The organism is Streptomyces sp. NRRL F-6492 (assembly GCF_001280125.1).
Taxonomy (GTDB): Bacteria; Actinomycetota; Actinomycetes; order Streptomycetales; family Streptomycetaceae; genus Streptomyces.
The window spans coordinates 1-44,041 of the sequence record NZ_LGEG01000242.1 but is presented as its reverse complement, the minus strand read 5'-3'; the positions used below and the strand labels follow the sequence as shown (position 1 = coordinate 44,041).

Genomic DNA, 44,041 nt, shown 5'->3' with positions numbered 1-44,041 from the left:
AATGTCCTCCGCCTTCGTCACCAGGAAGTTGTGCTTCGTGATCGGCATCGTGATCCCACAGATGTCCGCCTCCTGGAAGGCATCCGTACCGATCGCCTTGGAGGCGACCTGGCCGGTGATCGCGACGATCGGGACGGAGTCCATGTGCGCGTCGGCGATCGGGGTGACCAGGTTGGTCGCACCGGGGCCGCTGGTCACCATGCAGACGCCGACCTTGCCGGTCGCCTGGGCGTAGCCGGTGGCGGCGTGGCCCGCGCCCTGCTCGTGGCGGACCAGGATGTGGCGCACCTTCTTCGAGTCCATCAGCGGGTCGTAGGCCGGGAGGATGCAGCCGCCGGGGAGACCGAAGACGGTGTCCGCGCCCACCTCTTCGAGAGAGCGGATGAGGGACTGCGCACCCGTGACGTGCTCGACGGGTGAGGTCGGTGCGCCGTTACGGGGCCGCGGCTGCGGATGGTGCCCGGTGGCCTGCTCGGTCATCAGCATCTCTTCTCGAAGCAGAGGGTTTTTGCGAAGTGTTTTACGAGGGTTTGCGGCGGTTTCAAGGTGAGTCGGTGCAACAAAAAACCCCTCGTGCCGTGAGGCAAGCGAGGGGAGCGCGTCGGGTGCGTTCTAAGCCGGGCCTACGGTGACCCTGCTTCAGCCGACGCGCTTTCCAAGTACGAGAATTCGGGTGCGCATGGCACTGACCCTCTCCCTCAGCCCGCTTCACTGTCAAGTGGGTGGGACGGGCGTCTCATCATGTGAGCGGATCGAGGGGCGGTTTCCGGCTGGTACGGGGATCGCCCCGGGCAGCGGGTACTCGTCCCGGACCAGGGCCCTGCGCAGCCGGTACTCGTCGAGCGGGCCCGAGAAGGCCATGCCCTGGGCATGGGTGCAGCCCATGGCGCGCAGGGCGACGACCTGCTCCGGCACGTCCACGCCGTCGGCGACGGTGCGCACGCCCAGGTCGACGGCGATGCGGAGCACGCCCCGGGTGATCTTGCGGAGCCGGGCGGACTCGACCACGCCCTCGACGAGCCCCCGGTCCAGCTTCAGCAGGTCGACGGGGAGCCGCCGCAGGGCGTTGACCGCCACGTGTCCGCTGCCGAAGCCGTCGAGCGCGATCCGCACCCCGAGCCTGCGCAGGGCGACCAGGCGCTGCTCCAGCTCGTCGAGCGGGATCCGGGGGTCGCTGTCGGCGAGCTCGACGATCAGCGAGCCGGACGGGAGGCCGTGCCGGGTAAGCAGGGACTCGACGGAGCCGAGCGGCAGCGAGCGGTCCAGGAGGCGCCGGGCGGAGAGGCGGATGGAGACGGGGGTGCGATGGCCGATTCCCGCCCGTTCGGCGGCCTGCTCCACGGCCTCTTCGAGGAGCCAGCGGCCGAGCTCGGCGGTGCGCTCGCCGTCGTCGGTGACGCGGAGGTACTCGGCGGGGGTGAAGAGGATCCCCTGGGCGGAGCGCCAGCGGGCCTGGGCGCTGACGGCGGCGATCCGGCCGGTGGCCAGGTCGACGACCGGCTGGTGGAGCAGGGCGAACTCGCCGTCGTGGAGGGCGGTGCGCAGCCGGGCGGCCAGCTCGGTCCGCCGGACGACCTCGGCCTGCATCTGGGGGGCGTAGAGCTCGACGCGGTCCTTGCCGGCGGCCTTGGCGCGGTACATGGCGAGGTCGGCGTTGCGCAGCAGGTCGCCGGCGTCGGTGCCGGGCTCGGCGAAGGCGACGCCGATGGAGGCGGCGACCCGCACCTCCTGGCCGCCGTCCAGGCGGTACGGCCGGGAGAGCGTGAGCCGGAGCCGGTCGGCGATCTCCTGGACCTGGTTCCTGCGGGCCGCCCGGTCGCGGCCGCCGTCGCCGAGGATGAGGGCGGCGAACTCGTCGCCGCCGAGCCGGGCGGCCGTGTCCCCGGCCCGTACGGAGTCCTGGAGGCGGCGGGCGGCCTGGACGAGGAGTTCGTCGCCGGCCTGGTGGCCGAGGCGGTCGTTGACGCCCTTGAAGCCGTCGAGGTCGATGAAGAGCACGGCGGTGCCGGGGTCGGAGGAGCGGCGGCCGCCGAGGGCCTGCCGGACCCGCCGGGTGAAGAGGGCCCGGTTGGGCAGGTCGGTGAGCGGGTCGTGCTCGGCGTTGTGCTGGAGCTGGGCCTGGAGGCGGACGCGTTCGGTGACGTCCCGGCTGTTGAAGATCAGGCCGCCCTGGTGCCGGTTGACGGTCGACTCGACGTTGAGCCAGTCGCCCCCGCCCCCGGCCTCGCCCGAGCGGGAGGCGCCCCCGTGGCCGGAGCGGAAGCGGCACTCGATCCGGGTGGTGGGCTCCTCGGCGGGCGAGGCGGCGAGGAACCGCCGCACCTCGTGGACGACGGCGCCGAGGTCCTCGGGGTGGATGAGGGCGGCGAGTTCGGTGCCGATGAGCTCGTCGGCGTCCCGCCCGTACACCCCGGAGGCGGCCGGACTGACGTAGTGGAGCCTGCCGTTGGGCGCGGCGATCATGATGACGTCGCTGGAGCCCTGCACGAGCGACCTGAAGTGGTTCTCCTTGTGGGCCAGTTCGTGGGTGAGGGCGATGTTGTCGAGGAGCATGATGCCCTGCCGTACGACGAGGGCGAGGACCACCGCGCAGCCGGTGAGGACGACGACGCGGTCGACCCGGCGCCCCTCGACCACGTTGTAGAGGATGCCGAGGGTGCAGACGGCGGCGGCGAGGTACGGGGTGAGGGCGGCGAGCGAGCCGGCGACCGGGCGGCTGTGCAGCCCCGGGCCGCGCGCGGCGGCCGCGCCGTCCGGGAGCCGGCGCACCCCCCAGGGCGCGTAGGCGAGCAGCAGGGAGCCGGCGAACCAGCCGGCGTCGAGGAGCTGGCCGGAGGCGTAGTTCTCGCGGAGCAGCGGCGAGGTGAAGAGGGCGTCGCACAGGACGGTGAGGGCGAGGGCGGCGATCGCGGTGTTGGTCGCGGAGCGGTTCGCCTGCGAGCGCCGGAAGTGCAGGACGAGCACCATGCTGACGAGGACGATGTCGAGCAGGGGGTACGCGAGGGACAGCGCGGCCCGGGCGACGGACTCGCCCTCGAAGTGGGCGTTGCGGGCGAGGGCCAGGCTCCAGGAGAGGGTGAGCAGGGAGCCGCCGATGAGCCAGGTGTCGAGCCCCAGGCAGACCCAGCCGGCCCGGTTGGCGGGTTTCTTGGCCAGGACGAGGAGGCCGACGATGGCGGGCGGCGCGAAGAGCAGGAAGAAGAGGTTGGCGACGGAGAAGTCCGGCACCTCGGTGCGCAGGACGACCTCGTACCAGCCCCACACCGCGTTCCCCGCGGCGGCCATGAACGAGGAGAAGGCGAAGAGCAGCCAGGCGGGGCGGGCGCTGCCGCGGTGGGCCCGGGCGTAGAGGTAGCAGGAGACGGCGGCGGTGAGGGCGGCGGCGCTCAGTCCGAAGTCGCCCATGAAGAGCGCCGTCTGCGGCGAGCCCCAGCCGAGGGAGGCGCCGGTCGTGTAGCCCGCGCAGAGCAGCCCCAGGGCGACCTGGGCGAGGACCGCCCCGGCGCCGGGGCGCCCGGGTGCCGGGGGCGCCGGGTCCGCCGGGTCCCCGTCGCCGACGGGGCGGCGCGCGAGGACGGCGCCGGGGGCGCTCACCGGGCCCTCCGGCGCCGGGCTCCCGCACGCGGCCGCGTCGTGCGGCCGGGCGGGCGGCTCGTCGGCACGCCCGGGGGCGTGTCCGTCGCAGTCGTGGGGGCCGGGGGCGCCGTGGTCCGGGGGCGTGCCGCCCCCGGCCACCGGGCGCCCGCAGGTGTCCGGCGGCCCCGTCGGGTCTGGCGACCGGTGCGGCGCGGTCTGGTCCGGCACCGAGCACACGAGGCCGGCGACGAGGCGCGGAAGGCCGGCGGCCGGCGGCGCCGTCGTGTCGGACCGTCGGTCCTCAGGCCGTGCTCCACCCGTCGCCCCCCTCGGAATCTGATGTCCCGTCACTTCGCTCCCCGGCGTCAGCCCGTACTCGACGCAGTCCCCCGCTCCGGGACGATACACCAGGTTGGTCACTCAGGGACAGGGTCGCAGTACTCTCCGTGACGACCAGGGGCGTTGTGTCCGGTGTGCGCCGGCGTGCGCCGCCCGGAGGCGGCTCAGCCGGTGGTGAGGAGGACGTTGGTCAGGTCCTCGCCCGCCGCGAACCGCCGCAGCTGTCCCGCGATCAGCCGCTTCGCCCTCGGCATGAAGGCGGAGGTGGAACCACCCACGTGGGGGCTGATCAGGACACCGGGAGCGTGCCACAAAGGGTGCCCGGCCGGCAGCGGTTCCGGGTCCGTGACGTCGAGCGCCGCCGTGATCCTGCCGCTCCCGGCCTCCTTGAGCAGCGCGTCCGTGTCGACGACCGGGCCCCGGGCGACGTTCACCAGGAGTGCCCCGTCCTTCATCCGGCCGAGGAACCCGGCGTCGGCGAGGTGCCTGGTGGCGGGCGTGAGCGGGGTGGAGAGGACGACGACGTCGGCCTCCGGGAGGAGCGCCGGCAGGTCGGCCAGGGCGTGGACCGGGCCGCGCCCTGTGGTGCGCGCCGAGCGTGCGACGCGCGCGACCCGCGCGCACTCGAAGGGCGCGAGCCGGTCCTCGATCGCGGCGCCGATCGAGCCGTATCCGACGATCAGGACGGACTTGTCGGCGAGCGCCGGGTAGAAGCCGTCCCGCCACTCCTCGGCGTCCTGGCCGCGCACGAATCCGGGGATGCCGCGCAGCGAGGCCAGGATCAGGGCGAGGGCGAGTTCGGCGGTGCTGGCCTCGTGCACGCCCTTCGCGTTGCACAGGGCGACGCCCGGCCGCAGCGATCCGATGCCGGGGGTGACGTGGTCGATGCCCGCGGACAGGGTCTGCACGACCCGGACCGAGGTTATGCCGCCCATCGGCCGGACGGCGATCTCCGAGCCCTTCATGTACGGGACGACGTAGAAGGCGCAGTGCGCGGGATCGGCCGGGAAATCCGGCCCGCCGTCCCAGAAGCGGTAGTTCAGGCCGGACTCGCCCGGCTCGGGAAGATCTTCGATCTCGTCCGCGGGAATCGGGAGCCACACGTCGGCGGCCGTGTCTTCGCATCTCATGTCCGGGAGGCTATGCGAAGAATCCCGTGCCCCATTGGTTACTTTGGGGGCGGCACAGGGAGGGGTACCGGCAGGTGGAGCGCAGGACTATCGGGGCGGCGGCGCTCGACGTGGGTGCGATCGGCCTGGGGTGCATGCCGATGCACTGGGCGTACAGCCGCTCGCAGCAGCGCGGGGACCGCTCGCTGCGGACCGTGCACGCGGCCCTCGACGCCGGGGTGAGCCTGCTCGACACCGCCGACATGTACGGCCCGTTCACCAACGAGCTGCTCCTGGGGCGGGTGTTGAAGGAGCGCCGGGCCGACGCGTTCGTCTCGACGAAGTGCGGGCTGCTCGTCGGCGACCAGCACGTGGTCGCCAACGGGCGCCCGGGGTACGTGCGTCGGGCCTGCGACGCCTCGCTGCGGCGGCTCCAGACCGACGTCATCGACCTGTACCAGCTGCACCGGGCGGATCCCGAGGTGCCGGTCGAGGAGACCTGGGGCGCGATGGCCGAGCTGGTGTCGGCGGGCAAGGTGCGGGCGCTGGGGCTCTGCGCCGTCGGCGCCCGGTCGGGACGCCGGGGCGCGGGCCGCGACGGCTACGAGGGAACGATCCGGCAGCTGGAGCGGGTCCAGCAGGTCTTCCCGGTGGCGGCGGTGGAGGCCGAGCTGTCGGTGTGGTCGCAGGAGGCGCTGGCGCGGCTGCTGCCCTGGTGCGCGGCCCGGGGCGTCGGCTTCCTGGCGGCGATGCCGCTGGGCAGCGGCTTCCTGACCGGGACGCTGACCCCGGGCGGCGGTTTCGAGCCGGACGACCCGCGGGCCCGGCACCCCCGGTTCACGGCGGAGATGATGGCGGCGAACCAGCCGCTCGTGGCAGGACTGCGGCGGGTGGCCGCGCGGCACGGTGCGGACGTCACCCCGGCGCAGGTGGCCCTGGCGTGGGTGCTGGGCCGGGGGCGGCACGTCGTGCCGGTGCCGGGGGCGAAGCGGGAGCGCTGGGCGGTGGAGAACGCGGCGGCGGCCTCGCTGCGGCTGACGGCGGCGGACCTGACGGAGATCGCGGCGCTCCCGGCGCCCCGGGGGTCCTGGGACTGAGCGGTCCGGGGCCGGCCGGCCCGGCCGGGAACCTCGCCGGGCCGGCGGGTGTTCTCAGGGGTAGGGATGCCGTTCGACCCGTCGAGCCCGCCGGACCCTCCGAAGGGGAGCGCGCCATGAAACGTCCTGTCGTCCTGAAGGCCCTGGGAGGCGCCGCCGCGCTGGTCCTGGCGGCGGGCTGCTCCTCGGGGGGCGCGTCCCCGGGGAGCGCGGAGGAGCGCCCGGCGACCGCCCCGTCGTCGGCCTCCGCGTCCGCACCGGCCCCCTCCGGGACCCCCGGGACCTCCGCGCCCCCGGCCGCCGGCCGGGTGACGGTGGCGGGGACGCTGACCGAGGGCCTGAAGTCGCCCTGGGGGCTCGCGGAGCTGCCCGGCGGCGACCTGCTGGTCTCCTCGCGGGACGAGCGGACGGTCACCCGGATCGACGGGCGGACCGGCGCGAAGAGGCCGCTCGGCGAGGTGCCGGGGGTGGTGCCGGGCGGCGAGGGCGGACTGCTCGGCCTCGCGGTCCGGGACGGGTGGGTGTACGCGTACCTGACGGCGTCCTCGGACAACCGGATCGTGCGCATGCGGTACGGGGGCGGGGCCGGCGACCGGCTCGGCCCGCCGGAGCCGGTGCTGACCGGCATCCCCAAGGGGTTCACGCACAACGGCGGGCGGATCGCGTTCGGCCCCGACGGGATGCTGTACGCGGGGACGGGCGAGACCGGCGAGACCGGTCTGGCGCAGGACCGGGAGTCGCTGGGCGGGAAGGTCCTGCGGATGACGCCGGAGGGCCGGCCGGCGCCGGGCAACCCCTTCCCGGGCTCGGTGGTGTACTCGTACGGCCACCGGAACGTGCAGGGGCTCGCCTGGGACGCGGACGGGCGGCTGTGGGCGGCCGAGTTCGGGCAGAACACCTGGGACGAGCTGAACCTGGTCGGGGCCGGGAAGAACTACGGCTGGCCGGAGGCCGAGGGGCGGGCGGGCAGGAAGGGCTTCGTGGACCCGGTGGCCCAGTGGAAGACCTCGGAGGCCTCCCCGAGCGGGATCGCGTACGCGCGGGGGTCGATCTGGATGGCCGGGCTCAGGGGCGAGCGGCTGTGGCGGGTCCCGCTCTCCGGGGCGGAACGTTCCGGGGAGCCCGAGGCGTTCCTGGAGGGCGACCACGGACGGCTGCGGACCGTGCTCGCGACGGGCGGCGACCGGCTGTGGCTGGTGACCAACGAGACCGACACCCGGGGGACGCCCGGGCCCGGCGACGACAGGATCCTCCGCCTCCGGGTGGAGTGAGGGAGGCGGGACCGTGTTCGATCCGATGGCGGAGCTGTTCGCACCGGGGCGGCGGCACACCGAGGAGGAGCGGCAGCGGCTCGCCCTGACCCGGGAGGACCAGGGGGACGCGGATCCCGGGCGCGGGCCGGTGGACCTGCGGTCGGGGCGGGTGACGATACGGGTCCCGCGCCCGGAGGAGCCGTCCGGCGGCGGGTCAGCGGGGCGCGGCGACCAGGTGCAGGCGGTGGGCGAGGGCGGCGGCCTCGCCCCGGCCGGCGACCCCGAGCTTGGCGAGGATGTGGGAGACGTGGACGCTGGCCGTCTTGGGTGAGATGAACAGCTCCCCGGCGATCTGGCGGTTGGTGCGGCCGGCCGCGACCAGGCGCAGCACGTCCTGCTCGCGGGGGGTCAGGCCGAAGGCGTCGTCCACGGGCTCCGCCGGTGCCGGGGGCCGCTCCTCGGGCGCGAGGGAGAGCCGGGCGCGGGCGGCGAGGAGTTCCACGTCCTCGCGGAGCGGGCGGGCGCCGAGCCGGTCGGCGGTGGCGCGGGCCTCCCGCAGCAGGGCCGCCGCCTCCTCGCGCCGGCCGCCCTCGACGAGCAGGGCGTCGGCGAGGCGGTAGCGGGCGCGGGCCAGCTGGGCGGGGCGGTCCAGCGGCTCGTAGGCGGCGACGACCTCGGCCCAGCGGGCGGCGGTCTCGCGGCCCTCGGCGCGGGCCAGCTCCTCGGAGACCTGCCGGGAGTGGGCGGCCCAGACGGGGACCGGGGCGGCCAGGGCGCGCAGGCAGCGGCGGATCAGGGCGAGCGCCTCGTCGCGGCCGTCGTCGGCGGCGGGCAGTCCCCGGCTGTCGGCCTCGGCGGTGACGGCGGTGAGGACGAGCGGCCAGCCGTAGCGGTGGGTGCCGGGCGGGAAGCCGCCCCGCTCGGCGGCGGCGAGCTCGGACCGGACGTCGGCGACGCGGCCCTCGGCGGCGGCCACGGCGACCGCGACCTGGGCCATGGGCAGGGTGTACTGCGGGATCGGGTCGCGGGTGCCGTAGACGGCCCGCGCGTCGGCGAGGTGGCGGGCGGCGGCGTCCGGTTCGCCCCCGGCGGCGGCGAGCTGGGCGAGGCGGAGGGAGGCGGAGCCCCGGGGCTTGGTGCTGGTGGCCGAGCGCAGCAGCCGCTCGGCGGCCTCCCGGACCTCGTCCCAGCGGCCCAGGGAGAAGAGGGACTCGGCCCGGTTGGCCTCGGCCCAGCCGACGCTGTCGACGAGTCCGTACGTACGGGCGAGGCGGATGCCGGCCTCGGCGGTCTCGACGGCCTCGTGGGAGCGGCCGAGGGACTCCAGGGCGGAGGCGATGTTGATGTGGGCGCGCGCGGTCTCGGTGAACTGGCCGAGGACGGTGGTCCGTTCGCGCACCTCGTGCATCGCGGCGAGGCCGGTCTCCACGTCGCCGGCCGCGACCATGATGGTGCCGAGGGTGAGGCGGGCGTTGAGCTCGATCGACTCGGCCTTGACGAGGCGGGCGTACTCGACGGCGCGTTCGGCGGCGGCGAGGGCGTCGGGGCCGGGGTCGCGCAGCATGCCCCAGCCGGCGGCGCCGACGAGGACGACGGCGTGGACGGCGGAGGGCGGGAGGCCCTTGACGAGCTCCTGGGCGCGGGCGATCTCCTCGCGGCCGTCGCCCCGGCCGAGGTTGGACTGGAGGCGGGCCTTCTCGGTCCAGAACCAGGCGGCGCGCAGGGGGTCGCGCTCCTCCTCGCCGCCGAGGAGCCGCAGCGCGGTCCTGCCGATCTTGAGGGCGCGTTCGCGTTCGCCGCTGAGCCGGGCGGCGACGGCGGCCTCGGCGAGCAGGTCGAGGTAGCGCAGGGGGGTGGTCTCGGGGTCGCAGCCGCAGGGGGGATAGGTCTCGGCGTAGTCCACGGGGCGCAGCGAGTCCCGGACCCCGGCGGGGGCCTCGTCCCAGAGTTCCATGGCCCGTTCGAGGAGCCGGAGCTGCTCGGCGTAGGCGTGGCGCTTGCGGGTGGCGACGGAGGCGCGCAGCACGGCGGGCAGGGCCTCGGCCGGGTCGTGGGCGTGGTACCAGTACGTGGCGAGCCGGGTGGCGCGCTCGTCGGCCCGGACGAGCGCCGGGTCGGCCTCCAGGGCCTCGGCGTAGCGGCGGTTGAGGCGGGAGCGCTCGCCGGGCAGCAGGTCGTCGCTGACGGCCTCGCGGACGAGGGAGTGCCGGAAGCGGTAGCCGTCGCCGTCGGGGACGGCGAGCAGGATGTTGGCGCCGACGGCGGCCCGCAGCGCCTCGATGAGGTCGTCCTCGGCGAGCCGGGCGACGGCGGCGAGGAGGCCGTACTCGACGGTGGAGCCGCCCTCGGCGACGATCCTGGCGACCCGCTGGGCGTCCTCGGGGAGGGCCTCGACGCGGACGAGGAGGAGGTCGCGCAGGGAGTCGCCGAGCCGTCCGGGGACGCAGCCGGACTCGTGGGAGACGACCAGCTCCTCGACGAAGAAGGCGTTGCCGTCGGAGCGTTCGAAGACCTCCTCGACCAGGCCCGGGTCGGGTTCGGCGGCGAGGATGCCGGTGAGCTGGCGGTGCACCTCGGCGCGGGTGAAGCGGGGCAGTTCGATGCGGCGGATGGTGCGGAGCCGGTCGAGTTCGGCGAGGAGGGGGCGCAGCGGGTGGCGGCGGTGGATGTCGTCGGCGCGGTAGCTGGCGACGACCACGATCCGGCCGCGCCGCAGGGTGCGCAGCAGGTAGGTGAGCAGGTGGCGGGTGGAGGTGTCGGCCCAGTGCAGGTCCTCCAGGACGAGGACGAGCGTGCGGTCGGCGGCGAGCCGTTCCAGGAGCCGTACGGTCAGCTCGAAGAGGCGGGCGGTGGAGTCCTCGTCGGCGGGGTCGTGGCCGCCGGGGTCGCCCAGTTCGGGCAGCAGCCGGGCGAGTTCGCCGTGCTGGCCGTCGGCGGCGGCGGTCAGCTCGTCGGGGAGCAGGCGCCGGAGCGCGCGCAGGGCGGCGGAGAAGGGGGCGAAGGGCAGTCCGTCGGCGCCGAGCTCCACGCAGCCGCCGAGGGCGACGACGGCGCCCCGGTCGCGGGCCGTGCCGGTGAACTCCTCGATGAGCCGGGTCTTCCCGACGCCCGCCTCGCCGCCGACGAGCAGGGCCTGGGGCTCTCCCGCGGTCGCGCGGGAGAGCGCCTCGGTGAGGGCGGTGAGTTCGCCGGCCCGGCCGACGAAGACGGGGCTGACGGACCTGGTCTCCACGGAGCCGAGCATCGCACAGGCGTCCGCGGGGGCGCTCGTACGGGGGCCGGAGGCCACCGGGAGGGTCACGCGGCCCGGACGAAGCCGCCGGGGCCGCCGTCGTCGTCCACCGGCCCCTCCGCGTCCCGGCCCCCGCTCCGGCGGCCGGGGCGCGGCTCCCGGCCGGCGGACGCGGCGGCCTCGCGGGACAGGCGCCGGGCGGCGGCCTCGCGGACGAGCTGGGCGTGGTTCATGCGGTCGATCTCGTACTCGAACACGGGTGCTCCCTGGGTGGGTCCGGTGGGGCGTCGCCTCTCGCGACGCCTCCACGGTCGTCTCCCAGGGGGTCCGGTCGCATCGGGCGTGTGCCGCATGTTCGGGGCACGGGGGTCCTTAGGCGCGGCCCGCCGAAGGGGTGCCGGGGGCCTTAGGACGTCGTTTCTGATGGCGTGATCGTTCGTTGAGCGGTGCACGACCGATCGGGTGTAACAGCTCGTGCCCGATGAGTCGTGGACCTGGTTTCGGTGCGTGGCGCCCCCGGTGGAGGTGAAGCGCCCTCAGGGTGGGGCCGGCGACGTGCGGGTGACCGCGAGGCGTCGGCGGCGACTGTCTCCGGGGCGGCGTCGGGAGGGCGCCGGCGTACTCGATCCCCGCTTCAAGGGGCGGCAACCGCCCCCTGGCTTTCGTGTCCGCCGGGCAGCCACAGTCCGAACAGGGCGCCGTGTCCCGGTTCGCTGGTCACGCTCACCGAGCCGCCGTGCAGCTCGGTGAGGTCGCGCACGATGGCAAGGCCGAGTCCGCTGCCGCCGGACTGCCGGGTGCGGGACTTGTCCGCGCGCCAGAAGCGGTCGAAGAGGTGCGGCAGGTCGTCCTCGGCGATCCCGGGGCCGGTGTCGCGCACCTCGATGCGGATGCCCCCGCCGGCGCCGGGAGCCGCCTCCTCCTGGTCGGCGGGGTGACCGGTGAGGGTGACCGCGCCGCCCGCGGGTGTGTGCCGGATCGCGTTGGTCACGAGGTTGCCGACCGCCTGGCGCAGCCGTGCGGGGTCGGCATCCAGCCACAGGTCCTCGTCCGCGTCGACGGTGAGGGTGATCCGCTCGGCCTGCGCGCGGGCCTGGTGGCCCGCAGCGACCTGGTCGAGGAGGGAGCGCAGGGGGGTCGGCTCGGTGTGGAGGGTCAGCCGGCCGTCGTCGAGGGCGGCGAGGTCGCGCAGGTCGTCGATGACGTGCTGGAGCAGAAGGGCTTCGTCGTGCAGGGAGTCGATGTACGCGGTGTCCGCGGTGGCGACGCCGTCCTGGGCCGCTTCCAGCCATCCGCGGATGTTGCTGAGCGGAGTACGCAGTTCGTGGGCGATGTCGCTGATCATGGCCTTGCGCTGGTTCTCCAGCCGCGCACGGTGCTCGGACAGGTCGTTGAAGGCGGCGGTGAGCCTGCCGATCTCGTCGTGGCCGCGGACGGGTACGGGCGCGCCGCCGTCGGCGTTCTTCATCTGCTGGGCGGCGCGGGTCAGGTTGCGCAGTGGCCGGACCACCGGCGAGGCGGCGAGGAGTGCGGCGCCCATGGAGAGGGCGAACACCAGGGCCGCCAGGCCGGCGACTTCGGCGGTGCTGCGGGAGGAGAGGCCGAAGGCGGTGTGTTCGGCTCCGGTGGTCGGCCCCAGGGACAGTCTGGCGGGTGGGGCGACGTGGGCCTTGAGCTGTTCGCGGCGGCTCTGCGCGACGCAGGAGGTGATGTCGTCGCTGTTCGCCGTCGTCGTGCCGGTCGCCGTCGTGGACCAGGAGAAGTCGAGGCCGACCCGGATGCCGGAGATGCCGGTCCCGCGCAGGCACGCGGCCACGAGGGTGTCGAGCTGGTCCAGGGCCCTGCGTTCCGTGTCGGTCGTGGTCCGTTCCAGGACCCGCTCGCACAGGGGGGCGGGGCTGGGGGTGGTGGAGCGGCCGAGGTGACGGATGGCGGGGCGGCCGTTGGGGGCGGTGTCGACGGCGGCCTTGATCCCGTTCCTCTCCAGACACGCCACTTCTTGTTCGGCGTAGCGGACCAGACGGGCGCGTTCGGTCCCGGTGAGGCGGTAGGGCCCCACCGCGCGGGGGTCGATCCGGCCCCCGGTGCCGTGTGTGCCGGGCGAGGCCGCGTCGAGGGGGGCGGTGTCGAGGGCGAGCGGGTCCAGCACGGCCGCAGATCGTGCGGGAGGAGGGGAGGTGTGCGGCGCGGAGTCGGCGAGGAGCCGTTGGTCCAGTGAGGTCAGGACGATGTGCCGGCCGGTCTCCTCGGACAAGCGGCGCACGTCGGGACCGGCGCCGTCCCAGGAGGTGTGGGTGGCCGCGTAGCCCAGGAGCCGGTCACGGATCCGGGCGTCGTCGGCGGCGATCTGCCCCTGCTCCCGCTCGATCGCCCCGGTCGCCGTCCTCGCGGTCAGCCAGGCCGTGGCGGCCACGCTGCACGCGCCGACCACGGCGGAGACCAGGAACAGCCGGAACAGCAGCCTCCTGTGCAGGGGGACGCGGCCGTACGGTTCACGACTCGGCACGCGTGGCTCCGGGAACGGTCTCACCGCTGGTTTCCTCGTCCTGTTCTCCGGCCGGACGGGCCGACGCGGACTTGCCGGGCCGCTCGGTGCCGTCGGGTGGCAGGAGTTTGTAGCCGACCCCGAAGACGGTGACCAGCCGACGGGGGGTGCGGGGGTCGTCCTCGGTTTTTCTGCGCAGGTTCATGATGTGCATGTCCACCGCACGGGAGGTGGTGTAGTGGCCGAAGCCGTGCAGCACGTCGAGGAGCCGGTCCCGGGTGAAGACCTGCCCCGGCCGGGCGGCCATCGCGGCGAGCAGCCGGAACTCTCCGGGTGTGCACTCGACGGGGCGGTCGTTCACCGTGACCTCGTGCCGCTCGGGACTGACCCGCAGCGCCCCCACGCGCAGGTCGCCGTCGTCTGCCTGCGGCGGACCGCTCCGCGCTGTTCGGCGCAGCAGCGTACGCACGCGGGCCACGAGCTCCCGCGGGCTGTAGGGCTTGGTGATGTAGTCGTCCGCACCGAGGTCGAGACCGAGCAGCAGATCGTCCTCGGTCGATCGGGCGGTCAGCAGCAGGACCGGCAGCTCACGGCCCTCGGCCCGCAGGACGCGCAGCACGTCGAGCCCGTCGACCCGCGGCATCATCCAGTCGAGGACGGCGAGGTCGGGCTCCCGCAGACGGATCTGGTCAAGCGCCTCCCGGCCGTCATGGACGGTCCGGACGGTGTGCCCCTCCCGCTCCAGATAGCGGGTCACCAGCTCGGCCTGCTTTCGGTCGTCCTCGGCGACCAGGATGTGCGCGCGCATGGCGACGATCGTAAGTCACAGGCAACCGGCCAGCTGGCCCGTTCCTTGTGCCACGGCCCTGCCGCTCGCGCCCTCCCCACCGGAATCAGGCAAGTTCCTGACGACTCCCTGACACGGCTCGACTACCAAGGAGCCATGACCGCCGCTCCTTCCGCCCGCCGGGCCCGCCGGGCACCCGGTGCCCTCTCGCTGACCCTGTCCCTCAGTCTGGTCGGCCCGCTCGCCCTGCCCGGTGCCGTGGCCGCCGCGACAGCCCAGTCCGCTCCCCAGCGGTGGACACAGCCGGTCGGCTCCACCTTCCCGAAGCACGGCCCGCAGCGGAAGGAGGCTCCCGTCAACGCGTGCGTGCCGAAGCGGCTGCGCGACAAGGCGGTCAGCTTCACGGCCGCGGACGGCGTCCGGCTGTCCGGTCTCGTCCTGGGCAGCGGGCCGCGGGGCGTGGTCCTCTCGCACGAGAACGGCTGGAACATCTGCAGCTGGCTGGCGTTCGCGGAGGAGCTCGCCGCCGCCGGCTACCAGGTCGTCGTCTACGACCAGCGCAATGTGCACGGCGGGGCTTCCGAGCGCGGCGGCAGGGCCGACAACCTGCACTTCGACCGGGACGTCCGAGCCGCGGTCCAGCAGCTCAGGAACCGGGGCGCGACACGCGTCCTCGCGGGCGGAGCCTCCATGGGCGGTACCGCGACCGCGACCGCCGCCCCCGGGATCCCCGGCCTCGTCGGCCTGCTCATCCTGTCCTCGCCCCGCGCACTCCCGGCGATGAACCCCCTCCCGGGACTCGCCGAGGTGACGGTGCCCTCCTTCTTCGCCGCCGCCACGGGCGACCAGACCTTCGCCGACGAGGTACGGGCCCTGTACGAGGCGTCCGGCGCGAAGGACAAGCGGATCCGCATCCTCGACAGCCACGTGCACGGCGTCGACATGATGGAGGACGGCACGGCGGGGGCACGCCTGCACGACCAGGTGCTGGCCTTCGTCGGCGACGCCTTCCGCAAGGCCGGCGCATCCGCACCTCCGGTCCCCCCGGCCGACCACAGTGGCACGCCGCCGTCCGAACCGGCCGGATCACCCGCCACCCACGCCGCGGACGAACCGCACACGCCCCGGGCGGCGACCCGGGCCGGCGAGGAAGCGGACAGCCTGCTGCCTCTCGGCACGGGGGCAGCGTGCGCCCTTCTCACGGCAGCGGCCGCCTGGACCGCCAGGACCAGGCTGCGAGGACGAGGCGTCCGACGCCGCCGCTGAGCATCCGCACCGGGCCCCCACGCGCCACCGGGCGGTGCTGCTCGGACGACGACGCGTACGGCAGTGGGGCCCAAGCGCTGTCCCTCCGCGTGGCTCAGGTGCGACAGCAGGCATCCACCGGGCCGGTCCATGATCTTGCGGACGGCCTCCGGCCGCGAGAGGCCGTCCGCCATCGCGACCAGCGCCCGGTCCGGGCGGACGATCAGCTCCGCGATCAGCTCGTGCCCCTCTCCAGCCGGTCCAGGACGCGTGCCGGCTGCGCGTCAAGGAGCCGGAGAGACACCACCCGGCCCTCCGCAGCGGGAGCTGGTCAGTGACGAGAGGCCGTACGCGGCGCGGAACGCGCCGAGCGGCCAGTGGTCCCGGCACCTTGTCGTGGTGCCGAAGAGCGAACGGGCGGCGGGCCCCTCCCACCGGCCGGCACATCGGTGCCCCCGGCGCCCGGCGCCGAGGGCGACGGCCGGGCGGGCCGGACGGCGGCGGTCGGCCCGCCCGGCCGGGGCGACCGGGCGGGCCGCGGGATCCTCCCACCACGACGGGGCGGGTTCGTCGCCGCGCGACCGCGCCACGCACAGCCGGCGCGAGCTGTCCGGCGAATCGCACCGACGCGCGTGTCGCCCGGCGCGGCATCGACGGGGACCCCGCTGACGCCGTGCTGCGGAGTCGACTCCGTCGCCCGGTGGTGAAGTCGATGTCCACGACACGGACGCTCCGTGCCGGGCGCCCCGCGGCCTCCAGCCCTCCAACGCCCGGAGCACCACGGGCCCGTCCGTCGACTTCGTCGTCCTTGAGTTCGGGCCGTGGGCCCGCACCTGTCGGGCCGCGGCCCAGAACCTCCTGCCCACCGGCTGCGGTGCTCGCCCCCGGATCGAAGGGCCGGCCCCGAGCCCCAGGCCGTCGGCCGGGCTCACGGTGACGGGATCCCCGGAACCCTCACGGAAGCGGATGAGCGCCGGCCGAGAACGGACGACCTTCCGACATCGTCCTGACAGGTCACTGACACGTGAGAACGACAATGGCGAGCCTCAGGCGTCCGGGACGGCGTGCCGGCCACGTGCCGACCCGCCCGCGACGATCGGAGACGACCCGAAAGGCAGGACACCGAATGACGGTGAAACACCGCGGCCGGCCCTCCTCCGCGAGGCCCGCCCGCAGAGCCCGCACGGCCGCGATCGCCGCCGCGGCGGCGATCGCGGCGACAGCGGTCGCGCCCTTGGTGGCATCGGCCGGCGAGGCCGCTCCCGGCCCACGGCCCGGCCAGGAGGCGCCCCGTACCGAGACCCGGGAGGTGGGCGAGGTCCGGTACGACCTCGGCGACCGGGCGTTCACCCCGCCCGCTCCCTACGAGGGCCGAACCGAACTCACCGCCGTCGTCCACTACCCGAAGGATCTCGGACGCGGTAGGCATCCCCTGATCGTGATGCAGCACGGCCTGTGGCACACCTGCGCGGACGCCAAGGCGCAGGCCGGGCTGAAAGCCGCGGAGAAGGCCCTGGCCGAAGCCGAGAAGGCCGGTGACGAAGCAGAGGTGGCACGCCGGCAGAAGCTCGTCGAGAAGGCGACCGGCCCCCTGTGGTCCTGGCCCTGCCGGGACGGAGTCGCCCCCCTGCCCAGCAGTTCCGGCTACGACTACCTGGCCAGGGACCTCGCCCGGCAGGGCTTCGTCGTCGTCTCCATGGGCGCCAACGGGATCAACGCGACCAGCGGCGGCCAAGCCCCCTCGGTGTACCAGGCCCGCGCCGCGCTGATCAACAAGCACCTGGAGCTTTGGCGGCAACTGTCCCTGGGGAAGGGCCCTCTGAAGGGCAGGCTGAAGGACACGCGGACCGGCGAGGCGAGCCGCGCGGAGTTCACCGGCCACGTGGACCTCGGCCGGGTCGGCACCCTCGGCCACTCCATGGGCGGCGGCGGAGTGATGCAGCACGCCTCCGACGACCGGCACGCCGCCTGGCCCGAAGGCGTCGAGGTGAAGGCCGTACTCGGTCTCGCCCCCACCGCGACCTGGGACAACGAACCTGTCACCAAGGTCCCGCTCGCCGTCCTGTGGGGCACCTGCGACCAGGTCAACACCGGCAGGTACATCGACTGGAACAAGAACAAGAACCAGGCACCGCTGTACGGCGTCACCCTGACCGGCGGCAACCACAACTACGTCAACACCCAGTGGTCCCCGCGCAGCGGACAGGTCGGCGCGAAGAACGACGCCGTCCCCGGCCGGCGACCCGGACACTGCCTCTCCCAGGACGGCAAGGAACAGGAACACCGCGAACTGAACGAAGCGACCCAGCGCCGCATCACCACCGCCTACACGACCGCCTTCTTCCGACGCCACCTCCTGAACGACGCCTCCGCCGACGCCCTGCTCACCGGCGAGCAGCAGTCGCCGTACGCGCCGGACGCGGTCCGCGTGGAGTACGTCCGGCCCCACCGTCCCTAGGGAGTGTCCGGGCTCGCGTTCGTAGCGGCGGTGGAGCCGGCGGCAGCCGGTGAGCCAGGACGTGGTTCGTTCGATGGCCCAGCGGTGGTGTCCGAGCCGCCCGGAGGTCTCGATGCCACGGCGGGCGATCCGTGGCGTGATGCCACGAGAGCGGAGCCATCGCCGCAGGTGGGGAATGCGTGGCCCTTGTCGCCGTAGAGCTTGTCGGGCCGTCCGCGGCAAGGTCTGCGGCGGCTGCGGATCGGAGGTACGGACGCGGCCACGAACACGATCGCGGCCGGACACTCACGATCCCCGGCTCACCGGCGGCCGCCTCCCCGCGGCCGCACCACCACCGTTTCGGGCACCACCCCCCGGAGGGGCTCAGGAGCCGGCGCTCGGGAGGCTCAGGAACAGGTCGAAGTAGGTGCCGACCGACAGGAGCAGGCCGAGGCCGCCCAGGACGGCGCCGGCGACGGCGACCGCGCGGACCCAGGCGGGGCGCCGGGGAAGGGTGAGCACGGCGACGGCGACGATCAGGGCGAGCAGGGCGAAGACGCCGTTCACCAGGGCGGTGCTGTGCCAGGCGTCGCCGTAGATCTCGCTGATCTGCTGGGTGGGGGTGCCGGAGCCGGAGGTCTTGATCTGTCCGACGAGCGTCTCGCGCTCGGAGACCACCTTGCCGGCCCAGGTGCCGGTGAGCGCGACGGCGCCGAGGGCGGCGGAGACGACGGCGGCGGCACCGGCGCCGATCCCGGCGTCCGTGGCGGCGGGGGCCTCCTGCCCGTCGAGGTCCTCGTCGGGGTCTTCGTCGAGGTCCCCCTCGGGCTCCTCGCCGGGGCCCTCGCCGAGGACTTCGGCCCGCTTCCCGTCCAGGTCGCCGCCGTGCGGGTCCGTGCCGCTCTCCGCCTCCACCGCCTCGTCGTTCTTCTCGGTGGGCTCGGTCTTCTCGGTCGTCTTGATGTCCATGCGGCGCACGCTAGGGGTCCCGTATGAGAGCTGTCTTAACGCGCCCGCGGCCGCGACGGGTTGACGTATCACCCCGCCTGCGCGCACCCTTGGGGTGACACGTCAACTCAATGAGGGACGAGGGGAAGCCATGCCCAAGATCGCTGTCGTCGTGGGAAGCGTGCGACCGGGCCGTGTGACGCGCGACGTGGCCGAGTGGGTGCACAAGTCCGCCGCCGCCCGCACCGCCGCCGCCTATGAACTGGTCGACCTCGCGGAGTACGACCTGCCCGCCTACGACGAGGCCCTGCCGCCGCAGTCCGGCCGCTACGAGCACGCCCACACCCGGCGGTGGGCCGAGAAGGTCGCCGAGTTCGACGGCTACGTCTTCGTCACCCCCGAGTACAACCACAGCGTTCCGGCGGTGCTCAAGAACGCCCTCGACTTCGTCTACGGCGAGTGGAACGACAAGGCGGCGGGCTTCGTCAGCTTCGGCGGCACCGGGGGCGTCCGCGCGGTGGAGCACCTGCGGCAGATCGCGGCCGAGCTGCGGATCGCGACCGTCCAGGCCCAGGTGGCGCTGCCGATCGCGCTGGACTTCCCCGCGTACCCCGCCTTCGCCCCCGGCGAGGGGCGCGCGGAGGAGCTCTCCCGGGTGCTCGACCAGGTCGAGGCCTGGGCGGGGGCGCTCGCGCCGCTGCGCGGCTGACCCCGCGCGGCCGGCCGGGCCGGATTGACCGGCGGGAACGGGGGGTGCTGTGCTGGGGGGTTGACGGATCGGTCCCCCAGCACGGCAAGGAGCGTGGAGATGAGCGGCACCTCGGAGTGGCTCGACGGGCACGAGGAGAAGGCCTGGAACGCGTTCTTCGAGATGCAGACGCTGTTCTGGCCGCAGCTGGCCCGCCGGCTCCAGCAGGACACCGGCCTCTCCGAACCGGACTTCGCCATCCTCGGCGCGCTCGTGCGGGCTCCGGAGGGGCGGCTGCGGCCCTACGAGCTGAGCGGGGTGACCCTGTTCGAGAAGAGCCGGCTGCACCACCACCTGACCCGGATGGCCGGGCGCGGCCTGATCACCCGGGAGCGATGTCCCGGCTCCTCCCGGGGCGCGGTCGTCGCCCTCACCCCGCGGGGCCGGGAGGCCGTCGCCGGGGCCTTCCCCCGGCGCGCGGAGCACATCCGCCACCTGCTGACCGGACCGCTGACCCCGGCGCAGCTCGACGCGCTCACCGAGATCTCCGAAGCCGTCGCCGCCCGTCTGCGCGCCGAACCCGGGGCGGACGGGCCTCCGGCGGCCGGGGGGTGCTGAGGGGGGCGCCGGGCGGACGGGGCTCCGACGGCCGGGGTGCCGAAGGGGGCGCCGGGGGCCGAGAGAAGTGCCGGAGGCGGGCTACGCCCCCGTCCGCTCCTTCTTCGCCGCGCGCCACTCCGGGGCCAGGACCGACCAGAGTTCCGTGTCCGTGCGCGTGCCCCGGTGCGGGTAGTTCTCGCGCAGGACGCCCTCCTTCGTCATCCCGAGGCGGCGGGCGACGGCGACGCTCGCCCCGTTCTCCGTGGAGGCGTACCACTCGACGCGGTGGATGCCGCGCTCCTCGACCGCCCAGTCGATGATGACCCGGCAGGCCCGGGTGACCAGGCCCTTCCCGGCGGCGGACGGCTCCAGCCAGCAGCCCGCCTCGGCGGTGCCGTACCGCACGTCCATGGTCCGGAACATGACGCCGCCGACCAGGGTGCCCCCGGTCCAGATGCCGTGGATCCGGCCCGCGTCGTTCGCGGCCTTCTCCGCGTACGAGCGGAGGAAGGAGCGGGCGGAGTCCAGGTCCGTGACGACGTCCGGCAGGCCGATGTGCCGCCCGACGTACTCCCGTCCCCGGTCCATGTGGGCCAGGAACTCCTCGGCCCGCCAGGGCTCCAGGGGCCGCAGCTCGGCGCCGTCGTCACCCAGCGATATCGCGAACATCCTCGTTCTCCTCCGTGGTCGGGACCGTCAGACGCTGTGCGGGGATCTTCGCACGCGCGTCGGCGGTGGCCCGGCACTCCGGAGGTTCGACGCTGATCCGGGGCAGCAGGCGGTCGAGCCCCTTCGGCAGCCACCAGTTGGCGCCGCCGAGGAGGTGCATGAGGGCGGGGACCAGGAGGGTGCGCAGGACGAAGGCGTCGAGGGCGACGGCGGCCGCCAGCGCGATGCCGAACATCGCGATCACCCGGTCGCCGGAGAGCACGAACGCCAGGAAGACGGAGATCATGATGACGGCGGCGGAGTTGATCACCCGGCTGGTCTCGGCGAGGCCGACCCGGACCGCCCGCCGGTTGTCGCCGGTCTCCAGCCACTCCTCGTACATCCGGCTGACCAGGAAGACCTGGTAGTCCATGGAGAGTCCGAAGAGGACGGAGACCATGATCACGGGGAGGAAGGGTTCGATCGGGCCGGCGCTGCCGAGGCCGAGGAGCTCGCTCCCCCAGCCCCACTGGAAGACCGCCACGACGACGCCGAAGGCGCCGGCGACGGCCATGACGTTCATGACGGCGGCCTTGAGCGGGATGCCGATCGAGCGGAAGGCGAGCAGGAGCAGCAGACAGCCGAGGGCGATGACGACGCCGACGAAGAGCGGCAGCTTGCCGACGATGATCTCGGCGAAGTCGTCGTACGAGGCGGTGACGCCGCCCACGTTCACGTCGAGGGAGGTGCCCGCCTCGGCCCCGGGCAGGACGTCCTGGCGCAGCCGGTCGACCAGCTCGCTGGTCGCCTTCGACTGCGGCGAGGAGTCGGGGACGACGGTGAGGACGGCGGTGTCGCCGGAGCTGTTGTACGTGACCGGGGAGACGGCCGCGACGCCCTTGGTCGCGGAGAGCGCGGCCGGCAGCTGGTCGAGGGCGATCCGGTCGTCGGCGCCGTCGAGTCCGGCGACGAGGGTGAGGGGGCCGTTGACGCCGGGGCCGAAGCCCTCGGCGAGCAGGTCGTAGGCCTTCCGCGTGGTCGCGGTGGCCGGGCCGTTGCCCTGGTCGGAGGTGCCGAGGTGGAGCGAGAGGGTGGGCAGCGCCAGGACGGCCATGACGACGGCGGCGACGGCCCCGAGGAGCTTGGGGTGGCGCTCCACGAAGGCGGACCAGCGGGCGGCGAAGCCGGTGGGCGGCTCGGGCTGCGGCCCGTGCTCGGCCAGGGTCCGGCGCTCGCGCCGGGACAGGGCGCGCATGCCGATCAGGGAGAGCAGCGCCGGCAGGAGCGTGACGGAGGCGGCGACCGTGAGGACGACGGTGAGGGAGGCGGCGATGGCGACGCCGTTGAGGAAGCCCAGCCGCAGGATCAGCATGCCGAGCAGGGCGATGCAGACGGTGGCCCCGGCGAAGACGACGGCGCGGCCGGTGGTGGCGACGGCGGTCTCGGCGGCCTCGGCGACGGGCAGGCCGCGTTTGAGGCCCTTGCGGTGCCGGGTCACGATGAACAGCGCGTAGTCGATGCCGACGCCGAGGCCCACGAGCATGCCGAGCATGGGGGCGAAGTCGGCGACGGTCATCAGGTGGCCGAGCAGCACGATCCCGGAGTACGCGATGCCGACGCTGACGAGCGCGGTGGCGATGGGGAGCACGGAGGCGGCGAGCGAGCCGAAGGCGAGGAAGAGGACGACGGCCGCGACGGCGACGCCGACGACCTCCGCGACGTGCCCGCCGGGGGCCTCGGTGAGGGCGACGACGGTGCCGCCGAGCTCCACCTGGAGGTCGTCGGTCGCGGCGCCCTCGGCGGTGTCGACGAGGGCCTTCGCCTGTCCCTCGGGGACGTCGTCGGCCCGGGCGGCGAAGGTGACGGTGGCGTAGGCGGTGCGCCCGTCCTCGCTGATCCGCCCCGCCGCGTCCCCGTAGGGGGAGGTCACGGCGGCGACGCCGGGCAGCTCGGCGACCTCGCGGAGCACGCCGGTCATCCGTTCCTGGACGGCGTCGGCGCGGACGCTGCCGCGTTCGGTGTGCCAGACGATGGTGTCGCCGTCGCCGCCGAGGCCGTGGAAGCCCCGTTCGAGGAGGGCGGTGGCGCGGCCGGACTCGGTGCCGGGGACCTCGTAGTCGTTGGAGTACGCGTTCCCCGCGAGGACCGCCCCGGCGCCGGCCCCGCCGAGGGCGAGGAGCCAGAGGAGGACGGCGACGAGGCGGTGCCGGACGCACCACCGGGCGATGGCTGCCAAAGGAGGTGCTCCCTGGGTGGTTCGTGGATCTTTCCCGGGAACGGCCCGAAAAGAACGCATGACCTACGTGCGCCCACTCTCGCAGCAGAACGTGATCGTTTGCCCCTTTCGTGTCGATGGTCACAAGGGTGTCGTTCACCGGGGCGCGGGGGCCGGGCGCGGGGCCGGGCGCGGAGGCTCCGGCCCCCGCGCGGCCCCCGCGCCCCGGCTCACCGCGCGCTCAGCCGGAGACGCTGGCGCGCCCGTTCTCGATGTGGCCCATGAGCCGGCGGCGGAAGCCTCCGGGGGCGGTCACCTCGACGTCGTACCAGCCGTGCGCGTCGGCGGCCGAGTGGACGACGGTACGGGTCCTGCCGGGCTTCACGGTGACGGTGCGGGTCCAGTCCGCGAGGTCGTCCTCGTCCCCGTACCCCAGCGGCCGGACGGTGAAGGAGACGGGGGCGCGGCCGGTGTTCCGCACGGTGAGGTGCAGGTCGCGGTCGTGGTGGTCGATCCGGGTGGCCAGCTCGGCGCCGCCCGCGGCGGGGCCCTCGAACTCGCGGCGGAAACCGTTGGGGCCGGTGATCGTGAAGCGGTAGCGGTCGCCCGGGACGGGGACGGTCCACTCCCCCGCACCCCTGACGTCCTTGTGCTGCGGGACGGCGAACTCGCCCGCGTACGGGTAGAGGGCGAAGTGCGCGCTCGCCCTCCCCCGGTTGCTCAGCGCGACCGTGACGGCACCGGAGCGGACGGTGGCGGCGGCGTCCGGCTGGTACGGCAGGGGGCGGGCGGGACGGACGCCGGGCTCCTGGACGGGCATCCGCTGCACGGCCGGGGGCCGGGGCCGCCAGCGGCCGGTGAACGGCGGGACCGGGCCGGGCCGCTCGACCTCGGGCCGCCGGCGGGCCCGGTGGAAGTCGAAGGCGGAGGTGAGGTCGCCGGTGACGGTCCGGCGCCAGGGGGTGATGTTGGGCTCGCGGACGCCGGTCAGCTTCTCCAGGAAGCGGATCACGGAGGTGTGGTCGAAGGTCTCGGAGCAGACGTAGCCGCCGACCGACCAGGGGGAGACGACGAGCAGCGGGACGCGGATGCCGAGGCCGGTCGGCTGCCCCTGCCAGCGCTCGTCCGTGGTGTCGGCGGGCGGGACCGGCGGCGGGACGTGGTCGAAGAAGCCGTCGTTCTCGTCGTAGTTGATCAGGACGACGGTGTGGCGCCAGACGTCCGGGTGGGAGCCGAGGGCGTCGAGCACCTTGTAGACGAGGGTGGCGGAGGCGACCGGGGAGGAGGAGCCCGGGTGCTCGGAGTCGATCGCGGAGGGCACGAGGTACGAGACCTCGGGGAGGGTCCCGGCGGCGACGTCGGCGCGGAAGGCGTCGGCGAGGGTGCCGCTCTCGACGCGGCGGAGCCCGCGCTCGAAGAGGGAGCGCTCGGCCTTCGTGAGGTCCGCGACGCCCTCTTCGAGCAGGCCGAGGAGCCGGGCCCGCCCGGCGGGGTCCTTCGTGCCGCGCACGGCGGCGTAGAAGGACTCCATGAAGGTGTGGCCGCCGGTGCGGGCGAGCGCCTTGCGGGCGATCTTCTTGAAGGTGGTGAAGAACTCGATGTTGTTGTCGGTGAAGTTCTCCCACTCGGTGTACGTCTTCCAGCTCCGCCCGGCGGCTTCGAGCCGCTCGGCGTAGGTGGACCAGCCGTAGCCGGGGTGGGTGGCCTCGGCGTAGGCGGCGTTGGTGACGGCCCGGCTGCCGTCGGCCTCGTGGCCGGTCCAGCCGGACCAGAGGTGGTTGCGGTTGGGGCTCGTCGAGGTGTGGATCGACGAGTGGTAGGCGTCGCAGACGGTGAAGGTGTCGGCCAGCTCGTAGTGCAGGGGGATGTCGCGCCGGTCGTAGTACGCCATGGTGGCGGCGGTCTTGGCCGAAACCCAGCCGTCCATCCAGCCGCCGTGCCAGGCCTTGGCGCCGCCGCCCCAGGAATGGTCGAGATCGCCGATGTACTGGAGGTCCTTCTGCTGCGCCTCGGCGGCGTCCCGGATCGGGAAGGGGAGCACGGTGCGGCCGGCGTCGGCGGGCTGCTCGAAGACCGGGCGGCCGGAGGGAAGCTCAATGGCATTGCGGTCGCCGAATCCGCGCACGCCGCGGAGGGTGCCGAAGTAGTGGTCGAAGGAACGGTTCTCCTGCATCAGGACCACCACGTGCCGGACCGCCGAAAGGCCTCCGGAGTGGGGCTCCGCGGCCATCGCGGCCTGCAGTGACGGCGGCAGCAGCGATCCGGCCGCGGCGGCACCGAGGGCGCCTCCGCCCAGTGCGAGGAGCCTTCTGCGGGACATCTCGGACGACAAGACCGACCTCCAGTCGACGGCCAATGGTTCTCCTTCGAGCCATTGGGTGGTTCGTCGGGGACGGTAGTGAGACGGGATGACGACGAGGAGGCCCCTCGGGGGCGCGGTGGTGAACGTCCAAGGGGACGTGACGGGAATCCAATCGATTTCCGGCCATGACGGGGGTCGTGCGTCACGGGTACGGGGCGGGGCCCCGAGGCCCGGTTACGGGCGGGGCCGAGGCGCGGTCCGGCCCGGTTACGGGCGGCCCGAGGCCCGGTCCGGGGCCCCGGAGCCCGCGCCGGGGCCGGGTGATTCCGGGCGTACGCAGCCGCGTTGACCCCGGGACCGCCGGAGCGGCAAGCTGAGCGCCTGTCAATCACTGTGCCCTGGGGGAAACTTGAGCAGGACGGCACACCACATCGGCCCCGACTCCGCTCCCGACCGGTACCGGCTCCTCCGGTCCATCGGGCGCGGCGGCGAGGCCGTGCTCTACCTCGCCGAGATCGAACTGGCGGGAGGTGCGGAACCGGTCGTCGTCAAGGTCCTCGACTCGAAGACGACGATCACGCCCGAGATCTTCGAGCGGATCAGCCGGAAGTGGAACGAGCAGGCCGAGCTGCTCCGCTTCGTGCACCGCCCCGGCGTCGTCGGCGTGCGGGAGCACTTCCAGGGCCCGCCGATCCACCGGCCCGGCGAGTCCGGGACGATCACCGGCCGGGCCCTGGTGCTCGTCATGAACCACGTCGACGGCCTCGACCTGCGCGACTGGCGGGCCGAGCGCACCCTCGTCTCCCCCGCCGAGCGGCGCGAGGTGATGCGGACCCTGGAGCAGCTCGCGGACGTCCTCGACTGGCTGCACTCCGGGAAGGCCACCCCGTCCGGGCGCACGGTCGTCCACGGCGACCTCTCGCCGGGCAACGTCATGGTGGACGAGCACGGGCAGGCGACCCTCGTCGACTTCGGCCTCAGCAAGCTGACCGCCGACCACCAGACCGCCGAGGTGTGGTTCACCCCCGGCTACGCGGCCCCCGAGATCTTCGAGGGCAAGCGCACCCCGGCCACCGACCGCTACGCCTTCGGCGCCATCGCCTACTTCCTGCTCAGCGGGCAGTCCCCGCCGACCGCGCCCGAGCAGCTGGTCGGCGCGTTCCGCGCGCTGCCGCAGATCGCCGGGCTGCCGGAGGACCAGCGGAACCGGGTGCTCGACATCGCCTCGGCCGACGCCGCGCGGCGCCCGATCTCCCTGTCGTCCTGGGTGAAGGACGTACGGCACGGGGTGGTGTCCACCACGACGACCTCACGCCCGGCGACGGTCGCGGACGCGGTCCCGCCGACCCCGGCCGCCCCGCCGGTCCCGGCCGCACCACCGGTCCCGGTCGCCCCGCCGGCGTGGCCCCTCGCCCCGCAGCAGCCCGGGACCCCGGCCGCGGCCCCGACCGCCCAACCGGTCGTACCGCCCCCACCGGCCCGGCAGCCGGTCGCGGCACAGCATCCGCCGACGGCCCCGTCGGTCGCGCCCGTGGCCGGCCCCGGGGCGCCCGAGCCGGCCTCCGCCACGCCTCCCCGGACCAGACGCAAGAAGCTCGCCGTGGCCTTGGCCGCCGCCCTCGCGGTCGCCCTGCTGGCCGGTGGCACGGCCGTCGCGATGAGGTTCCTGAACGACGGGAAGGCCGGCGGGGACGATGCCGCGAACGGCGCCGCCCCGGACCGGAGCACCAGCACCGCCGGCACCGCGTCCGGCACGCCCGTGGATCCCCCCTCGTCCGCGGAGACGCCCGGCTCCGCCTCTCCGACGGACAGCGCGTCCCCGTCCGGGCACACCCCCGGCCCCGGACCGGACACGGTCTCCCTCACCACCCTCAAGGACGTGGGCGACGCCCCGTACGCCTCGCTGGCCGTCGGCAGCGGCACGGTCAAGGCCGTCTACTACGAGACGGCGCTGGTCCCCGAGGGCATCGACGAGGAGTGCTCGGGGTCCGCCGCGTACAACCTGGGCACCGAGTGGAAGACCCTCACCATGACCGCCGGGATCGACGACTCCTCGCCCAAGACCACCGCCCGCCTCACCATCACGGTCGACGGGAAGGCCCTCTACACCGGCGTGATCGATCTGGGCAAGCCGGAGAAGCTGACGCTCGACCTGGACCACGGCCTACGCCTGAACATCGCGTACGAGGACCCGGCGGACTCCTGCGACATGGGCCGGCTCGTGCTCGCCGACCCCCTGCTCGGCAAGTAGCGGAACGGCAGCGGCCCCGCACCGGAACTCCGGTGCGGGGCCGCTCTTCGTCCGTACGCGTACGGAGAGGGACTCAGCCCTCGGAGACGCCCAGCTTCTCCAGGATCAGGTCCTTGACCTTCGCCGCGTCCGCCTGGCCGCGGGTGGCCTTCATGACCGCGCCCACCAGGGCGCCGACCGCCGCGACCTTGCCGCCGCGGATCTTGTCCGCGATCGCCGCGTTGCCCGCGATGGCCTCGTCGACCGCGGTGCCGAGCGCGCCGTCGTCGGAGACGACCTTCAGACCGCGCTTCTCGACGACCTCGTCCGGGGTGCCCTCGCCGGCGAGGACGCCCTCGATGACCTGACGGGCCAGCTTGTCGTTGAGGTCGCCGGCGGCCACCAGGGCCGAGACCCGGGCCACGTCCGCCGGGGCGATCGCCAGCTCCTCCAGGGAGACGCCCTGCTCGTTGGCGTTGCGGGCGAGCTCGCCCAGCCACCACTTGCGGGCCGAGGCCGCGTCCGCGCCCGCCTCGATCGTGGCGACGATCGGGTCGACCGCGCCCGCGTTGAGGATGGACTGCATGTCCAGCTCGGACACGCCCCACTCCTCGCGCAGCCGGTTGCGGCGCACGCGCGGCAGCTCGGGCAGGCCTCCCCGCAGCTCCTCGACCCACTCGCGGGAGGGGGCCACCGGCACCAGGTCCGGCTCGGGGAAGTAGCGGTAGTCCTCGGCGTTGTCCTTGATGCGGCCGGAGGTGGTGGAGCCGTCGTCCTCGTGGAAGTGACGGGTCTCCTGCACGATCGTCCCGCCGGAGGACAGGACGGCCGCGTGGCGCTGGATCTCGAAGCGCGCCGCGCGCTCCACCGAACGGAGCGAGTTGACGTTCTTCGTCTCCGAGCGGGTGCCGAACTTCTCGGTGCCGTGCGGGCGCAGCGACAGGTTCACGTCGCAGCGCATCTGGCCCTTGTCCATGCGCGCCTCGGAGACGCCCAGGGCGCGGATCAGCTCGCGCAGCTCGGCGACGTACGCCTTGGCGACCTCGGGGGCCCGCTCGCCCGCGCCCTCGATCGGCTTGGTGACGATCTCGATGAGCGGGATGCCGGCCCGGTTGTAGTCGAGCAGCGAGTGCGAGGCGCCGTGGATGCGGCCGGTCGCGCCGCCGATGTGGGTGGACTTGCCGGTGTCCTCCTCCATGTGGGCGCGCTCGATCTCCACGCGGAAGACCTCGCCGTCCTCCAGCTGGACGTCCAGGTAGCCGTTGAAGGCGATCGGCTCGTCGTACTGGGAGGTCTGGAAGTTCTTCGGCATGTCCGGATAGAAGTAGTTCTTCCGGGCGAAGCGGCACCACTCGGCGATCTCGCAGTGCAGCGCGAGACCGATCTTGATGGCGGACTCGACGCCGATCGCGTTGACGACCGGGAGCGAGCCGGGCAGGCCGAGGCAGGTCGGACAGGTCTGCGAGTTGGCGTCCGCGCCCAGCTCGGTGGAGCACCCGCAGAACATCTTGGTCCGCGTGCCGAGCTCGACATGGACCTCCAGGCCCATGACGGGGTCGTACTCGGCGAGCGCCGCTTCGTACGACAGCAGTTCAGTGACAGTCACGGTGAGACTTTCCCTCTCAGCCCAGCAGGACGTCTTCGTCGCCCAGGCGCTTCAGCTCCCGGTAGAGGATCGCCAGGCCGGTCGCGATGGCAGCGGCGGACACCGCGGCGTCGAGCAGCCGCAGGACGTCGTTGTCGTTGCGGGCCAGCTTGGCCTGCTTGGCGACGCTGACCGCGCCGAAGGCGGTGGTGGCCAGCGAGACGTACAGACCGGTCTTGGACTTCTTGAAGTTCTTGGCCTTCTTTGCCATGGCACTCACAGCGACGGAGCCTCCTCCAGCAACGGGTGTCCCCACTTTTCCACGAAGGCGGCCTCGACGGCGGCTCCGACCCTGTAGAGCCGGTCGTCCTTCAGGGCGGGGGCGATGATCTGCAGACCGACCGGCAGGCCGTCCTCGGGCGCGAGGCCGCAGGGCAGCGACATGGCGGCGTTGCCGGCCAGGTTGGTCGGAATGGTGCACAGGTCCGCGAGGTACATGGCCATCGGGTCGTCGGCGCGCTCGCCGATCGGGAAGGCGGTGGTGGGGGTCGTCGGGGAGACGATCACGTCCACCTCCTCGAAGGCCTGCTCGAACTCGCGGGTGATGAGGGTGCGGACCTTCTGGGCCGAACCGTAGTACGCGTCGTAGTAGCCGGAGCTGAGCGCGTACGTGCCGAGGATGATGCGGCGCTTGACCTCGTCGCCGAAGCCGGCCTCGCGGGTGAGGGCGGTGACGTCCTCGGCGGACCGGGTGCCGTCGTCGCCGACCCGCAGGCCGTAGCGCATGGCGTCGAAGCGGGCCAGGTTCGAGGAGCACTCGGACGGCGCGATCAGGTAGTACGCCGAGAGGGCCAGGTCGAAGGTGGGGCAGTCCAGCTCGACGATCTCGGCGCCCAGCGACTTCAGCAGCTCGACGGACTCGTCGAAGCGCTGCAGGACGCCGGCCTGGTAGCCCTCGCCGCGGAACTGCTTGACGACGCCGACGCGCATGCCGGCGACGGAGCCGTTGCGGGCGGCCTCGACGACCGGCGGGACCGGGGCGTCGATGGAGGTGGAGTCGAGCGGGTCGTGCCCGGCGATCGCCTCGTGCAGCAGGGCCGCGTCCAGGACCGTGCGGGCGCAGGGGCCGCCCTGGTCGAGGGAGGAGGAGAAGGCCACCATGCCGTAGCGGGAGACCGCGCCGTAGGTCGGCTTGACGCCGACCGTGCCGGTGACGGCGGCGGGCTGGCGGATGGAGCCGCCGGTGTCCGTGCCGATGGCGAGGGGCGCCTCGTACGCGGCGAGGGCGGCCGACGAGCCGCCGCCGGAGCCGCCGGGGATCCGGGTGAGGTCCCAGGGGTTGCCGGTCGGGCCGTAGGCGCTGTTCTCCGTGGAGGAGCCCATCGCGAACTCGTCCATGTTGGTCTTGCCGAGGATGACGACGTCGGCGGCCTTCAGGTTCTTGACCAGGGTCGCGTCGTACGGCGGGATCCAGCCCTCCAGCATCTTCGAGCCCACGGTGGTCGGGATGCCGACGGTGGTGAAGATGTCCTTGAGCGCGAGCGGCACACCGGCGAGCGGGCCGAGCTTCTCGCCCCGGGCGCGCTTCTCGTCCACGGCGCGGGCCTGGGCGAGGGCGCCGTCGCGGTCGACGTGCAGGAAGGCGTGGACCTTCTCGTCGACGGCCTCGATGCGGGCGAGGTGGGCCTCGGTGACCTCGACGGCGGTCAGCTCGCCGGCGGCGATCTTCCCGGCGATCTCGGCCGCGGTGAGCTTGATGATGATGTTGTCCGTCATGGCTTGTTAGTCCTCCCCCAGGATCTGCGGCACCTTGAAACGCTGCTGCTCCTGGGCCGGGGCGCCGGAGAGCGCCTGCTCGGGGGTGAGCGACGGACGGACCTCGTCCGCGCGCATGACGTTGGTCAGCGGCAGCGGGTGGGAGGTCGGCGGTACGTCTTGGTCGGCGACCTCGGAGACGCGGGCGACCGCGCCGATGATGTCGTCGAGCTGGCCGGCGAAGTGATCGAGTTCTTCGCCCTTCAGCTCCAGACGCGCCAGCCGTGCGAGGTGGGCGACCTCCTCGCGCGTGATGCCAGGCATGCGGTTCCTCACGGGGTGAGCTTGATGGTGTCGGTCCATCCTAGGGGCCCGGTGCCACAGCCCGTGAAACGGTTTCGCCGGGCCGGGTCAGCTCCGGGGGGCGACCTGCCCCGAGGGGTGGTCCAGGTCGGCCGGGGGCGCGAGGTCGGCGGGGCGGCGCCAGCCGTGCTCGCCGCGGGCCAGGAGCCAGGCGGTCGCCTCGTCGGGCGGCATGGCGGCGGCGACCAGCCAGCCCTGGACGGCGTCGCAGCCCAGGTCGCGCAGCCGCTCCCAGGTCTCGTCGTCCTCGACGCCCTCGGCGACGACGAGGAGGCCGAGGGAGTGGGCGAGGTCGACGGTGCAGCGGACGATCTCGGCGTCCTCGGTGTCGACGGCGAGCCGGGCCACGAAGGAGCGGTCGATCTTCAGCTCGCTGACCGGCAGCCGGCGCAGGTGGACGAGGGAGGAGTAGCCGGTGCCGAAGTCGTCGAGGGACATCTTGACCCCGTGGCCAGTGAGTCCGTTGAGCGTGTCGGCGGCCCGCTGGGGGTCCTCCAGGAGGACGTGTTCCGTTATCTCCAGCTGGAGGGAGCCGGCCGGGACGCCGTGGCGGGCGAGCCGGGCGGCGACGGCGCCCGCGAAGCCGGGGGTGTGGACGTCGCGCGGGGAGACGTTGACGGCGACCGGGACGTCGAGGCCCTGGGCGCGCCAGCGGGCGACCTGGGCGAGGGCGGTCTCCAGGACGTACTCGGTGAGGTGGGGCATCAGGCCGGAGGACTCGGCGATGGCGATGAACTCGTCCGGGGGAACCTTTCCGCGCTCGGGGTGGACCCAGCGGACGAGCGCCTCCAGACCGGCGACCTGGCCGTCGAAGCGGACCTTGGGCTGGTAGTGGAGCTCGACCTCGTGGGCGTCGAGGGCGCGGCGCAGGTCGCCGAGGAGTCCGAGCCGGTCGGGGGTGTTGGAGTCGCGCTTGGACTCGTAGACCTCGACTCCGGTGCGGTCCCGCTTGGCCTGGTACATGGCGACATCGGCGCGGCGCAGCAGGCCCTCGGCGTCGAGGGCGTGGTCGGGGAAGACGGCGACGCCGGCGCTGGCCTCCAGGACGAGGGTGAGGCCGTCGAGGTCGAGCGGGGAGGACAGCTCGGCGACGAGGTGGCGGGCGACGCGCTGGGCGCTGGTGGTGGAGTCGGCGGTGGGCAGCAGGACGGCGAACTCGTCGCCGCCGAGCCGGGCGGCCTCGGCGCCGCGGGGCAGGGCGAGGCGGAGCCGGTCGGCGATCTGGAGGAGCAGCCGGTCGCCGGCGAGGTGTCCGAGGGTGTCGTTGACCGAGCGGAAGCGGTCGAGGTCGATGAGGACGAGGGCGGCGCGGGCCCCCTCGCCCTCGGCGTCCTCCAGGGCGGTCCAGGCCCGCTCCAGGAGCCACTGGCGGTTGGGGAGGCCGGTGAGCGGGTCGCGCAGCTGCTCCTCGGCGCGGGCGCGGGCGATCCAGAGGGTGGAGTCGAGGGCGATGAGGGGGACGGCGAAGAGCGGCAGGAGGACCGGGCGGCTCGCGGCGACGGCGCAGATGAGGGGGGCGATGCCGAGCAGGGCGACGGCGACGAGGCCCTGCCGGAGGAGGGCGGTGCGGGCGACGGTGGGCAGGCCGCGGCCCTGGGGGGCGAGGGTGTACCACAGGAGGAGCCGGGTGACCACGAGGTAGGTGGTCGCGGCGAGCACGATCTCCGGGAGGTCCCCGATCGTCCAGTCGAGGGGCTGCCAGGGCCGCTGGACGGTGGGCACGTCGTCGAAGAGGGCGAGGACGAGGGCGGCGGCGCCGACGCCCAGGACGTCGGCGGCGCCGTGCAGCAGGCCCTGTCGCCAGCGGTGGTGGCGGGCCGCGCCGACGAGGATGACGACGGTCAGCGAGACGAGTCCGGCGGGCACCCAGCCGTAGAGCAGCAGGACGGCGAGGGTGAGGGCGGCGCCGGAGCCGGTGCCGCCCCACCAGCGGTCGCGGCCGAGGGCGACCAGGTGGCCGACGATGAGGCCGGTGAGGAGGGCGAGGGACCAGCCGGTGACCCCGCCGGGGAAGAGTCCGTGTCCGGCGGTCAGGGCTTGCTGGAGCCCGGCGGCGAGCACGACGGCGGCGATGCCCACCACGGCTGCGGGCAGCCGGGAGGTGGAGCCCCGGGGGACCACGCGGCCGTGCGGCCGGGGGACCGGGGCGGCGCTCTCGGTCGGTTCCATGTCCGTCCCTCTCACAGGCGGCGGTGCCGTCGGTGTGCGATGGGCCGCGGGCAGGCGGCCGTCCGTCGTCCGGCCGTCGTCGCCCGGTGCGGGGCCGCCGGCGGGCGGCCGCTCCTCGTACCACGGGGCCGTTGTCCTGACGCCACGACCGGCAGAGCCCTCGCCCGGCCGTGCAGGACGAGACGCACGGTCACCACATTAGGCCGCCGAGGGCTCCGAGGGGCAGCGCTCTTCCTGTCTTGCCCGAATGAGGGCTGGTCACCCCTCACCATCTGGTATGTGCCGAACGGGTGACGTTTTCCGGGACGGAAAGGGTCTATTGGGGGGCGTCGGGGATGGGGACCGCGGCCTCCCGGGCGGCGTCGGGTCCCTGTTCGAGCAGGATCGAGAAGCCCCCCTCGTCCAGAACCGGAACTTTCAGCTGCATCGCCTTGTCGTACTTCGAACCAGGGTTTTCCCCCACTACGACAAAGGAGGTCTTCTTCGAAACGGAACCGGTCACCTTCGCTCCGAGGCCCTGGAGCGACTCTTTTGCGCCATCCCTGGTGAACTTCTCCAGGGTGCCGGTCACCACGACCGTGAGGCCCTCCAGCGGGCGCGGCCCCTCGTCCTCGCCGGCGCCCTCGTCCTCCAGGGCGACTCCGGCGGCGCGCCACCTGCGCACGATCTCGCGGTGCCACTCCTCGGTGAACCACTGCTTCACCGCCGCCGCGATGATCCCGCCGACCCCGTCGACGGCCGCCAGCTCCTCCTCGCTCGCCTGCTCGATCCGCTCCAGGGAGCGGAACTCGCGGGCCAGGGCCGCGGCCGCGACCGGTCCCACGTGCCGGATCGACAGGCCGTTGATGAAGCGGGCCAGCGGCCGGGTCTTCGCCTCCTCGATGTTCCTCAGCATCGCCAGGGCGTTCTTCTTCGGCTCGCCCTTCTGGTTGGCGAAGACGGTGACGATCTTGTCCTCGCCGGTCTTCGGGTCCCGCTTGGGCAGGCCGCTGCTCGGGTCGAGGACGTACGCCTTGATCGGCAGGAGCCGCTCGATGGTGAGGTCGAAGAGGCCGCCCTCGTCGGCGAGCGGCGGTTCCGCCGGCTCCAGGGGTCCGGTCAGCGCCGCGGCGGCCACCATGCCGAAGTGCTCGATGTCCAGGCACTGCCGTCCGGCCAGGAAGAAGAGCCGCTCGCGCAGCTGGGCCGGGCAGGTCCGGGCGTTCGGACAGCGGAGGTCGATGTCGCCCTCCTTCATCGGCTTCAGCGGCGTCCCGCACTCGGGGCACTCGGACGGCATCACGAACTCCCGCTCGCTGCCGTCCCGCAGGTCCGCGACCGGCCCGAGGATCTCCGGGATGACGTCGCCGGCCTTGCGCAGCACGACCGTGTCGCCGATCAGGACGCCCTTGGCCTTGACCACCTCCTGGTTGTGGAGGGTGGCGAACTCGACCTCGGAACCGGCCACGGTCACCGGCTCCACCTGCGCGTACGGGGTGACGCGCCCGGTCCGGCCGACGCCGACCTTGATGTCGACCAGCCTGGTGTTGACCTCCTCCGGCGGGTACTTCCAGGCGATCGCCCAGCGCGGGGCGCGGGCCGTGGAGCCCAGCCGGCCCTGGAGCGGGATCTCGTCCAGCTTGACGACGACGCCGTCGATCTCGTGCTCGACGGAGTGCCGGTTCTCCCCGAAGTACGCGATGAACTCCCGCACCTCGTCGAGCGTGTCCACCACCCTGTTGTGCCGGGCGGTGGGCAGGCCCCACTCGTGGAGCAGCCCGTAGGCCTCGGAGAGCCGGGCGATGTCGAAGCCCTCGCGGGCGCCGATGCCGTGCACCACCATGTGGAGCGGGCGGGAGGCGGTGACCTTCGGGTCCTTCTGGCGGAGCGAACCGGCGGCCGCGTTGCGCGGGTTGGCGAAGGGCTTGTCGCCGGCCTCGACCAGGCGGGCGTTGAGCCCGAGGAAGGCCTCCATCGGGAAGTAGACCTCGCCGCGGACCTCCACGAGGTCCGGGATCCGGTCGCCGCTCAGCCGCTCGGGGATGTCGGAGATCGTGCGCACGTTGGGCGTGATGTCCTCGCCGGTGCGCCCGTCGCCGCGGGTCGCGGCGCGGGTCAGCCGCCCGTGCTCGTACGTCAGGTTCACGGCCAGGCCGTCGACCTTCAGCTCGCACAGGAAGCGGTGGTCGGGCGTGCCGACGTCCCGGGCGACCCGCTCGGCCCAGGCGGCCAGTTCCTCGTCGTCGAAGGCGTTGTCGAGGGAGAGCATGCGCTCGCGGTGCTCGACGGCGGTGAAATCGGTCTCGTACTGCCCGGCGACCCTCTGGGTCGGCGAGTCGGGCGTCCGCAGCTCCGGGTACTCCTCCTCCAGCGCCTCCAGGGAGCGCAGGAGCTCGTCGAACTCGCCGTCGCTGACGACCGGCTGGTCCTTCACGTAGTACCGGAAGCGGTGCTCCTCGATGCGCTCGGCCAGGTCCGCGTGCTTCTCCCGTGCCCCGGCGGGCAGGGCCCCCTCGTCGACTGCCACCTTCGTCCGTCCTCCCGTGCCTCGGTCCCCGGTCACTCCGGGTTGTCCGCGAGCGACTTCGCAGCCCGGACGCAGTGGGCGAGCGCCGTACGGGCGTGGGCGGGCGACGCGCCCGCGAGCCCGCACGTGGGGGTGATCACCACGGACTCCGCGAGGGTCCCCGGATTCAGCCCCAGCCTGCGCCACAGCGTCCTGACACCCATGACGCTACCGCCCGGGTCCGACAACGGGCCGTCGGTGGACGGCACCACACCGGCGAAGAGCTTCGTGCCGCCCTCCACGGCCTCCCCGATCACCTCCTCGTCACGCTCGGTGAGCAGTCCGAAGTCGAACGAGATCCCGGCGACGCCGGCCCGCCGCAGCAGCGCGAAGGGGACGTCGGGGGCGCAGGAGTGGACGACCACCGGCCCGTCGTGGACGGCGGCCACGTCCCGCAGGGCGCCCTCCACGGCCTGCCGGTCCACGGCCCGGTACGTGCGGTACCCGCTGGCCGTGCGGACCCGGCCGCGCAGCACGGCGGTGAGGGAGGGCTCGTCGAGCTGGAGGACCACCCGGGCCCCGGGCACGCGCCTGCGCACCTCGGCCAGGTGCTGGTGGAGCCCCTCGGCGAGCGATCCCGTCAGGTCCCGGCAGGCGCCCGCGTCGCCGAGGGCGGCCTCGCCGCCGCGCAGCTCCAGGGCCGCGGCGAGCGTCCAGGGGCCCACCGCCTGCACCTTGAGCGCGCCCTCGTACCCCTGGGTGAACTCCTCCAGGGCGTCGAGGTCCTCGCCGAGCCAGGAGCGGGCCCGCCGGGTGTCGCGGCCCGGCCGGTCGCTGATCCGCCAGCCGCTCGGCTCCACGTGCGCGTACAGGTCGACGAGCATCCCGATCGTCCGGCCGATCATGTCGGCGCCGGGCCCGCGCGCGGGCAGCTCCGCGAGGAACGGGAAGTCCTCGAAGGAGCCGGTGACGGTCTTGGCGGCCTCGCGGGCGTCGCCGCCGGGCAGGGATCCGACGCCGGTGGCGGGGCCCCAGGGGAAGTCGTTCTTCTCGGTCGTGTCGCTCACCCGGGAAGCGTACGTGCCGGGGGCTCCGGGGGCGGCGCGGGCGCCGTCCCCGCCCCTTCGTCAGCGCCCCGGGCGGACGGTGAGGTCGTTGATCTCGGCGTCGCGCGGCAGGTCGAGCGCGGCGAGGACCGCCGTCGCGACCGACTCGGGGTCGATCCACTTCGACGGGTCGTACTCCTTGCCCTCCTGCTGGTGCACCTTGACCTGCATGGGGCTGGCGGTGCGGCCCGGGTAGACCGAGGTGACCCGGACGCCGTGGGCGTGCTCCTCGTGGCGCAGGGAGTCCGCGAGGGCCTTCAGGCCGTGCTTGGAGGCGGCGTACGCGCCCCACTCGGCGTGCGCGTTGAGCCCGGCGCCCGAGTTCACGAAGACGACGTGGCCCTGGGAGACCCGCAGTTGGGGCAGGAAGTGGCGGGTGAGCTCGGCCGGGGCGACCAGGTTCACGTTCAGCTGGTGGTGCCAGGTCTTGGGGGTGAGCTCGCCGACCGGCCCGAGGTCGACGACGCCCGCGACGTGCAGCAGGCCGTCCACCCGCTCGGGCAGGCTCTGGTGCGAGAACGCCCAGGACAGCCGGTCCGGGTCCGCGAGGTCGCCGACGAGGGTGCGGGCGCCGGGGAACTCGGCGGCGAGCTCCTTGGCCCGGCCCGCGTCGCGCGCGTGGAGCACGAGTTCGTCCCCGCGCGCGTGGAGGCGGCGCGCGACGGCCGCGCCGATGCCGGAACCGGCGCCGGTGATCACATGAGTAGCCATGGCCCCCATGCTCGCATCAGCGGGGGACGGAGGGCGCGGAGGAGGCGATCTCCGCCTCCAGGCGGGCGAGGGCCGCCGGGCCGTCGTCCGCGAAGAAGACGAGGTCGGCGAGGGGGATCGGGAGGAAGCCTTCCTCCTCCATGCGCCGGAACTGCTCCTTCAGGCCGTCGTAGAAGCCCGCCGTGTTGAGCAGGACCACCGGCTTGCGGTGCTTGCCGTGCTTCTTCAGCTCCAGGATCTCGGTGGCCTCGTCGAGGGTTCCGGTGCCGCCGACCATGACGACGATCGCGTCGGACTTGGCGAGGAGGAGCGCCTTGCGCCGCGCGAGGTCCTCGGTGACGACCATCTCGTCGGCGTTCGGGCGGGCCTTGTGGGCGAGGAAGTCGACGGAGACGCCGACGAGCCGGCCGCCCGCCTCCTGGACTCCGTCCGCGACGACCTTCATCAGACCGGTGTCGGAACCTCCCCACACGAGGGTGTGGCCGGCCTTCCCGAGCAGGGTGGCGAACTCGCGGGCCGGGCCCGTGTACCGCTCGTCGAGGCGGGCGGCGGAGAGGAAGACGCAGATGTTCATGGGCCCCACCGTACGGCTCCCGGAGAAGTCCGGGCCGGGGCGATGAGTTCCGGCGGCGGCCCCGGTCTGCCCTGCCATGGACGAGGTGAACAGGTTCGGGGGACGCGTCACGTCACGGGACGGGACGACGGTCGCGTACGAGCGGTACGGGGACGGGGACGGGCCGCCGCTCGTCCTGGTGGACGGGGCCCCGGGGGCGGCGGGCGGACGGGCGCTGGCCGGGCTGCTCGCCCGGCGCTTCCCGGTCGTGGCGTACGACCGCCGGGGGCGCGGGGACGCCGGGCGGGAGGTCGAGGACCTGGCGGCCGTCCTGGAGGCGGCGGGGCCGGGGGCGGCCGTGCACGGCACGGGCACCGGCGGCACCCTCGCCCTCGCCGCCGCGGCGGCCGGACTGCCGGTGGGCGCGGTGTCGGTCTACGAGCCGCCGTACACCGGCGCGCCCCTCGGCCGGTTCTCCGCGCGCGTGCTCGTGGTCGACGGGGGCTTCAGCCCGGTGGAGACCCGGCGCGCGGCCCGAGCCCTGGCGGCGGCCCTCCCCCGGGCCCGGCACCGCACCCTGACGGGCCAGACGCACGAGGTCGCCCCGCACGTCCTGGCCCCGGTCCTGGCGGAGTTCCTCGCGGAATCCCTCGCGGAGGAACGGGGCTTCCCGGACGGGTCCTAGCCTTGGCCCATGATCACATGTGTCGTGCGGTACACGATCGACCCGAGGAAGATCGAGGCCTTCGAGCGGTTCGGCCGCCGCTGGATGGAGCTGGTGCGGGCCCACGGCGGCACGCACCACGGGTACTTCCTTCCGGCGGAGGGCGCGAGCGACGAGGCCCTGGCCCTGTTCAGTTTTCCGGGCCTGGCCGCCTACGAGGAGTACCGAAGGCTTTTCGGACGGGACCCCGAGTTCATCGAGGCGGACCGCATCCGCGACGACAGCGGCTGCGTGCTGCGTCACGAGCGCACTTTCATGCGTCCGCTGCTTCCCGGCGATCTCGCGGCGGCCGGCACCGCGCCCGGACCGGCGACCGGGGATCCGGAGGAGGCGCCCCGGGCCGGGGACCGGGACCGGCCGGTCCCCGGGCGGTGACGGCTCAGGCGGTGGCCGGGGCCGGCTCCGTCGTCCTGCGGGTCGTCGTCGCGATCGTCGCCGAGCCCACCACGCGCGTGCCGTCGTACAGGACGATCGCCTGGCCGGGGGCCACGCCCCGGACGGGCTCGTCGAAGACGACCTTCAGCTCGCCGTCCTCCAGGGACGCGCCCACCGGCGTCTCGCCGCCGTGGGCGCGCAGCTGGGCGGTGTAGCGGCCGGGGCCCTCGGGGGCGGTGCCGCACCAGCGGGGCTTGATCGCGGTCAGGGCGGTGACGTCGAGCGCCTCGACCGGGCCGACCGTCACCGTGTTGTTCACCGGCGAGATGTCCAGGACGTAGCGGGGCTTCCCGTCGGCGGCCGGGTGGCCGATCCGCAGGCCCTTGCGCTGGCCGATGGTGAAGCCGTACGCGCCCTCGTGGGTGCCGACCTTCGCGCCCGCCTCGTCGACGATGTCGCCCTCCGCCCTGCCGAGGCGGGCGGCGAGGAAGCCCTGGGTGTCGCCGTCGGCGATGAAGCAGATGTCGTGGCTGTCGGGCTTCTTCGCGACCGCGAGCCCGCGCCGCTCGGCCTCCGCGCGGATCTCGTCCTTGGTGGTGAGGGTGTCGCCCAGCGGGAACATCGCGTGCGCGAGCTGCTTCTCGTCGAGCACGCCGAGGACGTACGACTGGTCCTTGGCCATGTCGGAGGCGCGGTGCAGCTCGCGGGTGCCGTCCTCGTTCAGGACGACGGTGGCGTAGTGGCCGGTGCAGACCGCGTCGAAGCCGAGGGCGAGCGCCTTGTCGAGGAGCGCCGCGAACTTGATCTTCTCGTTGCAGCGCAGGCAGGGGTTGGGGGTGCGGCCGGCCTCGTACTCCGCGACGAAGTCGTCCACGACGTCCTCGCGGAACCGCTCGGCCAGGTCCCACACGTAGAAGGGGATGCCGATGACGTCGGCGGCCCGGCGCGCGTCGCGGGAGTCCTCGATCGTGCAGCAGCCGCGCGCTCCGGTGCGGAACGACTGCGGGTTCGCGGAGAGGGCGAGGTGGACGCCGGTGACGTCGTGGCCCGCCTCGGCGGCACGGGCGGCGGCGACGGCGGAGTCCACTCCGCCCGACATGGCGGCGAGGACCCGGAGGGGGCGGGCGTGGGGGCGCTGGGGCGGGGTCTCAGTCATAGCCCCACCAGGGTACGGGGCGCCGGGAACCCCGGTCGCGGTAGTAAGCGTTCTCCACGACATGGGGAGCAAGGGGAACAGGGCGGTGGGACGGCGGGCCGTCCTGCTCGGCGGCGGGGCCGCCGTGGTGGGCACGGCCGTGCTCGCCCGGGAAGAGCTGGCGCGCGCCTGGTGGCGGCTGCCGGGGACGCGGCGGAAGCGGGTCGAGGGGGAGCTCGACCACGCGTCCGCCGAGTGGACGTCGGCGGCGCGGGCGAACTGGCGGCGGGCAGACCGGCCGGACGACTACACGGTCGACCGGGTCGTGATCCACGTCGTGCAGGGCAGCTACGCGACCGCCCTGAAGGTCTTCAAGAACCCGGGGCACGGGGCCGCCACGCACTACGTGGTCCGCAAGGACGGGCACGTGGCGCAGATGATCCGGGAGCTCGACGTGGCCTTCCACGCCGGGAACCGGGACATGAACGAGCGGAGCATCGGCATCGAGCACGAGGGCTTCGTGGACCGGCCGCAGGACTTCACGGCGGCGATGTACGCGGGCTCGGCGCGGCTGACGGCGGACATCTGCGCCCGGTACGGGATACCCGTGGACCGGGAGCACGTCATCGGGCACGTCGAGGTCGAGGGCACCGACCACACCGATCCCGGTCCGCACTGGGACTGGGACCGGTACATGCGGCTCGTGCGGGAGGCGTCGAAGAAGCCCGCGTGAGGGGGCCGCGGGGCCCGGGCGGGGCCGGGGCCCGCCGGAAGGGCCCCGGGGCCTCAGGTGAGGCCGGCCGTGCGGGCCCTCTCGACGGCCGGGCCGATCGCCCCGGCCACCGCCGCCACGTCCTCCTCGGTGGAGGTGTGGCCGAGCGAGAAGCGCAGGGTGCCCCGGGCCAGGTCGGGATCGGTGCCGGTGGCGAGCAGGACGTGGCTGGGCTGGGCGATGCCGGCGGTGCAGGCGGAGCCGGTGGAGCAGGCGATGCCGGCCGCGTCGAGCAGCAGGAGCAGCGAGTCGCCCTCGCAGCCCGGGAAGCTGAAGTGGGCGTTGGCGGGGAGCCGGTCGACGGGGTCGCCGCCGAGGACCGCGTCGGGGACGGCCGTACGGACGGCGGTGACGAGCTCGTCGCGCAGGGCGCCGACCTCGCGGGCGAACTCCTCGCGCCGCTCGGCGGCGAGCCGGGCGGCGACGGCGAAGGCGGCGACGGCCGGGACGTCGAGGGTGCCGGAGCGGACGTGCCGCTCCTGGCCGCCGCCGTGCAGGACGGGCACGGGGGTGTGCTCGCGGCCCAGGAGCAGGGCCCCGATGCCGTAGGGGCCGCCGATCTTGTGGCCGGAGACGGTCATGGCGGCGAGTCCCGAGGCGGCGAAGTCGACCGGGACCTGCCCCACGGCCTGGACCGCGTCGGCGTGCAGGGGGACGCCGAACTCGGCGGCGACGTCGGCGAGTTCGCGGACCGGCATGAGGGTGCCGATCTCGTTGTTGGCCCACATGACGGTGGCCAGGGCGACGGTTTCGGGGTCGCGGGCGATCGCCTCGCGCAGGGTCTCGGGGTGCACCCGGCCGTACCGGTCGACGGGCAGGTACTCGACCCGCGCGCCCTCGTGGACGGCGAGCCAGTCGACGGCGTCGAGGACGGCGTGGTGCTCGACCGGGCTGGCCAGGACGCGGACGCGGCGGGGGTCGGCGTCGCGGCGGGACCAGTAGAGGCCCTTGACGGCGAGGTTGTCGGCCTCGGTGCCGCCGGAGGTGAGGACGACCTCGCTCGGCCGGGCGCCGAGGGCGGCGGCGAGGGTCTCGCGCCCTTCCTCGACGGTCCGCCGGGCCCGCCGTCCGGCGGCGTGGAGGGAGGAGGCGTTGCCCGTGACGGCGAGGTGGGCGGTCATCGCCTCGATCGCCTCGGGCAGCATGGGCGTGGTCGCGGCGTGGTCGAGGTAAGCCATGGTGGGTCGATTCTACGAGCCCGCCGGGGCGCTCCCCGCGCCTGGCCGGTTTGTGCCGCCGCCCCCGCCCCTGTGCGGCAAGGGCGGGGGCGGCGGTGGCTTCAGCCGCGCGGGGCGCGGGCCAGCTGGCGGGACTGGGCGACCAGGCGGTCGGCGCTGTCCCAGACCTCGGCGTCCTCCTCCAGGAAGCCGCCGGCCAGGTTGCGGGTGGTGATGGAGACCCGCAGCGGGCCGGGGGCCGGACGGCAGCGGACGTGGGCGGTGAGCTCGACGGTCGGGGTCCAGCCCTTCAGGCCCAGCTCGAAGGAGGTCGGCGGCAGGGCGTCGACGGTGAGGAGCAGGGAGAGGGCGTCGGGCTCGCGCCCGTCGGCGAGGCCGAACCAGGCGCGCATCTCGCCCTTGCCCGAGGGGGCGCCGATCGCCCAGCCGACGCAGGCCGGGTCGAGGCGGATGTCGAGCCGCTCGGTGATGGCGGAGGAGCCGGGAAGGTCCGGGGCCGGGCCGTCGGAGGTGCCGAAGCAGTTCTCGATCGGGGCCATCGCCGGGGGCGTCGCGCTGGTGCGGACGTCGTCGGGGAGGGCGTCGAGGTCTCCGTACGAGGCGAGGACGCGGATGCGCTCGACCTCGGTGCCGTCCTCGGCGTACTGGAGGAGCGAGGCCTGGCCGGTGGAGAGGGTCCGGCCGGTGCGGACGGTCTCGGTCCGGATCACCGCGGGGCCGGGCACGGACGGCGTGAGGTAGTGCGCCGAGATCGTGAACGGGTCGGGGTGCGGGAGGTGGTGGCCGAGGGCGCGGCCGAGCAGGGCGAGGAGGTAGCCGCCGTTGACGGCGTGGATGATCGTCCAGCCGGCGGAGAGGTCGGCGTCGTAGACGCCGGGCTCCCGGAGGGTGACGGCGGTGTCGCGGTCGAACTCGTTCGTCGCGACGGACGGCGCGGCGGACGGCTCCGCGGACGGCGCGGCGGCGTTCGTCTCGGTGCTCGTGCTCATGGATCCGACGGTACCGCAGGTTACTACTGAGCGGTAGCTTTCTCCGGATCCTCGCGGGTGGAGGAGCGGCGGTTCCAGGCGCGGGGCGCGCGCCAGTGGTAGCGCATCGCGAGGAGGCGGAGCACGAAGGCGGTGAGGACGGCGGCGCCGCTCGTGAAGGCGTTGAGGGCGTCGAAGCGGATGCAGAGCACGACCGTCGTCGCGCCCACGATCGCCGGGACGGCGTACAGGTCCCGGTCCCAGCGCAGCAGCGAGGGCACCTCGTTGGCGAGCACGTCGCGCAGGACGCCGCCGCCGACGGCGGTGGCGAGGCCGAGGGCGGCGGAGGAGGTGAGGCCGAGGCCGTAGTCGTACGCCTTCGTCGTCCCCGTCACGCAGAAGAGGCCGAGCCCGGCGGCGTCGAACACGTTGACGGCGACCTGGGTGCGCTCCACCTGCGGGTGCAGGAAGAAGACGAGGACCGTCGCGACCAGGGGCATGAGGAAGTAGCCGAGGTCGGTGAAGGCGGCGGGCGGCACGGCGCCGATGATCAGGTCGCGGAGGAGACCGCCGCCGAGGGCGGTGACCTCGGCGAGGACGGCGATGCCGAAGACGTCGAAGTTCTTCCGGACGGCGAGGAGGGCGCCGGAGATGGCGAACACGAAGATGCCGACGAGATCGAGGGCGTGTTGGACGGAGGGGGTGAACAGGTCGTGGAGCACCGCCCAATTGTGCCGGTAGTTCCCGTGGGGGCGGCGCGCTGCCCTGCGGGGCTCCTGGGGGGCGGGGGGGACCTTGTGCCCCGCACCCCGCGCCCCGTTCGTCGGCGGAGACCGCCGGTGGGTGGGGAGGGGGCTCCCCCACCCCACCCCTTCCCGAAACCCTGACGGGACCGGGGGGGCCCCCCCCCCCACCCCCCCCACCCCCGGCCCTTCCCCCCCGGGGAGGGCCCCCCCCCCCCCCCCCCCCCC

Annotated in this window: 35 protein-coding genes; 11 read left to right on the top strand and 24 right to left on the bottom strand. The window is 74.0% G+C overall.

Going from position 1 to position 44,041, the window contains the following annotated elements; translation table 11 throughout:
* The 3 genes from ADL08_RS25870 to ADL08_RS25860 form a co-directional block, all read right to left on the bottom strand.
* The coding region (locus tag ADL08_RS25870) for a thiamine pyrophosphate-binding protein (protein ID WP_267889587.1) at nucleotides 1-486 on the bottom strand (486 nt) is incomplete at its 3' end.
* A gap of 228 nt (nucleotides 487-714) precedes the next feature.
* The gene (locus tag ADL08_RS25865; RefSeq protein WP_053647031.1) at nucleotides 715-3,594 is read right to left on the bottom strand and encodes an EAL domain-containing protein; all 2,880 of its coding nucleotides are present in this window, start codon (nucleotides 3,592-3,594) and stop codon (nucleotides 715-717) included.
* A gap of 485 nt (nucleotides 3,595-4,079) precedes the next feature.
* Nucleotides 4,080-5,045, bottom strand: coding sequence for a 2-hydroxyacid dehydrogenase (locus ADL08_RS25860; protein WP_199837089.1), 966 nt, complete (start codon nucleotides 5,043-5,045; stop codon nucleotides 4,080-4,082).
* A gap of 74 nt (nucleotides 5,046-5,119) precedes the next feature.
* On the opposite strand from ADL08_RS25860, the gene ADL08_RS25855 reads away from it, so the two are divergent.
* From ADL08_RS25855 to ADL08_RS38415, 3 genes are all read left to right on the top strand, one after another.
* Nucleotides 5,120-6,121 carry an aldo/keto reductase gene (locus ADL08_RS25855; RefSeq protein WP_053647022.1) on the top strand — a complete coding sequence of 334 codons (1,002 nt, stop codon included), beginning with the start codon at nucleotides 5,120-5,122 and terminating at the stop codon, nucleotides 6,119-6,121.
* A 116-nt stretch (nucleotides 6,122-6,237) separates the two neighbouring features.
* Nucleotides 6,238-7,392: a PQQ-dependent sugar dehydrogenase gene (locus ADL08_RS25850; RefSeq protein ID WP_199837088.1), complete on the top strand. Its 1,155-nt coding sequence runs from the start codon at nucleotides 6,238-6,240 to the stop codon at nucleotides 7,390-7,392.
* 25 nt (nucleotides 7,393-7,417) lie between these two features.
* Nucleotides 7,418-7,705 carry a DUF6191 domain-containing protein gene (locus ADL08_RS38415; RefSeq protein WP_324610454.1) on the top strand — a complete coding sequence of 96 codons (288 nt, stop codon included), beginning with the start codon at nucleotides 7,418-7,420 and terminating at the stop codon, nucleotides 7,703-7,705.
* Here ADL08_RS38415 and ADL08_RS25845 read toward each other — a convergent pair.
* From ADL08_RS25845 to ADL08_RS25830, 4 genes are all read right to left on the bottom strand, one after another.
* Nucleotides 7,589-10,618: a helix-turn-helix transcriptional regulator gene (locus tag ADL08_RS25845; RefSeq protein ID WP_053647019.1), complete on the bottom strand. Its 3,030-nt coding sequence runs from the start codon at nucleotides 10,616-10,618 to the stop codon at nucleotides 7,589-7,591. The genes ADL08_RS38415 and ADL08_RS25845 overlap by 117 nt on opposite strands.
* Nucleotides 10,619-10,671: 53 nt before the next feature.
* A complete protein-coding gene (locus tag ADL08_RS25840; protein ID WP_053647017.1) occupies nucleotides 10,672-10,863 on the bottom strand; it encodes a hypothetical protein in 192 nt (63 codons plus the stop codon).
* 377 nt (nucleotides 10,864-11,240) lie between these two features.
* Entirely contained in the window at nucleotides 11,241-13,112 is a 1,872-nt protein-coding gene (locus ADL08_RS25835) for a sensor histidine kinase (RefSeq protein ID WP_234352249.1), read from the bottom strand.
* Nucleotides 13,099-13,899, bottom strand: coding sequence for a response regulator transcription factor (locus tag ADL08_RS25830; RefSeq protein WP_078968423.1), 801 nt, complete (start codon nucleotides 13,897-13,899; stop codon nucleotides 13,099-13,101). Before ADL08_RS25830 ends, ADL08_RS25835 begins: the two co-directional genes overlap by 14 nt.
* Nucleotides 13,900-14,034: 135 nt before the next feature.
* Here ADL08_RS25830 and ADL08_RS25825 point away from each other — a divergent pair, with 135 nt between their 5' ends.
* Both ADL08_RS25825 and ADL08_RS25820 read left to right on the top strand, forming a co-directional pair.
* Nucleotides 14,035-15,144 (top strand): alpha/beta hydrolase, encoded by a 1,110-nt coding sequence (locus ADL08_RS25825; protein WP_053647013.1) that lies wholly within the window; start codon nucleotides 14,035-14,037, stop codon nucleotides 15,142-15,144.
* Nucleotides 15,145-16,249: 1,105 nt separating this feature from the next.
* Nucleotides 16,250-17,581 carry an alpha/beta hydrolase gene (locus ADL08_RS25820; protein ID WP_053647011.1) on the top strand — a complete coding sequence of 444 codons (1,332 nt, stop codon included), beginning with the start codon at nucleotides 16,250-16,252 and terminating at the stop codon, nucleotides 17,579-17,581.
* A 363-nt stretch (nucleotides 17,582-17,944) separates the two neighbouring features.
* Here ADL08_RS25820 and ADL08_RS25815 read toward each other — a convergent pair whose 3' ends face one another.
* Nucleotides 17,945-18,529: a hypothetical protein gene (locus ADL08_RS25815; protein WP_053647009.1), complete on the bottom strand. Its 585-nt coding sequence runs from the start codon at nucleotides 18,527-18,529 to the stop codon at nucleotides 17,945-17,947.
* Between the two features lie 130 nt (nucleotides 18,530-18,659).
* Between ADL08_RS25815 and ADL08_RS25810 the strand changes: the two genes are divergently transcribed.
* Complete coding sequence (locus ADL08_RS25810; protein ID WP_053647006.1) at nucleotides 18,660-19,217, top strand: NADPH-dependent FMN reductase; 558 nt, start codon at nucleotides 18,660-18,662, stop codon at nucleotides 19,215-19,217.
* A gap of 99 nt (nucleotides 19,218-19,316) precedes the next feature.
* On the top strand, nucleotides 19,317-19,814 hold the full coding sequence (locus tag ADL08_RS25805) for a MarR family winged helix-turn-helix transcriptional regulator (protein WP_053647004.1): 498 nt from the start codon (nucleotides 19,317-19,319) through the stop codon (nucleotides 19,812-19,814).
* Between the two features lie 81 nt (nucleotides 19,815-19,895).
* Here the strand turns inward: ADL08_RS25805 and ADL08_RS25800 are convergent, their stop codons facing one another.
* The 3 genes from ADL08_RS25800 to ADL08_RS25790 all read right to left on the bottom strand — a co-directional run bounded on the left by ADL08_RS25800 (nucleotide 19,896) and on the right by ADL08_RS25790 (nucleotide 24,979).
* On the bottom strand, nucleotides 19,896-20,465 hold the full coding sequence (locus ADL08_RS25800) for a GNAT family N-acetyltransferase (protein WP_053647002.1): 570 nt from the start codon (nucleotides 20,463-20,465) through the stop codon (nucleotides 19,896-19,898).
* Nucleotides 20,443-22,680, bottom strand: coding sequence for an MMPL family transporter (locus ADL08_RS25795; protein WP_053647000.1), 2,238 nt, complete (start codon nucleotides 22,678-22,680; stop codon nucleotides 20,443-20,445). Before ADL08_RS25795 ends, ADL08_RS25800 begins: the two co-directional genes overlap by 23 nt.
* A 220-nt stretch (nucleotides 22,681-22,900) precedes the next feature.
* On the bottom strand, nucleotides 22,901-24,979 hold the full coding sequence (locus ADL08_RS25790) for a phosphocholine-specific phospholipase C (RefSeq protein WP_420709648.1): 2,079 nt from the start codon (nucleotides 24,977-24,979) through the stop codon (nucleotides 22,901-22,903).
* A gap of 391 nt (nucleotides 24,980-25,370) precedes the next feature.
* On the opposite strand from ADL08_RS25790, the gene ADL08_RS38820 reads away from it, so the two are divergent.
* Nucleotides 25,371-27,212 carry a protein kinase domain-containing protein gene (locus ADL08_RS38820; protein ID WP_053646998.1) on the top strand — a complete coding sequence of 614 codons (1,842 nt, stop codon included), beginning with the start codon at nucleotides 25,371-25,373 and terminating at the stop codon, nucleotides 27,210-27,212.
* 73 nt (nucleotides 27,213-27,285) lie between these two features.
* Here the strand turns inward: ADL08_RS38820 and gatB are convergent, their stop codons facing one another.
* From gatB to ADL08_RS25740, 9 genes are all read right to left on the bottom strand, one after another.
* Entirely contained in the window at nucleotides 27,286-28,797 is a 1,512-nt protein-coding gene (gene gatB, locus ADL08_RS25780; protein WP_053646996.1) for an Asp-tRNA(Asn)/Glu-tRNA(Gln) amidotransferase subunit GatB, read from the bottom strand.
* A gap of 16 nt (nucleotides 28,798-28,813) precedes the next feature.
* Nucleotides 28,814-29,047: a hypothetical protein gene (locus ADL08_RS25775; RefSeq protein WP_053646994.1), complete on the bottom strand. Its 234-nt coding sequence runs from the start codon at nucleotides 29,045-29,047 to the stop codon at nucleotides 28,814-28,816.
* A 5-nt stretch (nucleotides 29,048-29,052) separates the two neighbouring features.
* Nucleotides 29,053-30,552: an Asp-tRNA(Asn)/Glu-tRNA(Gln) amidotransferase subunit GatA gene (gene gatA / locus ADL08_RS25770; protein ID WP_053646992.1), complete on the bottom strand. Its 1,500-nt coding sequence runs from the start codon at nucleotides 30,550-30,552 to the stop codon at nucleotides 29,053-29,055.
* Nucleotides 30,553-30,558: 6 nt separating this feature from the next.
* Entirely contained in the window at nucleotides 30,559-30,855 is a 297-nt protein-coding gene (gene gatC, locus ADL08_RS25765) for an Asp-tRNA(Asn)/Glu-tRNA(Gln) amidotransferase subunit GatC (RefSeq protein ID WP_015036350.1), read from the bottom strand.
* Between the two features lie 87 nt (nucleotides 30,856-30,942).
* Entirely contained in the window at nucleotides 30,943-33,063 is a 2,121-nt protein-coding gene (locus tag ADL08_RS25760) for a putative bifunctional diguanylate cyclase/phosphodiesterase (RefSeq protein ID WP_053646990.1), read from the bottom strand.
* 316 nt (nucleotides 33,064-33,379) lie between these two features.
* Nucleotides 33,380-35,569 (bottom strand): NAD-dependent DNA ligase LigA, encoded by a 2,190-nt coding sequence (gene ligA, locus ADL08_RS25755; RefSeq protein ID WP_053646988.1) that lies wholly within the window; start codon nucleotides 35,567-35,569, stop codon nucleotides 33,380-33,382.
* Nucleotides 35,570-35,601: 32 nt separating this feature from the next.
* A complete protein-coding gene (locus ADL08_RS25750; protein WP_053646986.1) occupies nucleotides 35,602-36,615 on the bottom strand; it encodes a methionine synthase in 1,014 nt (337 codons plus the stop codon).
* Between the two features lie 60 nt (nucleotides 36,616-36,675).
* On the bottom strand, nucleotides 36,676-37,374 hold the full coding sequence (locus ADL08_RS25745) for an SDR family oxidoreductase (protein WP_053646984.1): 699 nt from the start codon (nucleotides 37,372-37,374) through the stop codon (nucleotides 36,676-36,678).
* Nucleotides 37,375-37,381: 7 nt separating this feature from the next.
* Nucleotides 37,382-37,939, bottom strand: a complete 558-nt coding sequence (locus tag ADL08_RS25740) for a TIGR00730 family Rossman fold protein (RefSeq protein ID WP_053646981.1) — start codon at nucleotides 37,937-37,939, stop codon at nucleotides 37,382-37,384.
* Between the two features lie 76 nt (nucleotides 37,940-38,015).
* On the opposite strand from ADL08_RS25740, the gene ADL08_RS25735 reads away from it, so the two are divergent.
* Nucleotides 38,016-38,603, top strand: coding sequence for a hypothetical protein (locus ADL08_RS25735; RefSeq protein ID WP_053646979.1), 588 nt, complete (start codon nucleotides 38,016-38,018; stop codon nucleotides 38,601-38,603).
* A gap of 9 nt (nucleotides 38,604-38,612) precedes the next feature.
* On the top strand, nucleotides 38,613-39,017 hold the full coding sequence (locus ADL08_RS25730) for an NIPSNAP family protein (RefSeq protein WP_053646977.1): 405 nt from the start codon (nucleotides 38,613-38,615) through the stop codon (nucleotides 39,015-39,017).
* Between the two features lie 4 nt (nucleotides 39,018-39,021).
* Here the strand turns inward: ADL08_RS25730 and mnmA are convergent, their stop codons facing one another.
* Nucleotides 39,022-40,173, bottom strand: coding sequence for a tRNA 2-thiouridine(34) synthase MnmA (gene mnmA, locus ADL08_RS25725; RefSeq protein WP_053646975.1), 1,152 nt, complete (start codon nucleotides 40,171-40,173; stop codon nucleotides 39,022-39,024).
* 61 nt (nucleotides 40,174-40,234) lie between these two features.
* Between mnmA and ADL08_RS25720 the strand changes: the two genes are divergently transcribed.
* A complete protein-coding gene (locus ADL08_RS25720; RefSeq protein WP_053646972.1) occupies nucleotides 40,235-40,885 on the top strand; it encodes an N-acetylmuramoyl-L-alanine amidase in 651 nt (216 codons plus the stop codon).
* 53 nt (nucleotides 40,886-40,938) lie between these two features.
* On the opposite strand, the gene ADL08_RS25715 is transcribed toward ADL08_RS25720, so the two are convergent.
* From ADL08_RS25715 to ADL08_RS25705, 3 genes are all read right to left on the bottom strand, one after another.
* Nucleotides 40,939-42,102: a cysteine desulfurase family protein gene (locus ADL08_RS25715; RefSeq protein WP_053646970.1), complete on the bottom strand. Its 1,164-nt coding sequence runs from the start codon at nucleotides 42,100-42,102 to the stop codon at nucleotides 40,939-40,941.
* A gap of 101 nt (nucleotides 42,103-42,203) precedes the next feature.
* Nucleotides 42,204-43,091, bottom strand: coding sequence for a thioesterase family protein (locus tag ADL08_RS25710; protein WP_053646968.1), 888 nt, complete (start codon nucleotides 43,089-43,091; stop codon nucleotides 42,204-42,206).
* 23 nt (nucleotides 43,092-43,114) lie between these two features.
* Complete coding sequence (locus tag ADL08_RS25705; RefSeq protein WP_053646966.1) at nucleotides 43,115-43,792, bottom strand: trimeric intracellular cation channel family protein; 678 nt, start codon at nucleotides 43,790-43,792, stop codon at nucleotides 43,115-43,117.
* Between the last annotated feature and the right edge of the window lie 249 nt (nucleotides 43,793-44,041).

Bases quoted from the DNA above. Each gene is read 5' to 3' on its own strand.
- ADL08_RS25805 (WP_053647004.1), top strand. From the start codon at position 19,317: ATGAGCGGCACCTCGGAGTGGCTCGACGGGCACGAGGAGAAGGCCTGG.
- ADL08_RS25745 (WP_053646984.1), bottom strand. From the start codon at position 37,374: ATGGGGGCCATGGCTACTCATGTGATCACCGGCGCCGGTTCCGGCATC.
- gatC (WP_015036350.1), bottom strand. From the start codon at position 30,855: ATGCCTGGCATCACGCGCGAGGAGGTCGCCCACCTCGCACGGCTGGCG.
- ADL08_RS25800 (WP_053647002.1), bottom strand. From the start codon at position 20,465: ATGTTCGCGATATCGCTGGGTGACGACGGCGCCGAGCTGCGGCCCCTG.
- ADL08_RS25715 (WP_053646970.1), bottom strand. From the start codon at position 42,102: ATGGCTTACCTCGACCACGCCGCGACCACGCCCATGCTGCCCGAGGCG.
- ADL08_RS25810 (WP_053647006.1), top strand. From the start codon at position 18,660: ATGCCCAAGATCGCTGTCGTCGTGGGAAGCGTGCGACCGGGCCGTGTG.
- ADL08_RS25720 (WP_053646972.1), top strand. From the start codon at position 40,235: ATGGGGAGCAAGGGGAACAGGGCGGTGGGACGGCGGGCCGTCCTGCTC.
- ADL08_RS25845 (WP_053647019.1), bottom strand. From the start codon at position 10,618: ATGCTCGGCTCCGTGGAGACCAGGTCCGTCAGCCCCGTCTTCGTCGGC.
- ADL08_RS25740 (WP_053646981.1), bottom strand. From the start codon at position 37,939: ATGAACATCTGCGTCTTCCTCTCCGCCGCCCGCCTCGACGAGCGGTAC.
- ADL08_RS25860 (WP_199837089.1), bottom strand. From the start codon at position 5,045: ATGAGATGCGAAGACACGGCCGCCGACGTGTGGCTCCCGATTCCCGCG.
- ADL08_RS25790 (WP_420709648.1), bottom strand. From the start codon at position 24,979: ATGTCCCGCAGAAGGCTCCTCGCACTGGGCGGAGGCGCCCTCGGTGCC.
- ADL08_RS25735 (WP_053646979.1), top strand. From the start codon at position 38,016: ATGGACGAGGTGAACAGGTTCGGGGGACGCGTCACGTCACGGGACGGG.
- ADL08_RS25850 (WP_199837088.1), top strand. From the start codon at position 6,238: ATGAAACGTCCTGTCGTCCTGAAGGCCCTGGGAGGCGCCGCCGCGCTG.
- gatA (WP_053646992.1), bottom strand. From the start codon at position 30,552: ATGACGGACAACATCATCATCAAGCTCACCGCGGCCGAGATCGCCGGG.
- ADL08_RS25775 (WP_053646994.1), bottom strand. From the start codon at position 29,047: ATGGCAAAGAAGGCCAAGAACTTCAAGAAGTCCAAGACCGGTCTGTAC.
- ADL08_RS38415 (WP_324610454.1), top strand. From the start codon at position 7,418: ATGGCGGAGCTGTTCGCACCGGGGCGGCGGCACACCGAGGAGGAGCGG.
- ADL08_RS25710 (WP_053646968.1), bottom strand. From the start codon at position 43,091: ATGAGCACGAGCACCGAGACGAACGCCGCCGCGCCGTCCGCGGAGCCG.
- mnmA (WP_053646975.1), bottom strand. From the start codon at position 40,173: ATGACTGAGACCCCGCCCCAGCGCCCCCACGCCCGCCCCCTCCGGGTC.
- ADL08_RS25760 (WP_053646990.1), bottom strand. From the start codon at position 33,063: ATGGAACCGACCGAGAGCGCCGCCCCGGTCCCCCGGCCGCACGGCCGC.
- ADL08_RS25820 (WP_053647011.1), top strand. From the start codon at position 16,250: ATGACGGTGAAACACCGCGGCCGGCCCTCCTCCGCGAGGCCCGCCCGC.
- ADL08_RS25825 (WP_053647013.1), top strand. From the start codon at position 14,035: ATGACCGCCGCTCCTTCCGCCCGCCGGGCCCGCCGGGCACCCGGTGCC.
- ADL08_RS25830 (WP_078968423.1), bottom strand. From the start codon at position 13,899: ATGCGCGCGCACATCCTGGTCGCCGAGGACGACCGAAAGCAGGCCGAG.
- ADL08_RS25815 (WP_053647009.1), bottom strand. From the start codon at position 18,529: ATGGACATCAAGACGACCGAGAAGACCGAGCCCACCGAGAAGAACGAC.
- ADL08_RS25730 (WP_053646977.1), top strand. From the start codon at position 38,613: ATGATCACATGTGTCGTGCGGTACACGATCGACCCGAGGAAGATCGAG.